General features: G+C 64.0%; 58 protein-coding genes (2 of these 58 only partly in view). 44 read left to right on the top strand and 14 right to left on the bottom strand.

From position 1 onward, the window contains the following. From FGD77_RS07730 to mnmH, 6 genes are all read left to right on the top strand, one after another. On the top strand, nucleotides 1-752 hold the 3' portion of the coding sequence (locus FGD77_RS07730) for an ABC transporter permease (protein WP_255008204.1). It extends 67 nt beyond the left edge of the window; only the last 752 of its 819 coding nucleotides appear in the window; its start codon lies off the left edge, out of view; the stop codon is at nucleotides 750-752. A gap of 5 nt (nucleotides 753-757) precedes the next feature. Next, nucleotides 758-2,359 carry a GMC family oxidoreductase gene (locus tag FGD77_RS07725; RefSeq protein WP_255008202.1) on the top strand — a complete coding sequence of 534 codons (1,602 nt, stop codon included), beginning with the start codon at nucleotides 758-760 and terminating at the stop codon, nucleotides 2,357-2,359. Between the two features lie 6 nt (nucleotides 2,360-2,365). Beyond that, the gene (locus FGD77_RS07720) at nucleotides 2,366-3,469 is read left to right on the top strand and encodes a mandelate racemase/muconate lactonizing enzyme family protein (RefSeq protein WP_255008200.1); all 1,104 of its coding nucleotides are present in this window, start codon (nucleotides 2,366-2,368) and stop codon (nucleotides 3,467-3,469) included. A gap of 23 nt (nucleotides 3,470-3,492) precedes the next feature. Further along, the gene (locus FGD77_RS07715; protein WP_255008198.1) at nucleotides 3,493-3,852 is read left to right on the top strand and encodes a cupin domain-containing protein; all 360 of its coding nucleotides are present in this window, start codon (nucleotides 3,493-3,495) and stop codon (nucleotides 3,850-3,852) included. 369 nt (nucleotides 3,853-4,221) lie between these two features. Next, nucleotides 4,222-5,643, top strand: a complete 1,422-nt coding sequence (locus tag FGD77_RS07710) for a mannose-1-phosphate guanylyltransferase/mannose-6-phosphate isomerase (protein ID WP_255008196.1) — start codon at nucleotides 4,222-4,224, stop codon at nucleotides 5,641-5,643. Between the two features lie 6 nt (nucleotides 5,644-5,649). After that, nucleotides 5,650-6,720, top strand: coding sequence for a tRNA 2-selenouridine(34) synthase MnmH (gene mnmH, locus FGD77_RS07705; protein ID WP_255008194.1), 1,071 nt, complete (start codon nucleotides 5,650-5,652; stop codon nucleotides 6,718-6,720). On the opposite strand, the gene selD is transcribed toward mnmH, so the two are convergent. After that, nucleotides 6,686-8,902 carry a selenide, water dikinase SelD gene (gene selD, locus FGD77_RS07700; protein WP_255014142.1) on the bottom strand — a complete coding sequence of 739 codons (2,217 nt, stop codon included), beginning with the start codon at nucleotides 8,900-8,902 and terminating at the stop codon, nucleotides 6,686-6,688. The genes mnmH and selD overlap by 35 nt on opposite strands. On the opposite strand from selD, the gene FGD77_RS07695 reads away from it, so the two are divergent. The 16 genes from FGD77_RS07695 (at nucleotide 8,895) to FGD77_RS07620 (ending at nucleotide 22,905) form a co-directional block, all read left to right on the top strand. Continuing rightward, nucleotides 8,895-10,019: a KpsF/GutQ family sugar-phosphate isomerase gene (locus FGD77_RS07695; RefSeq protein WP_255008192.1), complete on the top strand. Its 1,125-nt coding sequence runs from the start codon at nucleotides 8,895-8,897 to the stop codon at nucleotides 10,017-10,019. The genes selD and FGD77_RS07695 overlap by 8 nt on opposite strands. 67 nt (nucleotides 10,020-10,086) lie before the next feature. After that, nucleotides 10,087-10,875 carry a 3-deoxy-manno-octulosonate cytidylyltransferase gene (locus FGD77_RS07690; protein ID WP_255008189.1) on the top strand — a complete coding sequence of 263 codons (789 nt, stop codon included), beginning with the start codon at nucleotides 10,087-10,089 and terminating at the stop codon, nucleotides 10,873-10,875. After that, entirely contained in the window at nucleotides 10,872-11,717 is an 846-nt protein-coding gene (gene kdsA, locus FGD77_RS07685) for a 3-deoxy-8-phosphooctulonate synthase (RefSeq protein WP_255008187.1), read from the top strand. Before FGD77_RS07690 ends, kdsA begins: the two co-directional genes overlap by 4 nt. Nucleotides 11,718-11,760: 43 nt before the next feature. After that, nucleotides 11,761-12,660 carry a DMT family transporter gene (locus tag FGD77_RS07680; RefSeq protein WP_255008184.1) on the top strand — a complete coding sequence of 300 codons (900 nt, stop codon included), beginning with the start codon at nucleotides 11,761-11,763 and terminating at the stop codon, nucleotides 12,658-12,660. 117 nt (nucleotides 12,661-12,777) lie between these two features. Then, the gene (locus FGD77_RS07675; RefSeq protein WP_255008182.1) at nucleotides 12,778-13,986 is read left to right on the top strand and encodes an ABC transporter substrate-binding protein; all 1,209 of its coding nucleotides are present in this window, start codon (nucleotides 12,778-12,780) and stop codon (nucleotides 13,984-13,986) included. A gap of 67 nt (nucleotides 13,987-14,053) precedes the next feature. Then, nucleotides 14,054-14,908, top strand: coding sequence for a branched-chain amino acid ABC transporter permease (locus FGD77_RS07670; protein ID WP_255008179.1), 855 nt, complete (start codon nucleotides 14,054-14,056; stop codon nucleotides 14,906-14,908). A 3-nt stretch (nucleotides 14,909-14,911) separates the two neighbouring features. After that, the gene (locus FGD77_RS07665) at nucleotides 14,912-15,901 is read left to right on the top strand and encodes a branched-chain amino acid ABC transporter permease (protein ID WP_255008177.1); all 990 of its coding nucleotides are present in this window, start codon (nucleotides 14,912-14,914) and stop codon (nucleotides 15,899-15,901) included. A 4-nt stretch (nucleotides 15,902-15,905) separates the two neighbouring features. After that, nucleotides 15,906-16,691, top strand: coding sequence for an ABC transporter ATP-binding protein (locus tag FGD77_RS07660; RefSeq protein ID WP_255008175.1), 786 nt, complete (start codon nucleotides 15,906-15,908; stop codon nucleotides 16,689-16,691). Continuing rightward, nucleotides 16,688-17,392, top strand: a complete 705-nt coding sequence (locus FGD77_RS07655) for an ABC transporter ATP-binding protein (RefSeq protein WP_255008174.1) — start codon at nucleotides 16,688-16,690, stop codon at nucleotides 17,390-17,392. The genes FGD77_RS07660 and FGD77_RS07655 overlap by 4 nt, the downstream gene beginning before the upstream one ends. A gap of 37 nt (nucleotides 17,393-17,429) precedes the next feature. Next, on the top strand, nucleotides 17,430-18,914 hold the full coding sequence (locus tag FGD77_RS07650) for a M81 family metallopeptidase (RefSeq protein WP_255008172.1): 1,485 nt from the start codon (nucleotides 17,430-17,432) through the stop codon (nucleotides 18,912-18,914). 59 nt (nucleotides 18,915-18,973) lie between these two features. Next, a complete protein-coding gene (gene acuI / locus FGD77_RS07645; RefSeq protein WP_255008170.1) occupies nucleotides 18,974-19,972 on the top strand; it encodes an acryloyl-CoA reductase in 999 nt (332 codons plus the stop codon). Nucleotides 19,973-20,129: 157 nt separating this feature from the next. Beyond that, nucleotides 20,130-20,561 carry a hypothetical protein gene (locus FGD77_RS07640; protein WP_255008160.1) on the top strand — a complete coding sequence of 144 codons (432 nt, stop codon included), beginning with the start codon at nucleotides 20,130-20,132 and terminating at the stop codon, nucleotides 20,559-20,561. Beyond that, a complete protein-coding gene (locus FGD77_RS07635) occupies nucleotides 20,558-21,220 on the top strand; it encodes a MotA/TolQ/ExbB proton channel family protein (RefSeq protein ID WP_255008158.1) in 663 nt (220 codons plus the stop codon). Before FGD77_RS07640 ends, FGD77_RS07635 begins: the two co-directional genes overlap by 4 nt. Further along, a complete protein-coding gene (locus FGD77_RS07630; protein ID WP_255008156.1) occupies nucleotides 21,213-21,599 on the top strand; it encodes a biopolymer transporter ExbD in 387 nt (128 codons plus the stop codon). Before FGD77_RS07635 ends, FGD77_RS07630 begins: the two co-directional genes overlap by 8 nt. Continuing rightward, entirely contained in the window at nucleotides 21,596-21,982 is a 387-nt protein-coding gene (locus FGD77_RS07625; RefSeq protein WP_255008154.1) for a biopolymer transporter ExbD, read from the top strand. Before FGD77_RS07630 ends, FGD77_RS07625 begins: the two co-directional genes overlap by 4 nt. Next, nucleotides 21,979-22,905 (top strand): energy transducer TonB, encoded by a 927-nt coding sequence (locus FGD77_RS07620; RefSeq protein WP_255008152.1) that lies wholly within the window; start codon nucleotides 21,979-21,981, stop codon nucleotides 22,903-22,905. Before FGD77_RS07625 ends, FGD77_RS07620 begins: the two co-directional genes overlap by 4 nt. Here FGD77_RS07620 and FGD77_RS07615 read toward each other — a convergent pair. The 4 genes from FGD77_RS07615 to FGD77_RS07600 are packed head-to-tail and all read right to left on the bottom strand — an operon-like array spanning nucleotide 22,902 to nucleotide 26,695. Beyond that, nucleotides 22,902-23,684, bottom strand: a complete 783-nt coding sequence (locus FGD77_RS07615; RefSeq protein ID WP_255008150.1) for a heme ABC transporter ATP-binding protein — start codon at nucleotides 23,682-23,684, stop codon at nucleotides 22,902-22,904. The two genes, FGD77_RS07620 and FGD77_RS07615, sit on opposite strands and share 4 nt — an antisense overlap. After that, complete coding sequence (locus FGD77_RS07610) at nucleotides 23,681-24,757, bottom strand: iron ABC transporter permease (protein ID WP_255008148.1); 1,077 nt, start codon at nucleotides 24,755-24,757, stop codon at nucleotides 23,681-23,683. The genes FGD77_RS07615 and FGD77_RS07610 overlap by 4 nt, the downstream gene beginning before the upstream one ends. A 1-nt stretch (nucleotide 24,758) precedes the next feature. Next, entirely contained in the window at nucleotides 24,759-25,649 is an 891-nt protein-coding gene (locus tag FGD77_RS07605; RefSeq protein ID WP_255008146.1) for a hemin ABC transporter substrate-binding protein, read from the bottom strand. After that, on the bottom strand, nucleotides 25,649-26,695 hold the full coding sequence (locus tag FGD77_RS07600; protein WP_255008144.1) for a hemin-degrading factor: 1,047 nt from the start codon (nucleotides 26,693-26,695) through the stop codon (nucleotides 25,649-25,651). Before FGD77_RS07600 ends, FGD77_RS07605 begins: the two co-directional genes overlap by 1 nt. 220 nt (nucleotides 26,696-26,915) lie before the next feature. On the opposite strand from FGD77_RS07600, the gene FGD77_RS07595 reads away from it, so the two are divergent. The 3 genes from FGD77_RS07595 to FGD77_RS07585 all read left to right on the top strand — a co-directional run bounded on the left by FGD77_RS07595 (nucleotide 26,916) and on the right by FGD77_RS07585 (nucleotide 30,845). Further along, on the top strand, nucleotides 26,916-28,937 hold the full coding sequence (locus FGD77_RS07595) for a TonB-dependent receptor (RefSeq protein ID WP_255008142.1): 2,022 nt from the start codon (nucleotides 26,916-26,918) through the stop codon (nucleotides 28,935-28,937). A 287-nt stretch (nucleotides 28,938-29,224) separates the two neighbouring features. After that, the gene (locus tag FGD77_RS07590) at nucleotides 29,225-29,566 is read left to right on the top strand and encodes a hypothetical protein (protein ID WP_255008140.1); all 342 of its coding nucleotides are present in this window, start codon (nucleotides 29,225-29,227) and stop codon (nucleotides 29,564-29,566) included. Further along, complete coding sequence (locus tag FGD77_RS07585) at nucleotides 29,469-30,845, top strand: DNA-packaging protein (RefSeq protein WP_255008138.1); 1,377 nt, start codon at nucleotides 29,469-29,471, stop codon at nucleotides 30,843-30,845. Before FGD77_RS07590 ends, FGD77_RS07585 begins: the two co-directional genes overlap by 98 nt. A gap of 73 nt (nucleotides 30,846-30,918) precedes the next feature. On the opposite strand, the gene FGD77_RS07580 is transcribed toward FGD77_RS07585, so the two are convergent. After that, nucleotides 30,919-31,521 carry a dimethylsulfonioproprionate lyase family protein gene (locus FGD77_RS07580; protein ID WP_255008127.1) on the bottom strand — a complete coding sequence of 201 codons (603 nt, stop codon included), beginning with the start codon at nucleotides 31,519-31,521 and terminating at the stop codon, nucleotides 30,919-30,921. 207 nt (nucleotides 31,522-31,728) lie between these two features. Between FGD77_RS07580 and FGD77_RS07575 the strand changes: the two genes are divergently transcribed. The 16 genes from FGD77_RS07575 (at nucleotide 31,729) to cysE (ending at nucleotide 45,126) form a co-directional block, all read left to right on the top strand. Further along, complete coding sequence (locus tag FGD77_RS07575) at nucleotides 31,729-32,937, top strand: phage portal protein (protein WP_255008125.1); 1,209 nt, start codon at nucleotides 31,729-31,731, stop codon at nucleotides 32,935-32,937. Beyond that, entirely contained in the window at nucleotides 32,930-33,169 is a 240-nt protein-coding gene (locus FGD77_RS07570; protein ID WP_255008123.1) for a hypothetical protein, read from the top strand. The genes FGD77_RS07575 and FGD77_RS07570 overlap by 8 nt, the downstream gene beginning before the upstream one ends. 21 nt (nucleotides 33,170-33,190) lie before the next feature. Next, nucleotides 33,191-33,745: an HK97 family phage prohead protease gene (locus FGD77_RS07565; RefSeq protein ID WP_255008121.1), complete on the top strand. Its 555-nt coding sequence runs from the start codon at nucleotides 33,191-33,193 to the stop codon at nucleotides 33,743-33,745. Nucleotides 33,746-33,782: 37 nt separating this feature from the next. Next, nucleotides 33,783-34,973, top strand: a complete 1,191-nt coding sequence (locus FGD77_RS07560) for a phage major capsid protein (RefSeq protein WP_255008119.1) — start codon at nucleotides 33,783-33,785, stop codon at nucleotides 34,971-34,973. Nucleotides 34,974-35,123: 150 nt separating this feature from the next. Further along, entirely contained in the window at nucleotides 35,124-35,723 is a 600-nt protein-coding gene (locus FGD77_RS07555) for a hypothetical protein (protein ID WP_255008117.1), read from the top strand. Then, nucleotides 35,723-36,061, top strand: coding sequence for a head-tail adaptor protein (locus FGD77_RS07550; protein WP_255008114.1), 339 nt, complete (start codon nucleotides 35,723-35,725; stop codon nucleotides 36,059-36,061). Before FGD77_RS07555 ends, FGD77_RS07550 begins: the two co-directional genes overlap by 1 nt. After that, on the top strand, nucleotides 36,058-36,465 hold the full coding sequence (locus FGD77_RS07545) for a DUF3168 domain-containing protein (RefSeq protein WP_255008112.1): 408 nt from the start codon (nucleotides 36,058-36,060) through the stop codon (nucleotides 36,463-36,465). Before FGD77_RS07550 ends, FGD77_RS07545 begins: the two co-directional genes overlap by 4 nt. 24 nt (nucleotides 36,466-36,489) lie before the next feature. Next, nucleotides 36,490-36,903 carry a phage major tail protein, TP901-1 family gene (locus tag FGD77_RS07540; protein ID WP_255008110.1) on the top strand — a complete coding sequence of 138 codons (414 nt, stop codon included), beginning with the start codon at nucleotides 36,490-36,492 and terminating at the stop codon, nucleotides 36,901-36,903. Between the two features lies 1 nt (nucleotide 36,904). Then, entirely contained in the window at nucleotides 36,905-37,225 is a 321-nt protein-coding gene (locus tag FGD77_RS07535; RefSeq protein WP_255008108.1) for a gene transfer agent family protein, read from the top strand. Continuing rightward, on the top strand, nucleotides 37,222-37,422 hold the full coding sequence (locus FGD77_RS07530) for a rcc01693 family protein (protein ID WP_255008107.1): 201 nt from the start codon (nucleotides 37,222-37,224) through the stop codon (nucleotides 37,420-37,422). Before FGD77_RS07535 ends, FGD77_RS07530 begins: the two co-directional genes overlap by 4 nt. Then, nucleotides 37,415-38,074, top strand: coding sequence for a phage tail tape measure protein (locus FGD77_RS07525; protein ID WP_255008106.1), 660 nt, complete (start codon nucleotides 37,415-37,417; stop codon nucleotides 38,072-38,074). Before FGD77_RS07530 ends, FGD77_RS07525 begins: the two co-directional genes overlap by 8 nt. Nucleotides 38,075-38,086: 12 nt before the next feature. After that, nucleotides 38,087-38,719, top strand: a complete 633-nt coding sequence (locus FGD77_RS07520; RefSeq protein ID WP_255008105.1) for a DUF2460 domain-containing protein — start codon at nucleotides 38,087-38,089, stop codon at nucleotides 38,717-38,719. Further along, the gene (locus FGD77_RS07515) at nucleotides 38,716-39,603 is read left to right on the top strand and encodes a DUF2163 domain-containing protein (RefSeq protein WP_255008104.1); all 888 of its coding nucleotides are present in this window, start codon (nucleotides 38,716-38,718) and stop codon (nucleotides 39,601-39,603) included. Before FGD77_RS07520 ends, FGD77_RS07515 begins: the two co-directional genes overlap by 4 nt. Next, nucleotides 39,600-40,049, top strand: a complete 450-nt coding sequence (locus FGD77_RS07510; RefSeq protein WP_255008103.1) for a peptidase — start codon at nucleotides 39,600-39,602, stop codon at nucleotides 40,047-40,049. Before FGD77_RS07515 ends, FGD77_RS07510 begins: the two co-directional genes overlap by 4 nt. Further along, a complete protein-coding gene (locus FGD77_RS07505; RefSeq protein WP_255008102.1) occupies nucleotides 40,049-44,071 on the top strand; it encodes a glycoside hydrolase TIM-barrel-like domain-containing protein in 4,023 nt (1,340 codons plus the stop codon). The genes FGD77_RS07510 and FGD77_RS07505 overlap by 1 nt, the downstream gene beginning before the upstream one ends. A gap of 248 nt (nucleotides 44,072-44,319) precedes the next feature. After that, nucleotides 44,320-45,126: a serine O-acetyltransferase gene (gene cysE / locus FGD77_RS07500; protein ID WP_255008100.1), complete on the top strand. Its 807-nt coding sequence runs from the start codon at nucleotides 44,320-44,322 to the stop codon at nucleotides 45,124-45,126. A 113-nt stretch (nucleotides 45,127-45,239) separates the two neighbouring features. On the opposite strand, the gene FGD77_RS07495 is transcribed toward cysE, so the two are convergent. The 7 genes from FGD77_RS07495 to pgk all read right to left on the bottom strand — a co-directional run bounded on the left by FGD77_RS07495 (nucleotide 45,240) and on the right by pgk (nucleotide 53,275). Further along, nucleotides 45,240-46,163, bottom strand: coding sequence for a porin (locus tag FGD77_RS07495; RefSeq protein ID WP_255008098.1), 924 nt, complete (start codon nucleotides 46,161-46,163; stop codon nucleotides 45,240-45,242). Nucleotides 46,164-46,398: 235 nt separating this feature from the next. Next, nucleotides 46,399-47,709 (bottom strand): pyruvate dehydrogenase complex dihydrolipoamide acetyltransferase, encoded by a 1,311-nt coding sequence (locus FGD77_RS07490; RefSeq protein ID WP_255008095.1) that lies wholly within the window; start codon nucleotides 47,707-47,709, stop codon nucleotides 46,399-46,401. Nucleotides 47,710-47,721: 12 nt separating this feature from the next. Then, nucleotides 47,722-49,095, bottom strand: a complete 1,374-nt coding sequence (locus FGD77_RS07485) for a pyruvate dehydrogenase complex E1 component subunit beta (protein ID WP_255008092.1) — start codon at nucleotides 49,093-49,095, stop codon at nucleotides 47,722-47,724. Nucleotides 49,096-49,107: 12 nt separating this feature from the next. Continuing rightward, the gene (pdhA, locus tag FGD77_RS07480; protein ID WP_255008090.1) at nucleotides 49,108-50,118 is read right to left on the bottom strand and encodes a pyruvate dehydrogenase (acetyl-transferring) E1 component subunit alpha; all 1,011 of its coding nucleotides are present in this window, start codon (nucleotides 50,116-50,118) and stop codon (nucleotides 49,108-49,110) included. 141 nt (nucleotides 50,119-50,259) lie between these two features. Further along, complete coding sequence (locus FGD77_RS07475) at nucleotides 50,260-50,559, bottom strand: septum formation initiator family protein (RefSeq protein WP_255008088.1); 300 nt, start codon at nucleotides 50,557-50,559, stop codon at nucleotides 50,260-50,262. A gap of 546 nt (nucleotides 50,560-51,105) precedes the next feature. Next, on the bottom strand, nucleotides 51,106-51,999 hold the full coding sequence (locus tag FGD77_RS07470) for a fructose bisphosphate aldolase (protein WP_255008086.1): 894 nt from the start codon (nucleotides 51,997-51,999) through the stop codon (nucleotides 51,106-51,108). A gap of 82 nt (nucleotides 52,000-52,081) precedes the next feature. Further along, a complete protein-coding gene (gene pgk, locus FGD77_RS07465) occupies nucleotides 52,082-53,275 on the bottom strand; it encodes a phosphoglycerate kinase (protein WP_255008084.1) in 1,194 nt (397 codons plus the stop codon). 134 nt (nucleotides 53,276-53,409) lie between these two features. Between pgk and FGD77_RS07460 the strand changes: the two genes are divergently transcribed. From FGD77_RS07460 to FGD77_RS07450, 3 genes are read left to right on the top strand one after another with little or no spacing between them, the layout of a single operon-like run. Further along, nucleotides 53,410-53,916 (top strand): peptidylprolyl isomerase, encoded by a 507-nt coding sequence (locus tag FGD77_RS07460; RefSeq protein ID WP_255008082.1) that lies wholly within the window; start codon nucleotides 53,410-53,412, stop codon nucleotides 53,914-53,916. Continuing rightward, nucleotides 53,909-54,460, top strand: coding sequence for a peptidylprolyl isomerase (locus FGD77_RS07455; protein ID WP_255008080.1), 552 nt, complete (start codon nucleotides 53,909-53,911; stop codon nucleotides 54,458-54,460). Before FGD77_RS07460 ends, FGD77_RS07455 begins: the two co-directional genes overlap by 8 nt. Before the next feature lie 2 nt (nucleotides 54,461-54,462). Beyond that, on the top strand, nucleotides 54,463-55,263 hold the full coding sequence (locus FGD77_RS07450; RefSeq protein ID WP_255008078.1) for a DUF4336 domain-containing protein: 801 nt from the start codon (nucleotides 54,463-54,465) through the stop codon (nucleotides 55,261-55,263). Nucleotides 55,264-55,549: 286 nt separating this feature from the next. On the opposite strand, the gene FGD77_RS07445 is transcribed toward FGD77_RS07450, so the two are convergent. Continuing rightward, nucleotides 55,550-56,198 carry the 3' portion of a transposase gene (locus tag FGD77_RS07445; RefSeq protein ID WP_255008076.1) on the bottom strand. 557 nt of this gene lie beyond the right edge of the window, so 649 of the gene's 1,206 nt are visible here — the last part of the coding sequence; its start codon lies beyond the right edge, outside the window; the stop codon is at nucleotides 55,550-55,552.

Below are 56,198 nucleotides of genomic sequence, written 5' to 3'. Positions count from 1 at the left end.
ATGCGTTTTCCGGCATCATCATGGTGCTGCTGGTGTTGCCGACGCTGGTGGTGATCCCGATGTCCTTCTCGGATTCGCAATATCTGGAATTTCCGCCGGAAACGTGGTCGCTGCGCTGGTACAGGCACTATTTCGGCTCGGACGAATGGATGCTGGCCACGCTGACCTCGGTGAAGACCGCCGTGCTGACGATGCTGGTCGCCACCCCCATTGGCGTGCTGGCGGCCTATGCGCTGCACGCGTCTAAGCTACCCTATGTGCGCGCGGCCTTCGTCCTGCTGATCACGCCGATGATGGTGCCCGTCGTGCTGATCGCCATCGGCGCGTTCTATGCCTATGTCAAATTGCAGATCCTCTACACGATCACGGGCCTCGTGCTGGCGCATACGCTGCTGGCGATCCCGCTGGTGGTGATCGTCACCGGATCGGCGCTGAAGGGCTATGACATGAATCAGGAGAATGCCGCGCGCAGCCTTGGGGCGCCGCGGTGGAAGGCATTTGTGACCATCACCCTGCCGCAGATCCGCTTTGCCGTGGTCACGTCAATGGTGCTGTCCTTCCTTGCGTCCTTTGACGAGGTGGTGATCGCCATGTTCATTTCGGGCGGTGACAACCCGACGCTGACGCGCAACATGTTCAACGCGCTGCGCGATCAGATCGACCCGACGATTGCCGCGATTTCGACGATCATGATCCTTGTGACGACGCTGATGATGATCCTTGCGTCACTGTTTGGCCGTGGTAAGTCCTGAGCCCGATGACACGCTATGAATATATCATCGTCGGTGCCGGATCGGCCGGCGCGACGCTGGCGGCGCGGCTGGCAGGGGCGGGCAAATCCGTCCTGCTGCTGGAGGCGGGCGGCACCGGGCGCCACCCTTGGGTCAACATCCCGCTGGGCTATGGCAAGGTGTTCCACGATGCGCGATTCAACTGGAAATATAGCACCGAACCCGAACCGGAACTGAACGACCGCCCCATCTACTGGCCGCGTGGCAAGGTGCTGGGCGGGTCGTCCGCGATCAACGCGATGGTGTGGGTGCGCGGGCATCCTGCCGATTACGCCGAATGGGACGCCGCCGCGCCCGGGTGGGGCTGGGAAGACGTGGCGCCGGTGTTTCGCCGGATCGAGAGGTGGTCAGGCGGCGCCTGCGCGCATCGCGGCGGCGACGGGCCGCTGAGCGTGACGGATATGGGGCCGGCCATGCACCCGCTGACGCGCGCCTTTGTCACCGCGGCCGGGCAGGCGGGAATCCCGACCAACACCGACTATAACGGCGCGGCGATGGAGGGCGCGGGGTTCTACCAGATCAGCACCCAAGGGGGGCGGCGCGCCTCGACCGCGCAGGCCTACCTGCGCAGCGCGCGCAAGCTGGCAAACCTGCGGATCGCATGTGGCGCGATGGCCACCTGGATCGTGATGGAGGGCAGGCGCGCCACCGGGGTTGAGTACACGCAGCGCGGCAAGATGCATACCGCCAATGCAACCGAAGTCATCCTTTGCGGCGGGGCCATCAACTCGCCGCAGCTGCTGATGCTGTCGGGCATTGGGCCTGCCGCGCATCTGCACGAAACGGGCATCGACGTCGTGCAGGACGCGCCCCATGTCGGGCAAAACCTGATGGACCATCTGGGCAGTGATCATCTGTTCCGAACGTCGCAACCCAGCCTGAACCAGGTGCTGCGCCCGTGGTGGGGCAAGGCGCTGGCGGGCCTGCAATATATCCTGACGCAGAAAGGCCCGCTGGCGATGAGCCTCAATCAGGGCGGCGGCTTTGTCCGGCTGGCCGAAGGGGACGGGCCGCCCGACACGCAGCTGTATTTTTCGCCGCTCAGCTATTCCAGCGCACCCACCGGCAAGCGCCCCTTGATGAGTCCTGACCCTTTTCCCGCCGTGCGCATCGGATTCAACCCTTGCAAGCCGACCAGCCAAGGCAGCGTGGCCCTGCGCAGCCGTGACCCCATGGCGGCGCCCGTCCTGCGCGGGGGATATCTCGCGACCGAGCATGACCGGCGGCTGATGATCGCAGGCACGCGCGAGGTGCGCCGCATCGCATCCATGCCGGCCCTGCAAAGCGTCATAGAGGCCGAACTGGACCCCGGCCCCGATTGCCGGACAGATGACGAGATCCTCGATTTTGCCCGGCGCAACAGCTGGACCGTGTTCCACCAATGCGGCACCTGCCGGATGGGGCAGGACGCCACTGCGTCGGTCGTCGATCCGCAGTTGCGCGTGCATGGGGTTGCAGGGCTGCGCGTCGCCGATGCCTCGATCTTTCCGACCATCCCCACAGGCAACACCAACGCCCCCGCCGTCATGGTGGGCGAACGCGCGTTCGACCTGATCACCCAACGGTAGAGCCTCATGAAAATCAAAAGCATTGAAACCTTCACCACAGAATTCGTCGGCTTCGTGCGGCTGACGGCGCAGGATGGCAGCATCGGCTGGGGGCAGGTATCGACCTATCATTCGGATATCACCTGCCTCGTCCTGCACCGGCAGGTCGCGCCGCACGTTCTGGGACGGGACAGTACCGATCTGGACGATCTGCTGGATCTGGTCGCCGAGCGCGAGCACAAGTTCCCCGGCTCCTATCTGCGCCGGGCGATGGCGGGTTTCGACACCGCGCTGTGGGATCTGCGCGGGCGGCAGGCAGGCAAATCCGTGGCCGAACTGCTGGGCGGCACGCCGAGGCGCATCCGCGCCTATGCCAGCTCGATGAAGCGCGACATCCCCCCCCGCGACGAGGCCGAGCGGATGAAGCGCCTGCGCGACGCGCACGGCTTTGACGCCTTCAAGGTACGCGCCGGGGCCGAAGTGGGCCGGGGACGCGATGAATGGCCGGGCCGGACCGAGGACATCATCCCCACGATGCGCCGCGAAATGGGCGCGGATGCCGCCTTGCTGATCGACGCCAACAGCTGTTACGCCCCGAAACGCGCCATCGAAGTGGGCCGGATGCTGGAGGATCACGGATTCACCCATTACGAGGAGCCGTGCCCCTATTGGGAGATGGAGCAGACCAAGGAAGTCACCGATACGCTGGATATCGACGTGACCGGGGGCGAGCAGGATTGCGATCTGCCAACTTGGAAGCGCATGATCGACATGCGCGCGGTCGATATCGTGCAGCCAGACATCCTGTATCTGGGCGGTATCGCGCGCACCCTGCGCGTGGTGAAAATGGCGCAGGAGGCCGGCCTGCCGGTGACGCCCCATTGCGCCAACCTGTCGCTGGTCACGTTGTTTACCATGCATCTATTGCGCGCCATTCCGAACGCCGGAAAATATCTGGAATTCTCGATCGAGGGCGCCGATTACTACCCGTGGCAGGAGGGGCTGTTCACCTGCGACCCCTACAAGATCGAAGACGGTCACGCGACCGTCACCGACGCCCCCGGCTGGGGTATCGAGATCGCGCCAGACTGGCTGGCGCGCTCGCAATACCGTATCTCAACCGCAGAGTAACGCGTTTCAAAGGAACCATGACCATGATCAGCCTCGACAGTTTCGGCGATTTGTCCGCCATCGACACCGGCCCGTTCAAGCCCAAGCCAACCACCCTGACCGAAGGCCAGACAGAGGCCGCGAACAATCTGTGGTCGTCGCCCGATGGCAAGACGAATATTGGCGTCTGGGAATGCACCGAGGGCCGCTTTACCGCCGACCGCACGTCTGCGGGCGAGTATTGCCACATCATCGCTGGCCGCGCGACAGTGGTGAATGAGGACGGGTCAAACCCCCGCGACATCGGCCCCGGCGATCTGCTGATTCTGCCGCAGGGCTGGAAGGGCGAATGGACGATCCACGCGCATATGCGCAAGCTGTATATCATCAGCCCGTCTGGATGAGACGCTGACGCGCCTCCATACCGTCAGCCATCGCGTAGCTGTCCAATTCATCAAGAAAACGACGCGCAGGGCAACGGGGAGGGGCGCCATTGATGGCCCGGATGCGCACGGCGCATGCACGAACCCGGCCAGACCGCTATTTTCATGATATCATTGTCCGTGGTAGATCAGGTTCTGTCCAATGCCTTTGCATTTGAAACAGGGCGGCTGAAAATGCCATCCTGTTCGTGTCAAAGACCGTTTCGGCAGATAATTGGCTAATTTGACTATGGAACATTGAAAATGTTGCCAAAAGAATGCAACCAGAAGCACTTGTTTCAGTGAAGCCTTATGATGCTTTGAAAGCTTCGTGAAAATGAAGGGTAATTGATGATCCATCCTGTTCTTCTGTGCGGCGGCTCTGGCACGCGTTTGTGGCCCTTGTCGCGCAAGTCATACCCCAAACAGTTCGCGCGCCTGATGGGCGAAGAGAGCCTGTTTCAGGCGTCGGCCCGGCGGCTGTCCGGGGATGGCTTTGCCGCGCCGCTGATCGTGACGGGCGATCCGTTCCGCTTTATCGTGACTGAACAATTGGCGCAGGCCCAGCAAGCGCCGCAGGGCATCCTGATCGAACCCGAAGGGCGCAACACCGCCCCCGCCGTACTGGCCGCCGCGCTGTGGCTGGCCAAGCAGGACGCCGACGCGCTGATGCTGGTCGCGCCGTCCGATCATGTGATCCCCGACGCGGATGCCTTTCGCGCCACCATCGCCGCCGCGACGCCGCGCGCGCAGGCGGGCGATCTGGTGACGTTCGGCATCACGCCGGACCGGCCCGAAACCGGCTATGGCTATCTGGAGCTGGCCCCCGGCGCCGATACCGCCGCGAATACGCCCCAAACCCTTGCCCGGTTTGTCGAAAAACCCGACGAAGCCCGCGCGCAGGACATGCTGGACGCCGGGAATTTCCTGTGGAACGCGGGGATTTTCCTGTTCACCGCCGGGGCCGTGATCGACGCCTACCGCACACATGCCCCCGCCATGCTGGACGCGGTCGCGGCGGCGCTGGAGGATGCAGATTGCGATCTGGGATTCACCCGGCTCAGCGCCGACCCCTGGGCCAAGGCGGACGATATTTCCATCGACTACGCGATCATGGAAAAGGCCGGCAATCTGGCCGTCATGCCCTACGCCTCCGGGTGGTCCGATCTGGGCGGCTGGGATGCCGTCTGGCTGGAATCGGGACCGGACGATCAGGGCAATGTCTGCTCAGACCACGCCACGGCGATCTCGTGCGAGGATACGCTGCTGCGGTCCGAAACGCCGGGGCTGGAGCTGGTCGGGATCGGGCTGACCGATATCATCGCCATCGCCATGAACGACGCGGTGCTGGTCGCCCACAAATCCCAAGCGCAGCGCGTCAAGGAAGCAGTCAGCGCGCTAAAGGCGCGCGGCGCATCGCAGGCGGTGCAGCTGCCGCGCGACTACCGGCCCTGGGGCTGGTACGAAAGCCTCGCCATCGGCGGGCGGTTTCAGGTTAAACGCATCGTGGTGAACCCCGGCGCCGCGCTGAGCCTGCAAAGCCATCACCACCGCTCGGAACATTGGATCGTGGTCGAGGGCACCGCGCGCGTCACCGTCGGCGAGAAGGTCAGGCTGCTGAGCGAGAACCAGTCCGTCTACATCCCCCTCGGCGCCGTTCACCGCATGGAAAACCCCGGCAAGCTGCCGATGGTCCTGATCGAGGTCCAGACCGGCAGCTATCTGGGCGAGGACGACATCATCCGTTACGAGGATGTCTATGCACGCGGATAACCGGCGGTGAAACTGGTCCTGACAGACATCGCCCAGCTGGCCGCGCTGCCGGTCGATACGCTGATCGACGCCCGCTCGCCGTCCGAATACGCCGAGGATCACCTGCCCGGCGCCATCAACCTGCCCAGCCTCAGCGACGCCGAGCGCGCCGAGGTCGGCACGATCTATGTGCAGGAAGACCGGTTCAAGGCACGGCGCATCGGTGCTGCGCTGGTTGCGCGCAATGTGGCGGCGTATCTGGAGGGGCCGCTATCGGCCAAGGATGGCAGTTGGCGGCCGCTGGTCTATTGCTGGCGCGGCGGGCAGCGATCCGGCTCGTTCGCGTCGATTTTGGATCAGATCGGCTGGCGGGTGTCCCTGCTGGAGGGGGGCTATCGCGCCTATCGGCGGCTGGTGGTGCAGATGCTCTACGAGGCGCCTTTGGCCCTGACCCCGGTCCTGCTGGACGGCAACACCGGCACGGCCAAGACCCGCCTGCTGGAGCTGCTGGAGGGCGCGGGCGTTCAGGTCATCGACCTCGAAGGGCTGGCAAATCATCGCGGCTCGGCGCTTGGGGCGCGGGCGGGCGGGCAGCCCTCGCAAAAACTGTTCGATGGTCGGCTTGCGCAGCGCATCGCGGCGCTGGACCCGGCCCGGCCCGTGGTAATCGAGGCGGAATCGCACAAGGTGGGCACGCGCATCGTGCCGCCCAGCCTGTGGAGCGCGATGAAGGCAGCGCCGTCGGTGCGCGTCGCCGCCCCCGTGTCGGCGCGTGCGACCTATCTGGCCAAGGCCTATGGCGACATGACGGATCAGCCCGATCTGCTGAAGAACAGCCTTGATCTGCTGCGCCATTTGCGCGGCCACGAGACGGTCGATCATTGGCAGCAGATGGTCGATGCGCGTGATTTCAACGCGTTGGCAGGTGAATTGGTCGTGCAACACTACGATCCCGGCTATGATCGCGCGCGCGCGCGCCACGACATGGCCGACCCTGAGACGGTCGATCTGCCTGCACTGGACGATGCGGCGTTGAAGGCCGCGCTGCCCGCCTTGATCGCCGCTATCGAGCGTGCAGCAGGTTCTGACGCAGGGTAACGCGTGGCGGCGCGTCCAGCATTTCGCCGATTTGGACCGCCGGAACGCAGGCGACCTCAAGCTGCGCAAGGGCCTTGGCTGCGTCCTCTGGCGCCATCGCCGCCAGAAACCCGCCGGCAGTCTGCGGATCGAACAGGATCTCACTGCGCGGGGTGTCGTCCAGATCGATCATATCGGGCGCGGACCAGGCCCGATTGGCCCCATGCAGGGACGATCTGTGTCCCGCCTCCAACAACGATTGCGCGCCCTCCAGCAGCGGCAAAGCGCCCATATCCAGCGCGGCGCCACAACCGCTGGCGCGGCAAATCGCCAGCAAATGCCCGGCAAGGCCAAAGCCGGTGACGTCGGTCATCGCATGGGCCGACATCAGGCCGTGCGCTGCGGTCTGGGGACTGGTTGCCATATGGTCCAGCGCATTACGCACCACATCGCCATCGGCATGGCCGCCCATGTCGGCAGCCAAAATCACGCCGGTGCCCAGCGCGCCGGTCAGGATCAGATGGTCACCGGGGCGCGCGCCATCTACTCCGATGGGCGCGCGCCCCTTGGCCATCAGGCCGGTGACAGTGAACCCTATCGTCAATTCGGCCCCTTGAGTGGTGTGCCCGCCGATGATCTCGGCCCCCGCTCCGGCCATGACATCCTGTGCAGCCGCCATGATTTCGGCCAGCGTCCGGGCCTGAAGCGGGCCGCTCATCCGGGGCAGGACGAGGTTCACCAGCGCCGCCTGCGGCGCGGCGCCCATCGCCCAGACATCGCCCAGCGCATGGATCGCCGTGATGCGCGTCATCAGCCACGGATCGGCGGTAAAGGCGCGCAGGTGGTCGGTGCTGATGACCTGAACCTGCCCACCGATGCGCAGGGCGCCGGCATCGTCGCCGGGGCGGATCAGCACATCGTCGCGCTGGCCGGTGCGTGCGCCGGCAAGGGCGGTGTTCAGTGCCTCGGGGCCGACCTTGGCACCGCAGCCGCCGCAGATCATCGGGTGGTCCGACAGCTCCTGCGCCGCGCCCTGCGCCATCTCGCGCGGCAGGGCCGGGGCGGGCATGGTCGGCAGATCTCGGAACTTCTGCATGAAACGCTGGTCGATCCGGTCCTTCCAGCGCCACAGGCCCGGCAGGTGCAGGCCCAGCGCGCCGCGGTCCGCAATTGCATCCTTGCCGCCCAGCGAGATCAGCTTGAGATAGCGCTTTTGCGGCTTGAATCGGCGGATTTGTGTCTGTTCTGTCAGGGCGGCGCGCAGATTGTGATGCAGAATCGGTGCGGCGCGCACGGCATATACCCCGGCCTTGGGGCGGGGGGCGTGGGTCAGGTGAGCGCAGTCGCCAGCGGCAAATATCACGGGATCGGACGCGCTGCGCAGATCCGCGCCGACAGAAATGAACCCATCCGTCAGATTCAGCCCCGTCTGCGCCAGCCACGGCCACGGCCGCGCGCCAGCCGCACTGACGCAGAGCGCGGCGGCAATGGGGCTGCCATCCGCCAATACGACACTATCACGGGAAATCTGCGCGATTCCGGCGCCTTCGGTCAGGGCAATGCCCGCCATTTTCATTTGCGCGCGCAGTAGACGCGCGGTGCTGGGGGCGACGCCGCTCAGCGCCTTGCCCGTGTCGATCACATGCACGCGCGGGGCGGCATGCACTTGGGCCAGCCGGTGGTGCATGGCCAGCGCCAGTTCGACCCCGGCGACACCGCCGCCCAGCACGGCGCAGTCGGGCGGCACGGCACCCGCAGTCACATCACCGACGAAATCTGCCCAGCGATCAGCGAACGGGCCCAGCGGCTTGGCGGCGATGCCATGCGTCTGGAACCCGTCGATTTCAGCGGGGGCCGAGGTAATGCCGATGTCGATGGACAGCACATCATAGGCCACATCCGGGCGCCCCGGCACCTGCACGCGACGCGCGGCGCGGTCAATCCCGGCCGCGTGCCCGACGATCAGCCGCGCCCCGGCAAAACGCGCAAGGCGGCCAAGGTCTATGTCCAGTGCTGCGCGCGGATAATGCCCGGCGATATGGCCGGGCAGCATGCCGGTATAGGGCGCCTTGGGGTTCGGATCAATCAGGGTCAGGCGCGCGCCGGGCAGTGGGGTCATACCCCATTTGCGCAGTACCAGCGCATGGGCATGGCCGCCGCCGATCAGCACAAGGTCGCGTGTAAGGGGGAAATCGGTGTTCATGATAGCCACGGATTTGCCCCATATCCCACCGACTGTCGAGGGTCGGGTGGCGCGCCAGCCATTGACGCCCTGCCCCATCCGCATCAAACCGGTGCAGCAGCCACAAGGCAGGAGCGGCCATGACAGTTTGGGCAACGATCAGCACAGCACGGGGCGCGCCGTGAGCGGGCCAAGCGCGCAGGCGGCGCGCGATGTCCTGACGCTGGAGTCGGACGCACTGCGCCAGTTGGCAGATGCCCTGCCCGATGATTTCGGCGCCACGGTCGATCTGATCCTTGGCACCAAAGGGCGCGTCATCGTGTCCGGCGTCGGAAAATCAGGGCATGTGGGCCGCAAGATTTCAGCCACGCTGGCCAGCACCGGAACGCCCAGCTATTTCGTCCACGCGGGCGAGGCGAGCCATGGCGATCTGGGAATGATCACCACGGGCGACGTCTGCTTACTGATGTCAAATTCGGGCGAAACGCCGGAATTGGCGGATGAGATCGCCTATTGCGCGCGCTTTGCCATCCCGATGATCGGCATGTCCAGCAAACCGGATAGCACGTTGATGAAGGCCGCGCGCCTGCGCCTGACCCTGCCGCCGGTGCCGGAGGCCTGCCCGATGGGCATGGCGCCCACGACATCGACCACGATGATGATGGCGCTGGGCGATGCGCTGGCCGTGGCGCTGATGCGTGCGCGCGGGTTCGAGGTGGCGCATTATCGCGACTTTCACCCCGGCGGCAAACTGGGCGCGCAGATGAGCCGGGTGTCCGATCTGATGCATGATCAGGATTCGCTACCGCTGGTAGACGCGGATATGGCGATGCCCGAAACACTGCTGATGATGTCGGCCAAGGGCTTTGGCATCGCTGCCGTGACCGGCGAGGATGGCGCGCTGCTGGGCATCGTCACCGACGGCGACCTGCGCCGAAACATGGCGCATCTGATGGAACGCACGGCCGGCACCATCGCCACCCGCGATCCGGTGACGATCACGCCCGACACGCTGGCCGCCAGCGCGCTGGCGCTGATGAACGCGCGCAAAATCTCGGTCCTGCTGGTGGTGGACGAGGATACGCGCCCCATCGGCGTGCTGCATATCCACGACTGCCTGCGCGCCGGCGTTGCCTGAGCCCGGGCGATTGCCCAGCCGCCCGCGATATGGTCTAACGCGCGCAACACAGCATCTGAGGTGACGCATGAAAACGGTGATCTTCATTCCGGCGCGATACGCCTCGACGCGCTATCCCGGCAAGCCGCTGGTGGAGTTGCGCCAGAAAGACGGCACGACCAAAAGCCTGATCCGCATGAGCTGGGAGGCCGCCAGCGCCATCGAGGGCGTCGATGCCGTCTATGTCGCCACGGATGATGCGCGCATTGCAGACCATGCGCGCGGATTTGGTGCGCAGGTCGTGATGACCTCGCAGGACTGTGAAAATGGCACGGCGCGCTGCGCCGACGCGCTGGCACAGCTGGACGATCAGCCCGATCTGGTGGTGAATTTTCAGGGCGACGCACCCCTGACGCCGCCGTGGTTTGTCGAAAAACTGATTGCCGCGATGAAGGCCGATCCGACCGTCGCCATGGCCACGCCCGTCCTGCGCTGCGACCGGCAAACCTACGAGAATTTCGTCGAGGACCGCAGGAACGGGCAGGTCGGCGGCACGACGGCGGTATTCGACCGGCATATGAACGCGCTATATTTTTCCAAGGAGGTGCTGCCCTACATCGCCCCCGGCAAGCTGCCACAGCCGATCCCGGTGTTTCACCATGTCGGCGTCTATGCCTACCGGCCCGATGCGTTGCAATCCTATGTGGACGCGCCAGTGTCTGAATTGGAGACCCTTGAGGGGCTTGAACAGCTGCGCTTTCTCGCCGCTGGCATCCCGGTGCGCTGCGTCGAGGTGGACGCGCGCGGGCGGGTGTTCTGGGAGCTGAACAACCCCGGCGACGTCGCCCGCATCGAGGCGGCATTGGAGGCACAATGATTGAAACACGCACCATCACCGTCGGCGATATCCAGATCGGGGCGCTGCACCCCTTTGCACTGATCACCGGGCCGTGCCAGTTGGAGAGCCTGGATCATGCGCGCATGATGGCCGGGCGGATTGCCGAGGCCTGCGCGGCGACGGGCACGAAATTCATCTTCAAGGCCAGCTATGACAAGGCGAACCGGTCGTCGCTGGCCACGCAGCGGGGGCTGGGGATGGACGAGGGGCTGACAATCCTCGGCAAGATCCGCGACGAATTCGGCTGCCCCGTGCTGACCGACGTGCATGACGCCCGCCAATGCGCCCCGGCGGGCGAGGTGGTGGATGTGATCCAGATCCCCGCGTTCCTGTGCCGACAGACCGATCTGCTGCTGGCGGCAGGTGAAACGGGCTGCGCGATCAACGTGAAAAAGGGCCAGTTTCTGGCGCCGTGGGACATGGGTAATGTCGCGGACAAGATCGCCAGCACGGGAAACGAACGGATCATGCTGTGCGATCGCGGCACGTCGTTCGGCTATAACACGCTGGTCAGTGACTTTCGCGGCCTGCCAACGATGGCGCGCACCGGGTATCCGGTGGTGTTTGATGCCACCCATTCGGTGCAGCAGCCCGGCGGGCAAGGCACCACATCCGGCGGGCAGCGCGAATTTGCGCCGGTTCTGGCGCGCGCGGCGGTCGCGGTGGGGGTGTCGGCGCTGTTCATCGAAACGCATGAAGACCCGGACAACGCGCCCAGCGACGGGCCGAACATGATCCCGGTGGACAAGATGCAGGCGCTGATCGGGCAGCTGCGCGCCCTGGACGATCTGACGAAATCCCAAGGCGAGATCGCGTTGTAACGCCCGCAGGGCATATGGGCGGGGCCATACCGTGCAGGACAGATTGACGCCCCTTACTCTGATGCTGGTCGCGCTGGTCGGTATCCTGTGGGGGCTGAACTGGCCCGCGGTGAAATACATGCTGACGGAGGTGCCGCCCTTCACGCTGCGCGCGTCGGGGTTCACCGGGGGCGCCATCGTGCTGCTGATCATCGTGCGGGCGCTGGGCCATCGCCTGAAGCCCGCGCGCGGCGAGATCGGGCCGATCATCGCCGCCGGGCTGTTCGTGCTGTTCGGGTTCAACATCCTGACCGCGCTGGGCCAGCAGTTTACCGAGGCGTCGCGCGCCGCGATCATCGCCTATACCATGCCGGCGATGACGGCTGTTCTTGCCGCAGTTTTTCTGGGGGACCGGCTGACCGCGCGGCGCATCCTTGCGGTCTTGATCGGGCTGTGCGGCCTTGGCGTGCTGGCATCAGCGGATTTCCCGGCGCTGATCGCGGCGCCCTTGGGGCCGTTTTTGATGCTGATGGCGGCGCTGTCGTGGGCCATCGGCAATGTATTGGTGCAGGGGCGGCAATGGTCGCTGTCGCCGCTGGCGCTGACCTTCTGGTTCTTTGTATTGTCGCTGCTGCTGGCCTGGCCGCTGGCCCTGTGGCTGGAGCCGGCCAGCGCGCGCCACCTGCCGCCCCTGCCGGTCATCGCGGTCTTTGCCTTCCACGTCGCCGGACCGATGGCGACATGCTACCTGCTGTGGGCGGTTCTGCTGCGCCGGCTGCCTGCGACAGTGGCGGCAATTTCGATCCTGACGGCACCGACGGTCGGTGTCGTGTCGTCGATCCTGCTACTGGGCGAGCCGGTTTCGTGGCAAAAGATATTGGCGCTGGGACTGATCGTTCTATCCATCATCATCACGCTGAAAGGCCGGGGGCCACGCGTGCCGCTGGCCAAACGTGCCGGGTAAATGCGCGGGGTAGACAAGCCAAAATTCTTCCACCTATAGTTCCCCAGCAATCGTGCCCGGCGCAGGCCGAGGCGTGGTGCGCGCCCGCAGCAGGGCGCCAACAACGGGGGAAAACACATGACAAACCGACGCAATTTTCTGGCTGGTGCCGCCGCTGGCGGCGCTGCGCTTGCCTTTCCGGGGCTGACCGGACGGGCCTATGCCGCCACCGAGGCGCTGAAGGTCGGTATCCCGGTGCCGATTTCGGGCGCCTTTGCCGCCAACGGAAAATTCGCCTCGATGGGCGCGATCTTGGCCGCCGAGGAGGCCGCCGAGGCTGGCGCCGTTGACGTCACGCCGATGGATATGGATACCGAGGGCAAGCCCGCCACCGCGGTGCGCAAGGTGCAGGACGCCATCGCGCAGGACGGTGTCAAGCTGTTTGCCGGCGGCATCCTGTCGTCGGAATCGCTGGCCATGGGCAAGGAGATCGAGCGCGGCGGCGGCACCTTCATCACCACTGCCGGCGCGGACGAGATCACCGGATCAGATTGCAACGCCGCCACCTTCCGCTGGAGCGTGCCGACGTTCGGCGCGGTCGAACAGACGGTGCGCCCGATCATCGAGCTGATGCCCGAGGCCAAGCGGTGGTACACGATCACGCCGCAATATGTGTTCGGCGAGGGGCTGCTGAGCGCCGCGCAGAACATATTCGAGGAGAAGGGGCTGGAGCATGTCGGCAACAGCTATCATTCGCTGGCCGAGCGTGAATTCAGCGGCTACCTGACCAACGCGATCGCGGCCAAGCCTGACGTTCTGTTGCTGCTGAACTTTGGCTCGCAATCGTCGGACACGTTGCGCCAGGCCATCAGTTTCGGCCTGAAAGAGCGGATGACCATCGTCATCGCATGGGCCTCGGGGCTGGAGCAGTTCGAGGCGCTGGGCGCCGACACCTGCGAGGGGATCTATTTCGGCGCGCAATACTGGCACACCGTCGACGCCCCCGCAAACAAGGCACTGGTCGAACGCACGCAGGCGAAATACGGCCAGAACCCGAACTATTCCATCGCCGGATCCTACATCATCACCAAACTTCTGCTGGACGCCGCCGCCAAGGCCGGATCGACCGATGGCGCCGCCGTCGCAGCTGCGCTGAGCGGGCTGGAATATGACGGCCTGACCGGCCCCGAAATGGTGCGCCCCGATGATCATCAGGTGATCAAGGATTACTACCTGCTGAAGGGCAAGGCCAAGGCCGACATGGGCGACAAGGACGACTACGCCGAGATCGTCAGCTCGGGGCAGTCGTTCCTGGCACCGGGCGATACCGGCTGCACCTTGGGCTGAGGCCCGCACATGACATGGCCGGGCGCACATCACGCGCCCGGCCCCATTCCTGGCAGGAGCGCATCGCTTGACCTATCTATTCCAGATCCTCAACGGCGTCGGGCTGGGGATGCTCTATTTCCTGCTGGCGGTCGGACTCAGCGTCATTTTCGGCCTGCTGCAATTCGTCAATTTCGCGCATGGGGCGTTCTACCTGCTGGGTGCCTATCTGACATACGATCTGACACAGCGCGATTTCAGCCTGTGGCTGGCCATGCCCATCGCCGCGTTGATCGTCGCCGGTGTCGCCGCCCTGACCGAGGCGGTACTGCTCAGGCGCATATACAAGCTGCCACACACCTTTCATATCCTTGTCACCGTGGGCATCGCGCTGGTGATTCAGGAGTTCGTCATCATCGTCTGGGGGCCTGTGGGCGGCAGCGTCAGAACGCCCGAAATCCTGAGCGGGATCATCATTCTGGGCGATTTCATCTATCCGATCTACCGCCTGTTCGTGATCGGATTCACCGTCGTTCTGGCCGCAATCCTGTGGTGGGCGCTGGAGGGCACGCGGCTGGGCGCGATCCTGCGGGCCGGATCGGAATCGACCGAAACGATGTCACTGCTGGGCTATGACACGCTGAAAATCAACACCATCGTCTTTGGCCTTGGCGCGGGCCTTGCCGGGCTGGCCGGGGCGCTGGCGGCGCCGATCCGCGGCGTCGACCCCTTCATGGGCATCGAAGCGCTGAGCATCGCATTCGTCGTCGTCGTGATCGGCGGCATGGGCAGCTATGTGGGCGCACTGGTGGCCGGAATTCTGGTCGGCGTCGTGCAAAGCCTGATGGCCACCATCTGGCCCGAGGGCGCGCGGCTGATGATTTATGTCGCCATGGGGCTGGTGATCGTCACAATGCCCCGCGGCCTGTTCGGGCGGGTCTGAACCATGGTCATCAACAAACCCCCCGTTCAATTCGCGCTGGCCGTCATCACCGTTCTGGCGCTGCCGCTATTCCTGTCATCTGGCATTCTGGCGGGTGAAATCCTCGTCTTTGCGCTGGTCGTGGCGGCGTGCAACCTGTTGCTGGGCTATACCGGTTTGCTCTCTTTCGGGCAGGGGATATTCTTTGGCGTGGGCAGCTATGCGGCGGGCATCCTGCTGACGCGCACGGGCATTCCGGTGGGCGTGGTCCTGCCGCTGGCGGCGGTCATGGGCGCGACCATCGCCACCATCGTCGGCGCCCTGTCGATCCGTCAGTCGGGTGTCTATTTCGTCATGCTGACGCTGGCCTTTGCGCAGATGTTCTATTTTCTGGCCTATACGTTCAGCGGTTTGACGGGTGGCGATAACGGCCTGCTGGACGTGCCGCGTCCTACGCTGGCGGGCAATTATCTGGTCGATCCATGGCCCTATTACTGGTTCGTTGCCGTCTGTTTTCTGGTGCTGTTCGGCGCCATGCTGATTGTCACGCGCTCGACCTTCGGACGCACGTTGATCGCAGTGCGGGAAAACGCCGAGAGGGCGGCGGCGATCGGGTTTCCGGTGCGGATATTCAAGATCGTGGCCTTCGCCATTTCGGGGGCCGTCACCGCCTTTGCCGGGGGGCTGCACGCGATGCTGATCGGCGTCGCGCCCCTGTCGAACATCGAATACCACACCAGCGAGATGATCCTGATCATGACCATCATCGGGGGCAGTTCGTCGCTGTTTGCGTCGGTGCTGGGCGCCGGGTTCTACATGCTGCTGGCCGATGCATTGTCGACGATCATGCCCCGCTGGCTGCTGATCCTCGGGCTGGTTCTGATAACGGTCGCGCTGTTCCTGCAAAAGGGTCTGTGGGGTCTGGTCGAACGGCTATGGGCCGCGATCACCCATCAGCGGGCGCCCGCGCAGGGCGATACCCTGCCGGACGATCTGACCTCGGGGAAAGGATAGGCGCATGGCACCCAAGGCAACCGCGGACAAAATCGCGCTGGAAACCCACGACCTGGGCGTGACCTATGGCAAATTCGTGGCCATGGCCGAAATCGATCTGACCGTGCGCAAGAACAGCGTTCATTCGATCATCGGCCCCAACGGCGCGGGCAAGACGACGCTGTTTCACGCGCTGACGGGCAAGGTCAAACCATCCTCCGGGAAGGTCATGCTGAACGGGCACGACATCACCCGCGCGTCCGATACCGAGCGTGTACAGCGCGGGCTGGCGCGGTCGTTTCAGGTGACCAGCCTGTTCCCCGATCTGGACGTGCGCGAGAATTTGCGGCTGGCCGCCCAGGGGCGCACGCCCTGGCAAGCGCTGGCCCTGTGGCGATGGCCCGAAAGCAACAAGGCCGTCATGGCCATCGCGGATGAAATGCTGGACCGGCTGTCGCTGGCAGACGTGGCCACCCGCGCGGCGGGCGAGCTGTCGCACGGGCAGCAGCGGCGGCTGGAGGTCGGCATGGCCATGGCCGCCAAGCCGCGCGTCATCCTGATGGACGAACCTACGTCGGGCATGGGCATCAACGACATTGACGAAATGAAGGCGCTGATCCGCGATCTGGGCCGCGATCATACGGTGCTGTTTATCGAACATAATATGGGCATCGTGATGAATATCAGCGACGTTGTGACGGTGATGAAACTGGGCCGCACCCTGGTCGAAGGGCCGCCATCCGTGGTGCGCGACGACCCCGAGGTCAAGGCCGCCTACCTTGGCAACATGCTGACGGGGGATATCGCATGACCGACGCCCTGCAAGTCGAGGACATCCACAGCTACTACGGCAAGAGCCACATCATTCAGGGCCTGTCGATGCGCATCGGCGCGGGCGAGATCGTCACGCTGCTGGGTCGCAACGGCGCGGGCAAGTCGACGACGCTGAAATCCATCGCCGGGCTGGTGACGCCGAGGCGCGGCAAGATCACGCTATACGGTCAGGACATGACGGGCTGGGCGGCGCATAAATCGGCGCAGAACGGTCTGGCGCTGGTGCCCGAAAGCCGGGGGATTTTCCACCTGCTGACGGTCGAGGAAAACCTGCGCATCTCGCAGCGCAAAGGGTCGCAATGGTCCCTGCGCGATGTCTATGATATTTTCCCCCGGCTGGAGGAGCGGCGCAAGAATGGCGGCGGGCAGCTGTCGGGCGGTGAACAGCAGATGCTGGCGATCGCGCGCGCCCTGCTGTGCGGGCCCAAACTGCTGATGCTGGATGAGCCGGTCGAGGGGCTGGCGCCCGTGATCGTCGATGAGATCGTCGCGCAGGTCAAAAAGGTACGCGACGCGGGCGTGCCCATCCTGCTGGTCGAGCAGAATCTGGCCGTCTGCGCCGAACTGGCCGACCGGCATTACATCATCGAGCTGGGCCGCATCGTACATGAATCGGGCGCTGCCGATTTCGTCCGCGATGCCGAGATCCGCGACCGTTATCTGGGCGTGGGCGTCTGATACCGCCCTGCCCCGCGCCATATGAAGGAGGCACAACATGCGTATCGTCGCCGCACGGTTCAATCATGAGACCAACACATTCTCGCCGGTGGCGACGCCGCTGGAGTCCTTTGCGCCGCTGCATGGCGCCGACGCGCTGAATTTCGGCAGGGGGTCGGCCACGGCGCTTGGCGGGTTTATCGCATACGCCGATGCGCAGGGGGCCGAGCTGGTCACGCCGCTCTCGGCCACGGCCAACCCCAGCGGCCCGGCGACGGCCGAGGTGTTCGAGGCGCTGGCCGCCCCCATCGTCGACGCCGCAGCGGCAGGCTGCGATGCGATCCTGTTGGATCTGCACGGCGCGATGGTGGCGACAGGCATCGACGATTGCGAGGGTGAATTGCTGGCCCGCGTGCGCGCCGCCGCGCCGGGGGTGCCGCTGGGCGTGGCACTGGATCTGCATGGCAACATCACGCCGCGCATGGTGGAAAACTGCGACTGCATCGTCGGCTTCAAGACCTATCCGCATATCGATATGTTCGAGACCGGGCGCCATGTGACCGACATCGTGGATGCGATGCTGCATCAGGGGCTAAAGCCGAAGATGGCGCTGACCCACCCCCCCATTCTGGCCCATACGCTGAAGATGAACACAGAAGAGCCGTGCCTGATGACCGACCTTGTCGCCGCCGCCCGCGTGGGCGAGGCGCGCGAGGGGGTGCATGGCGCGACGATCTTTGGCGGGTTTCCCATCGCCGATCTGGCGGAAACGGGCGTGTCCATCGTGACGGTTGCGGATGATGCAGGAATCGCCACGGCCTTGGCAGACGATCTGGCGCGCATGGCGTGGGAGGGGCGCGAAGGCTTCGTCTATGACGAAGCGCCGCTGGCAGCCTCGCTGGCCGAGGCGGTGCGCGCCGCCGAGGGGCCGGGCGACGGGCCTGTGCTGATGCTGGATCACGGCGACAACTGCATGTCGGGCGGCACCTGCGATACCGTGGGTGTACTGCGCGCGGCGCTGGAAGCCGGGATGACCGGCATCGTCGCCGGGCCGATCTGCGATCCTGAAACAGTCGCGCAGATGATCGAGGCCGGGACCGGCGCCGCGATCACGGTGCAGCTCGGCCACAAGGTGCCGCTGCCCGGACTCCCGCCCCAAGCGCCGCTGGCACTGACCGGCACGGTTGGGCAGATCAGCGACGGCACCTATGTTGTGACAGGACCTATCTATACCGGCCAGACCTGCACAATGGGGCGCGCTGTGGTCCTGGAAAGCGGCGGCGCGACCGTTCTGGTGACGGAGCTGCCGCACGAGCCTTGGGATCTGGGCGTGTTCGCTTGTGCCGGGATCGACCCCATCGCCGCGCGCTTCCTTATCCTGAAATCGCGGATGTATTGCCGCCCGGTCTTTGGCCCGCTGTCGCGCGCGCTGGTGGAATGTGCGAGCGAGGGTATCACCAGTTCGAATTTCGATCTGTTCCCGTTCGAGAAACTGCAAAGGCCGATTTTCCCGCTGGACCGTGATATGAGTTGGGCACCCTAGCGGAACGGGCAGGACCGGCGCGCGTTTTGATGCCAACCCCACAACAAGGAGATACCCGCATGACTTTCAACGCTTTGGTCGTAGAGAAGGACGCCGAGAGCGGCAAAACCAGCGCGTCCGTGCAGCAGATTTCCGACAGCGATCTGCCCGAGGGCGAAGTGACGGTGGCGGTCGACTATTCGACGGTGAACTACAAGGACGGCCTGTGCATCGGCCCCGGTGGCGGCCTCGTGCGGACTTATCCGCATGTGCCGGGCATCGATTTTGCCGGCACGGTCGAGAGTTCCAGCGATGCGCGCTACAAACCCGGCGACAAGGTCGTGCTGACCGGATGGCGCGTGGGCGAAGCGCATTGGGGCGGCTATTCGCAGAAGGCGAACGTCAAGGCCGATTGGCTGGTGCCCCTGCCCGAGGGGCTGGATACGCGTCGTGCCATGGCGGTTGGCACGGCGGGCCTGACCGCGATGCTGGCGATCATGGCGTTGGAGGATCATGGCCTGACACCGGGGGCCGATCCGGTACTGGTAACGGGCGCGGCAGGCGGCGTGGGCAGCATTGCCGTCGCCGTTCTGGCGCAGCTGGGCTACGAGGTGGCGGCGGTGACCGGACGCCCCGAGACCGCAGATTACCTGACGGGTCTGGGCGCGACCCAGATCGTGCCGCGCGAGGATCTGACGGAAGTTACCAGAAAGCCGCTGGAGGGCGAGCAGTGGTCGGGCTGCGTCGATGCCGTGGCCGGCGCAATGCTGGGACGGGTGCTGAAGCAGATGAACTATGGCGCGTCCGTCGCCGCCATCGGGCTGGCAGGCGGCGCGCCGATCGAGGGGGCGCTGATCACGCCGTTTATCCTGCGGGGGGTGAACCTGCTGGGCATCGATTCGGTGATGCAGCCCTATGCGCGCCGCAATGAGGCGTGGAAACGAATTTCCAGTGATCTGCCGATGGACAAGCTGGAATCGATGGTGCAGCCCGCTGTGCTGTCAGACCTGCCCGATCTGGGGCGCGACATTCTGAAAGGTCGCGTGAAAGGCCGCATTGTTGTGGATGTGAACGCCTGAGCCGACCGGATATGCGGCAGGGGATAGGTCTTTGAATCAAATCAATACCCGATTGAAATTATCGGGTATTGATTTACGGTAGAAAATGTGGTGAATCCTTCCTCAAATTGCGCGCGCCCTCGGCTCTGGCGACATCATTCTTGCGGAAGGATCTGTCATGAACCTGAAAACGGCCTTGATCGGCGCCATGCTGTGCGGCCCGATCCTGCCTGCGCATGCAGCGGACGAAGCCCCGATTGACAAGGCCGTGTCGGTCGAGTTGAACGCGGTAAAGTCGACCGATAACGGCTGCACCCTGACATTTCTGGTCATCAACGGTCATCCCAGCCAGATCGACAAGCTGGTCTACGAGACGGTTCTGTTTGACAGCGAAGGGCAGGTAGATCGGCTGACCCTGTTCGATTTCGGCACCCTGCCCCCGGCACGTCCCCGCGTGCGGCAATTTTCGGTGCCGGGCCTTGCCTGCGACGGGCTGGGCAAGATTCTGATCAATGGCGCCAGCACCTGTGAGGCTCCGGGTCTGAGCCCGTCGGCCTGTGACGCCGGGCTGATGACAGGCTCGCGCACGGATATCGAGGTGCAGGGATGACCGCGCTGCTGGAGTCATTGCGCCAGATCGCCGATCTGGGCGGCCCTGTCGTGCTGTTGCTGATCGCGGTTTCTGTCGTGACCCTGGCGACGATGCTGTACAAGGCATGGCAGTTCGCGGTGGCGGGCGTGGGGCGCCATACCGCCCTCAGCCAGGCGGTCGAGGCATGGGATGCGGGTGACCGCGCCGGGGCGCGCGCCGCCCTGAACCAATCCAAAAGCTATCTGGCGCCGGTGATCGACATGGCCTTTGCCTGCGATACCGGCGATATGCCACGCCTGACAGCCGAGGCCGAGACGCGCTTTGCCAAGTTGGAATCCGGGTTTCGCCTGCTGGATTCGGTGGCGCAACTGGCCCCGCTGCTGGGCCTGTTCGGCACGGTTCTGGGCATGATCGAGGCGTTCCGCTCGCTTCAGGAGGCGGGCGCGCAGGTGGACCCCTCGCTGCTGGCGGGGGGGATCTGGGTCGCCCTGCTGACCACCGCCGTCGGGCTGGTCGTGGCGATGCCGACCGCGCTGGTCCTCAGCTGGTTCGAGGGCCGAATGGACCGCGAGCGCGTCACCGCCGAGCGCGCCATCGCCACCGTCCTGCGCCCGCGCGGCACGGCAACAGGGAATGCGGAGGATGCAGCACCTGCCGCCACACCGCTGCGTGTTTAAGCCACGCCGCAAACGGACCAAGCTGTCGATGACGTCGCTGATCGACGTCATCTTTCTGTTGCTGCTGTTCTTCATGCTGACCTCGACCTTTTCCAAATTCTCCGAGGTTGAACTGTCGGCGGCCAGCGGCGGCGCCGCGCTGGCGCCCGATGTGAAACCGCTGTTCCTGCAACTGGGCTCAGATGACATAACCCTGAACGGCGAGGTTCTGGATCTGGCCGGACTGGCCCCTGCCCTGCCTGTGGCTGATGCGGACGCCGCCCCTGTGCCCTTGCTGATCTCGCTGCGCAGTGACGTGACGGCGCAGCGGCTGACCGATCTTCTGGTGGCGCTGCGTCCCCTGCGCAGCGTCGCGCCGACCGTTCTGGGTGGCACATGAGACGCGCGCGCGAAAAATCCAGACGCGAGCCGACCATCGCGCTGATCAACATCGTGTTTCTGATGCTGGTCTTTTTCATGGTTGCCGGCACATTGGCGCAGCCGCTGGACCGCGACCTGAAACTGATCCGCACCGCCGATCTGGAGGGGCGCGCACCACCCGATGCGCTGGTGATCGATGAGGATGGCATATTAAGCTATCAGGGCACGCAAATCCTGTCGCCCGCAGCCTTTATGCTGCGGCAGGAGGATCACGCGCAGCCGGATGTGCGCCTGATTCCCGACCGAGAGCTGTCAGCGCAGGACCTGGTGCGTATCACGCGCGAGTTGCGCAGCGCAGGGGCCGGGCGTGTTCTGATCATCACCGAACGGGGGCTGGAATGATTGCCGCATCGCGCAGTCTTTGGGTTTTGGCGCTGGCCGTGGCGTTGGCCGTTCACGCTGTGCTGGGCTGGGCCTTGATGGCCCGGCAGGAGGTCGCCATCGAAAGCGGCGCGGGCGCGCAGGATGTGCAGGTCGGCACCAGCTTTGCCGATATGGCGGTCGGCACCTTGGAGGCGACAGAAACAACCGATATGACCGAAGTGTTGGAGCCGCAACCGCCCGAACGCGCGCAGCCGGTGCAGCCGGAACCAGCCGAACGGGTGGAGGCAACGCCGGCGCAACCGACCCAGACACCTGCCGAGGTGCCTCGCGCCGTTGAGCAGATAGCAGATGATGCCGTACCGACCATTGCCGCACCTCTGGCGCAGACCGAAGCTGTGACGCCCGAAATGGCGCAGGAGGTTATCGAGGCAGACGATACTGCCGAGCCTGCCGTCGCCCGGTCCCTGCGGCCAAAGCCGCGCAGTGAAGCATTCGAAAAGAAGAACGAGCAGACCGCTCAGAAGGCCGCGCAGAAACAGCCAAAAAAGAAGCGTGAACCTGCCAAACAGCCGCGCGGCAATGCCAAGCAGGCCCACAAGGCCGGTGCAGCCAGCGGCAACAGTCGTGCTGCGGCAACGGCAGCGGGCGTCGCGCACGGCAGCTCTGCGGCGTCGGGAAATGCGGCGGCCAGCAACTATCCGGGGCTGGTGATGCGGCGCGTGTCGCGGGTGCCACGTCCAAGGACCGGATCGCGCGGGACTGCCGTGGTGGCCTTTAGCATCTCCGGCGCAGGAGGGCTCGCAGGGGCGTCAATCGCGCGCAGTTCAGGCTCGGCTGCGCTGGACCGGGCGGCGCTGCGCATGATCCGCAGTGCCGCGCCGTTTCCGCCGCCACCGCCGGGTGCACAGCGCAATTTTTCGATCAATATCGAAGGACGCTAAAGCACCTGCGCGCTATGCGGCAGGATGTAGGGCGTACCGAGCTGTGGCGCTGTGTTGACCGACAGACGGCAGCCATAGGCCTTGGACAGGATCGCATCCGTCAGCACCTGCGCCGGGGTGCCGGTGGCGGCGACCCGGCCGGCCTCGATCAGGGTGACGCGATCCGCGTAGAGCGCCGTCAGGTTCAGATCGTGCATGACGGCGATGACACCGCCGCCTGCCTGCGCATAGCGGCGCGCAAGGTCCATGATGATCAACTGATGGCCGATGTCGAGGCTGGCCACCGGCTCGTCCAGCAACAGCCAGCTGGGCGTGCCGCCCAGCACAGGCTGCCAGACCTGGCAGAGAACGCGCGCAAGCTGTGCGCGCTGCTGCTGGCCGCCGGACAGTTCGTGGTAGTAGCGATGCCCCGCACCCGTCAGGCCGACCGCGGCCAGAGCCTGCGCCGGGATGGTGGCCTCGGCGGCATAGGGGCCGGCGGACAAGCCGATGCGCAGCACCTCAGCAACCGTGAAGGGGAAGGCCATGCTGGCCCCCTGAGGCAGCACGCCGCGCATCCGAGCCAGTTGGCGCGCATTGCCGACGATGGGCAGGCCGTTGATGGTGGCGCTGCCGTCGGCGCGCTCTTCGCCGCTGAGGACACGCAAAAGGGTGGATTTACCCGATCCGTTCGGCCCGACAATGGCGGTGACATGACCCGGCTGGGCGACAAAATCGATGCCATGCAGGATCGGTGTACCGCCGAGGGACAGGCGGATGTTTTGCCCGTGAACGCTCACAAGCCCAGCGACCCGCGTCCGCGCAGGAGGATCCACAGGAAAACCGGTGCGCCGATCAGCGCGGTGACGATACCGATGGGAAGCTCGGCAGGGGTAACGATCATGCGGGCGATCACATCGGCCCAGATCAACAGGGACGCGCCCAGAAGTGCGGCGTTTATCAACAAGGGGCCGTGATCTGGGCCGGTCGACAGGCGCAGCAGGTGCGGAACAACGATGCCGATGAATCCGATAGTGCCGACAACTGCGACGGCGCTGCCGGTGGCGGCGGCGACGCAAAGGATGGCGATGGATTTCATGCGCTGCACCGGGATGCCGAGGTGATGGGCTGCCGCCTCGCCCAGGGCCAGCGCATTGAGCGAGCGGCCAAGAAACAGCGCCGCGCAGGTGGCGGCGATAATCAGCGGGCCGGCGCCGAGCACCTTGGACCACGTCGCGCCAGCCAACGAGCCGAGGTTCCAGAACGTGAGGTCGCGCAATTGCGCATCATCGGCAATGTAGACCAGCACGCCCATCGCCGCCCCCACCAGCGCGGCCAGTGCGATGCCGCCGAGCAGCATGGTAATGACAGATGTGCGGCCCCGGTGGGTCGACACGGCGTAGAGCGTCAGCACCGATGCCCATGCGCCGAGAAACGCCGCGATCGGGACAAGGTAGGCCCCCGCCGCAGCGGTCAGCCACGCAGGCAGGGACGCGCCCAGCACGATCACGCCGGTCGCGCCCAGCGCGCCGCCGGCGCTGACGCCGACGATGCCGGGATCGGCCAGCGGATTGCGGAAAAGACCCTGCATCACCGTCCCCGACACCGCCAGCGATGCGCCGACCAGCGCGCCCAGCGCCGTGCGCGGCATGCGGATGTTCCACAGGATGACGGCGTCGAGCGGTGCAAGCGGCTCGCCCCGTAGCAGCTGACCCAGCGCAGCCCAGAGCGACGTTCCGGCGGGGCCGATGGCGAGGCTGGCCACCATCGAGCCGACGCAGAGAAGCGCCAGCACCACATGCACGCGACGGGCAAGGCTGCGCCTGTCGCCCCGCCGGGCGGTGGCGCTGCCGGATGCATCGATTGCCACCATGTCAGCCGCCGCCGTAGAGCGCGCCGGTCAGGTCCGCCACGGCCTGCGGCGTTCGCGGACCAAAGCCCAGCAGATAGAGACCATCCATGCGGATAACGGCACCAGCGGCGGCAGCCGGGGTGGTGGCGATGGCGGGCGTTGCCAGCAGGGCATCGCGGGTGATTTCGTGATCACCGCCCCGATCCATGACAAGGATGACGTCGGGGGCGGCGCGGGTGATCGCCTCGTCACTCAGTGGCTTGTAGCCCGAGATTTCGGTAATGGCATTTATACCGCCCGCCAGTCCGATCATGGCATCTGCTGCTGTGCCTGTGCCCGAGGCCATGATGCGCCCGCCTTGGGTGCTGAGAATGAAGAGAACTCGTTTGGGGGTTTTGCCCGCGGCCTCGGTCCCGCTGGCGGTGGCGGCCAGCATGTCCTTTTCGATCTGGGCGGCCAACGCCCCGGCCTTGTCCGGGACGTCGAGGGCCGCGCCGATGCTGCGGATTTTTGTCGCGATGCCCTCGCCGGTTGTTGCGGCACCCAGCATGACGAACTCGACGCCGGCGGCGCGCAGCACGTCCACTGCGTCGGGCGGGCCGCTGTCGGCCTCGCTGAGGATCAGGGCGGGACGGACGGACAGCACGCCCTCGGGCGAGAGGGCGCGCATGTAGCCGATATCGGGCAATGCTTCGGCCTGGGGCGGGAAGGTCGATGTGGTGTCGCGCGCAACAATGCGGTGCTGCTGGCCCAGCGCGTAGATGATTTCCGTCACCGAGCCGCCGATAGAGACGACGTCGGCGGGCGCTTCGGCGCGGGCCGGGTGCCACGGGCCAAACAGGACGATGAGGCCGAGAGTGATGGCGATGCTGCCGGCCAGTGTCGTCGTGCGGTTGGTCAGGCGGGCGCGCATCAGGCTGGCTCGGTCACTGGGGCGCCGGGCAAGCCTGCGACCAGCGCGCGCCATGCCGGGCGGCTGTCGCGGCCTTCCTTGCCGACGCCGAAGATCTGGAAGATGATCGTGCCGTCGGCATCAAATGCCTCAAGCGAGACGGCGGGGCCGCGCTGGGTGGGTTTATCGACCGCCCACACCTCGGCCACGTGATCGAGGCGCAGGTGCATGTTAAAGCGCGGGTCCATCACGTTCTGCCACGGGCCCATGGGCTTGAGCGTGATGATGGGACCGGTGTGGATCTGGATGCAGCCGCGATTGCCGACAAAGATCATCACCTCGGTTCCGTCCCGGGCCAGCGTTTCAAGCGCCTGATTGACGGCACCGGTCGCCAATTGGCGCACGAATGGGGCGCCGACGATGCGGTAGGCGCCGAGGCGGTTCATTTTCAGCTTGGAGGTCAGGCGCATGAATTGGTGCGTATCAGTCATGCGCGCCCATTCCTTTTGCAGGATGTCGAGCTTGGACAGCTCGGCCTTGGGCGCCTCGGGGGGCTTGCGGTCTTGGACGGTGAGCGTCTGGGACTGATCGTCCAGCGGCAGATCGCTGCGCAGGGCCTCCCACGCGGCCAAATCCGAGGTGTCGCGCAGGAAAATCTTGTGAACCGCATCGCCCGCTGCGTCAAAAACCTGAAGGCTGCGGCGGGGACCGGTATCCGTCTCTTTTTCCACCATGTAGGCGTGGCGCCAGTGCGAGGGGAAGATGCGCAGGTCGATATCCTCGGTCAGGACCATCGATGCGTGGGCGCCGGAGGTATAGTTGGCGTAGGTGCCGACCTTTTCATGCACGCAGCTGTCGGTGCGGGTCAGGGCCATCACCTCGCCCAGCGATTGCGCGGCGGCCATGATGCGGTCGGGATGCGGGGCGATCCGGGTGGCGGTGATACCGCAGGAGGCGGCGACAAGCTGCGCCTCGGCAATGCCGATTTTAGCTGCGAGATCGCGGTCGCGCAGCTTCGGGTTGTCCGCTTGGGCGGTGCGGATTTCTTCGGGAGTGGGGGCGGCCATGGCGTCCTCTTTGCGTTTGTGCGTTCTGGAAGGCTGGCTGCGCTGCGCTTTGGCGCTTGCGTGGCTTCGGGCGCGGGAAAACAGCGCCCGATTATTCTTGACTTTTTTAGTCGGACTCCACTATCCGACACAAGCCCCAATTCTCGGGATCCGCAAAAACCTGCCGCGCCAGCCCTTCGCAAGCCCCGGTCAAGACCAAAGCCATGTGAGGGAAGACGTGATGAAACGAACAATGCGTGCGGCGCTGTGGAGCGGAACCGCCCTGTGTCTGGGATATGGTGGAACTGCCGCCGCGCAGGATGGCGGCGCCTATCTGGGCACCATCGTGCTGGGCGAAAGCAAGCGAGAGGTGCGCACCGATACCGCCGTGCCTGTAACCGATATCGACCAGACCGAGATCGACGACCGGCAGGCGGGGACAGTGGCCGAGTTGATCGATTCGGTCCCCGGTGTCACGCTGGTCAACGGCGCGACACCGCAGGGGTCAGGCATCACCATTCGCGGCTATGGCGCGCGGGCGGATCTGGGGACGGACAACAAAGTGCTGATCCAGATCGACGGCGCGACGCGGGGCAGCGAGGAATTGTACCGGATCGGCAATCAGCTGTTCACCGATCCCGCGCTCTACAAGAAGGTCGAGGTCATACGCGGCACGATAGGGTCGTTTCAGTATGGGTCGGGCGTGGTGGGCGGTGTCGTCCGGCTGGAGACGAAGGACGCCTCCGACCTTACCGGCGGTGTGCCCGGGCTGAAGATGCAACAGACGCTCGAACTGGCAACAAATGGCGAGGGGTTCGCGACGTCGAGCATCCTGGCCTGGCAACCGACCGAAAAGCTGGAGTTTCTGGCGAACTACACCTACCGCGACAGCAATCCGATGACCGACGGCAATGGCAACCTGATCAACCCGGCAGGGGGCGGCGTGAATGACCCGTCATGGCTGATCAAGGGCAAGCTGACCTTTGGCGAGGATGATTCCCATTCGATCATGGCGTCGCATATGGAATCGGAATCGACCCAGAACGATGTGCCGTATGATTCCTTTGGGTTGGCCCCGTTCTTTGGCAATGTGGACCGGCAGGTGGCATCAAAGACATCCGTGCTGCGCTACAGGTTCGACCCTATCGGCAACGATCTAGTGAACCTGAGCCTGCAATATTCCTATTCGGACGAGCGGATCGACCAGCAGGCGGTCGGGCCGGTCATCAGCCCGCTGCAAGATGCCGACCACCGATATGAGACGACGACTGTCACGCTGAAGAACACAGCGCTGTTCAGCACAGGCGCGGTCAGCCACGATCTGACGGCGGGAGTGGAGTACATCAACCGCAAGCGCAGGGATCAGTCGGCTGCCGGCGCGCCGGGCGGCGAAGACAACCGCTGGGCCATGTTCGCCGTCGATGAGATGTCGTTTGGCGGCGGCTGGACGGTGACGCCGGCCCTGCGCTACGAGACCTCCAGCATCGACCCGGCACCGGTCACCGGTCTGAGCCGATCCTACGACAATGACGCGCTGATGGGCGGCGTTTCGGTGCGCTACGCGTTCCGGAACGGAGTCTCGTTGTTCGGATCGGCCGCCTATACCGAGGTGCTGCCGCCCATCGACGATCTGGGCAACACCATGCGCATATCCACGTCCGAAAAGGCGCTGACCTATGAGATCGGCGGCGCATATGAGCGTGAAGGAGTCTTTCAGTCGGGCGACGGGCTGGCGGTCAAGGTGAACCTATACGACACGACATTGCGCGATGTGACGTCCTATGTCGCCACGCTGCCCCCGGTCGGCCCGCCAATGGGCCCGCCGCCGACCATCGCGCTGGACAAGGTACGCACGCGGGGCATGGAGATCGAAGCGGCCTATGCGATGGTCAACGGGTTCTACATGGACCTGAACGCCAACATCACGGACGGACGGCAGACCGATATCGCCGGGGTCGCGCAGGACTGGCAGAACCTGGCAGCAGATAGTCTGCGCCTGACCGTCGGCAAGAAGATCGGCAGCGCCTATGACGTGAGTTGGGAAATGGTGGCGAACGATTCGATCACGTTGGCAGGCGTCCGGTCGCCGGATTACGCGGTTCACAATATCCGCGCGACCATCGCGCCGGAAAGCGGTGTTTGGAAGGGAACCGCATTTCGTATCGGGATCGAGAATGTGTTTGATCAGCAGTATCAGCCAAGCCTGTCGACGCGGCCTGCACCCGGGCGCAATGTCAAGATGACTCTGACCAAGACGTTCTGATTTCGCGCGACCCCTACCGCAGTTTCCGTACCATTTGCGGGCGCATCAGAGCAGGATGCGCCCGCTGCGTTACGAGCCGAAATCGTTAACAAAGTGTATTAGTTACGGGCGGTTAGTGGCGCCCTTCGATCTGGAATAGATTGACTCTGCGAACGGTTTCGCGTATAGGTTGTGACATGCTGGAAGAGATGGGCAAGCGGCCCCGGGGGTAAATCCCCGGTGGTCGATTTTTCATTTCGCGCGGGCGGTGGGGCAAGCAACGCAATCGCATAAGGCAGTGATCACGAATGAGTTTGATAACACCCCAAGAGGGCCCTTCGGGTCTGAGCGCAACTGTCACCACGCTGGAACGTCAGCTGCGCGGCATGTGCGAGGATCTGGAAGCCCTGTCCGACAAGGTCAGGGCGCAGCAGTTCGACGACATCAAGAACCAGAGCCGGATACTGGGCGACATCCGGCAGTGGCTGAAAATGGCAATTGAAGCGGAGACACAACTTGAGCAACGCAAAAAGAAAGAGCAGGGGATCGTCAATGGATACGCGCTCGACATGGACGCGGCACGGGATTCGATCGGGTGCCGTCTGGATCGCCTCCGAAGGGCCGGATGTCCGGGACGCTTTCCTAGATAGCCTAGACGAGGGTGAGCTGCTGGCGCTGCCCTATCTGTTCGAATTCTGGGCGATGGAGCATCAGCTGGCGCCCGAGGGGGACTGGCGGTCGTGGGTCATCATGGGCGGTCGCGGCGCGGGGAAAACCCGCGCCGGGGCCGAATGGGTGCGTAGCTGCGTTGAAGGGGCGACGCCGTTGGACGCGGGGCCGTGTCGGCGGCTGGCATTGATCGGCGAGACCGTGGCGCAGGTACGGGACGTCATGGTGTTCGGCGAAAGCGGAATACTGGCCTGCTCTCCGCCCGACCGAAGGCCTGAATGGCAGGCGACCAAGGCGCGTTTGGTCTGGCCCAATGGCGCGATCGCGCAGGTATTTTCGGCGCATGAACCCGAGGGGCTGCGCGGGCCGCAGTTCGATGGGGCCTGGGTGGACGAGATGGCCAAGTGGAAAAAGGCGCGCGAGACGTGGGACATGTTGCAGTTTGCGCTGCGTTTGGGGGAGCGGCCAAGGGTGTGCGTGACGACGACGCCGCGCAATGTAGGAGTGCTGAAGGAATTGCTGAAATCCCCCTCGACCGTGGTGACAAGCGCGCCCACCGAGGCGAATAAGGCGTTTCTGGCCGAGAGTTTCCTGGAGGAAGTGCGCACGCGCTATGCCGGGACACGGCTGGGGCGGCAGGAACTGGATGGTGTGTTGATGGAGGGCGCCGAAGGCGCGCTGTGGACGACCAGCGCGCTGGAGGCGGTGCGCGTGGATCTGGCGCCCGAAATGGACCGGATCGTGGTGGCGGTCGATCCACCGGTGACGGGCGGCGCCAAGTCGGACGAATGCGGGATCGTCGTGGTCGGCGCGGTGACGCGCGGGCCGGTGCAGGACTGGCGCGCTTATGTGCTGGCCGATGCATCGGTTGGCGCGGCCAGCCCCGCCAAATGGGCGGCGGCAGCGGTGCGGGCGATGCAGGACTGGGGGGCCGAGCGGCTGGTGGCCGAGGTCAACCAGGGGGGCGATATGGTGACGGAGGTCATCCGGCAGATCGACCCCACGGTGCCTGTCAGAGCCGTTCATGCCAGCCGCGGCAAGGTGGCGCGGGCGGAGCCTGTGGCGGCGCTCTATGAGCAGGAACGCGTGCATCATTTGCGCGGTCTGGGCGATCTGGAGGACCAGATGTGCGCGATGACGGTGCAGGGATTTGAGGGCAAAGGTAGCCCCGACCGCGTCGATGCGCTGGTCTGGGCCTTGCATGAGCTGATGATCGAACCGGCGGCGAAATGGCGACATCCAAGGGTGCGCGCGGTGTGACGACGGGGCGGGATGTATGGAGGCCCGGAAAAGCGGCGCAACGGTCATTCGTTGCGCCTCTTTTTTGTGTTTGTCATTGGCCCTTCGGCTCTGCCCATAGCGCCCAAAGGGCGAGGAGCGGCGCGGCGCCGGAGTGCATCGCGTGCAAAATGCCCGGTGGGTTATAGAGCGTGCCACCGACGCCCGGCTCGAACCAGTTGTCGTGGCCTTGCATGAACTGGCCGGGGCTGAGGACGAGGTATGTCTCTTCCGGGGGATGGGTGTGATCGGGATAGCGAATGTTCGGCGCGACCAGCGACATACCGATCCAGACGTCGCTGCGCCGCTCGATCCCGCCGGGGCCGACGATATAGGCGTTCGCGTGGTTTTCGGCAAAGCCCGGTCCGGCATTGGTGCAATCGCCACTGCGCGGACGCCAGTAGAGGTCCGGTTCGAGCCGGAGGAAGCTTTTTACCAACGCGCGCAGGGACGGGTCGGTGAAGTGCGACAGGTCTGTGGCTTCGGCAAGATGCGCACAGGCCGGGAGGCGCGCTCCAAACGTTTCGGACCATTCGCCCGGTGTTTCAAGTGCCGCAAAGATACGGTGCAATGAGTCTGTCGCGCGCGGATGGTCGACATGCGCGGCAAAGGCGGTGCGGGCAGCAGCAAGGAAATCTTGCAGGGATTCGGATCGCATGGGCGGGTCTCCTTTGCGGGAAAGGTTAGCGGCGGGAGGCACACCGCGCCAGTCTTTGCTGGGGTTTTGCGGCGTTCTGGGGCCGCGCACCGAACAGCGCACGGTCCCGTTCAGTTTTCTTAAACCTTTAGGTGTCTGATGCCTTCAACAGCGGATCGACAGGCAACGGCCCAAGGTTCGACGCGAAACAGCAAGGAGTAAGGGCAGATGATCATGGACTTCTTTCGGCAAGGCGCGGCGCAGACCGATGTCAAAAGTGCCGAGGCGCCCGAAGCCAAGGCCAGCGCGGCAGGCCGTGTCATGGCCTGGCACGGATCGAACCGGGTGGCGTGGAGCGCGCGCGATACCGGGACGCTGACGCGGCAGGGCTTTGCCGCCAATCCCGTGGGGTTCCGCTGTGTCAAGATGATCGCGGAGGCGGCGGCGTCCTTGCCCTTGGTCTTGCAGGACGCAGAGCAGCGGTATGCCGAGCACCCGATGCTGTCGCTGACGCGCCGCCCGAACCCGGCGCAGGGGCGCGCCGAGCTGCTGGAGGCGCTCTACGGTCAATTGCTGCTGACCGGCAACGCCTATGTCGAAGCGGTCGGCGATGCGGACGGCGCGCCGGTGGAGCTGCATGTGCTGCGCTCAGACCGGATGAGCGTGGTGCCGGGCGCGGATGGCTGGCCGGTGGCGTATGAATATGCCGTGGCAGGGCGCAAGCATCGGTTCGATGTCAGCCAGGGCCATCCGGCGGTTTGCCATATCAAGAGCTTTCATCCGCAGGACGATCACTATGGGCTGTCGCCCATGCAGGCGGCGGCGCAGGCGGTGGATGTGCATAATTCCGCGTCGCGCTGGTCCAAGGCGCTGCTGGATAACGCGGCGCGGCCTTCGGGTGCCATCGTTTATCGGGGCGCCGAGGGTCAGGGCACGCTGAGCACGGACCAGTATCAACGGCTGGTGGACGAGATGGAGAGCCATCATCAGGGCGCGCGCAATGCCGGTCGGCCGATGCTGCTGGAGGGTGGTCTGGACTGGAAACCGATGGGATTCTCGCCCTCGGACATGGAGTTTCAGAAAACCAAGGAGAGCGCGGCGCGCGAGATCGCGCTGGCGTTCGGGGTGCCGCCGATGCTGCTGGGTGTGCCCGGGGATGCAACCTATTCCAACTATCAGGAGGCGAACCGGGCGTTTTTCAGGCTGACAGTTCTGCCGCTTGCCAGCCGGGTCGCAGCCAGCCTCTCGGACTGGTTGAGCGGGTTCGATGACCATGGTCTGGAGCTGAAGCCGGATCTGGATCAGGTGCCTGCGCTAGCCGCCGAGCGGGATGCGCAATGGGCGCGGGTCGCCGGGGCCGATTTCCTGACGGAAGGCGAAAAGCGGTCATTGCTGGGGCTGCCCGCCCTGCCCGAGCCCGGGTGCGCGGATGGATGAGGAGCGCAGGTCAGAGCGTTACGGCTTTGAGGCGTTCGACTGTGCGCCGGCGCTGCGGCTGGAGGCGAACGAACGGGTGGCCACGCTGAAGTTCCAGGCTGTCGCCGAGCGGCAGAAGAAGCTGGAAGAGGCGATGGAGCGGCTGGAGCGGCGGCTGTGGCTGGCCGTTTACGGGATCGCGGGCGCGATTATAGCGCAGGCGTTGCAGCCGCTTTTGTCGGCGCTGCCGTGAGATTTTGAAAGGATGAGGTTTATGGATATCGACACGGGGCTGGAGCGGAAATTCGCGCGGTTCGATGCGGATCTGACCGTCAAGGACGGCGTAGGGATCGAAGGCTATGCCAGCTATTTCGGCGACACCGATCAGGGCGGCGACGTGGTGGTGGCGGGTGCCTATACCAAGTCGCTGGCGAGGCTGAGCGCCGAGGCCCGGCAGGTCAAGATGCTGTGGCAGCACGATCCGGCGCAGCCCATCGGCGTCTGGGACGAGGTGCGCGAGGACAAGCGCGGGCTATACGTCAAGGGCCGTTTGCTGGAGGCCGTGGGCCGTGGGCGCGAGGCGGCGGCGCTGATCGGCGCGGGCGCGATTGACGGTCTGAGCATCGGCTATCGCACGGTGCGGGCGACGAAGAATGACAAGGGCCGACGGCTTTTGCAGGAACTGGAGTTGTGGGAGGTGTCGCTGGTGACGTTCCCAATGCTTCCCAGTGCGCGGGTGGCAGCCAAGGGCGATGCCCTGGATGGCGGCGATCTGCGTGAATTGGCGGCGACGTTCAATGCCGCACGCCGGGAGCTGGCGCGCGGCTAGCGCCGGGCAACCAAGGCGCCAAAACAAGGAGCAGGTGATGAATGAAACTGGGAATTCCGGTGCCGGGGAGGGTGTGTCTGACGACAGCCAACCGGTGGCCGAGGTGAAGTCCGCTGTGGCGGGCTTTGTAGCTGAGTTGAAGGGCTTTCAGTCCGACATCGAAGAACGACTGCAACAACAAGAAGAGAAAATGACCATGTTCGAACGTAAATCCTTTGTGCCTGCGCGTCCTGTTCTGGCGGGCGGCAACGACGGCCCTGCCCCGCATCAGAAGGCGTTCAACGCCTATCTGCGCTCGGGCGACGATGACGGTCTGCGCGGGCTGGAGCTGGAAGGCAAGGCGCTGGGCACGTCGGTCTCAGGCGATGGCGGCTATCTGGTGGACCCCCAGACGACCAGCACGATCAAGTCGACGCTGAGCGCGACGGCATCGATCCGTGCGATTGCCAATGTGGTAGCGGTCGAGGCGACCAGCTTTGACGTGCTGATCGACCACGGCGATGTCGGCCATGGCTGGGCCACCGAAGCGGCTGGCGTGACCGAGACGGCGACGCCGGGCATCGACCGTATCACTATCCCGCTGCACGAGCTGAGCGCGCTGCCGAAAGCGTCGCAGCGTCTGCTGGACGATTCGGCGTTCGACATCGAGGGCTGGCTTGCGAGCCGTATCGCAGACAAGTTCGCGCGTGCCGAGGCGGCAGCGTTTGTCGCCGGAAACGGTGTGGACAAGCCGACCGGCTTCCTGACCAAGCCGACGGTCGACAATGACGTCTGGACCTGGGGCAATCTGGGATATGTGCCGACCGGCGCGGATGGCGCATTCGACGATGCCGATGCGGTGATTGATCTGGTCTATGCGCTGGGCGCCGAGTACCGCGCCAATGCCAGCTTTGTCATGAATTCGAAAACGGCAGGTGCCCTGCGCAAGATGAAGGATGCCGATGGCCGGTTCCTGTGGTCGGACGGTCTGGCGGCGGGCGAACCTGCACGTCTGTTGGGTTACCGCGTGCTGATCGCCGAGGACATGCCGGATATGGCCGCCGGGTCCATGTCGGTCGCGTTCGGTGACTTCAGTGCGGGCTACACGGTCGCCGAGCGCCCGGATCTGCGCGTTCTGCGCGACCCCTTCAGTGCCAAGCCCCACGTCCTGTTCTACGCGACCAAGCGCGTCGGCGGTGACGTCAGCGACTATGCGGCGATCAAGCTGCTGAAATTCGCGGCCTCCTAAGCGAGGCGCGGGTCGGGCGGGGGATTTATCCCCGCCCGGGGCGTGCGCCGCCAGTCTTGATGCGTTGTCCAGCTGCTCCCCTCCGTCCGAGCAACGTGGGTGGCGCGCGCCTGAACCACCGGAGGGATCCGGGACTATCGGAGTTATTCCATGATGTTGATAGAAGAAACCGCCGTGCCCGAGGCCGCGCTGCCGATAGCGCAATTCAAGGCGCATCTGCGGCTGGGAACGGGTTTTTCGGACGATGATATGCAAGGCCCGGTTCTGGCAAGCTTCCTGAGGGCGGCCATCGCGTCGATCGAGGCGCGGACAGGCAAAGTGCTGATCGAGCGGGTATTCTCGTGGGAGCTGGTCGCTTGGCGCACGGGCTATGGTCAGGCGCTGCCGGTGGCGCCGGTGACGGGGATCGAGGAGGTTTTGCTGCGCCATAGGTCGGGCAGCGAAGAGGTCGCGAACCCGGCGTATTTTCGGCTGGAGAAGGACGCACATCGGCCGCGTCTGATGCCGGTGGGGACTGTCCTGCCGCCGGTGCCCTCGGGAGGTGCCGTCGTGGTCCGATTCCGCGCGGGGTTTGGCGCAGCCTGGGGCGATCTGCCGGCAGATCTGGGCCAGGCGGTGCTGCTGCTGGCGGCGCATTACTACGAATACCGCGCCGATACGGCGCTGGGCGGCGGCTGTACGCCCTTTGGTGTGACCAGCCTGATCGAGCGGTATCGCACGGTAAGGCTGCTGGGCGGGGGTGTCATGTAATGAAGCACATCAACCTCAACCGGCATCTGGTACTGGAGGCGCCCGAGCGCATTGCCGATGGTGCGGGCGGTTACGCCGAGACGTGGCAGCCTATCGGCAAGGTCTGGGCCGAGATCATCGCGCGCACGGGGCGCGAAGTGACGGACGGGACAGCTCAGGTGTCCAGCACGGGCTACAAGATCACGGTTCGAGCGGCGCCCTATGGTGCGCCTTCGCGCCCAAAGCCCGAACAACGGCTGCGGGGTGGCAGCCGTGTTTTCAGGATCGAGGCGGTGACGGAGCGCGACCCTTTGGGCCGCTATCTGACCTGCTATGCGCAAGAGGAGGTGGCGGTATGAGCTATGGCGGATCTGCGGCACTACAGGCGGCCGTTTACGGGCAGTTGATCGGGGATGCGGAGCTGTCGGCGCTGGTCGGCGGGGCGATCTATGACGCGCCTCCGGCGGGCGCGCTGCCCTCGCTTTATGTGACGCTTGGCCCGGAGGATGTGCGGGACCGTTCGGATGCGACTTCGGGCGGTGCATGGCATCGGTTCACCGTGTCGGTCGTCAGTGATGCCGCAGGTTTTGCGGCTGCCAAGCAGGCGGCCGCGGCGGTGGGCGACGCGCTGACGGATGCGGAACTGACGCTGGACCGGGGGCATCTGGCGGCGCTGAATTTCTACAAGGCGCGGGCGCGGCGGGACGATCAGCTGCGGCGGATCGATCTGACGTTCCGCGCGCGCGTCGAGGACGCGGTTTAATCACTTCAATCGGAGACAAGAGACATGGCAGTTCAAAACGGCAAGGACCTTCTGATCAAGGTCGATCTGACGGGCGACGGTAACTTTGAATCGGTGGCGGGGCTGCGCGCGACGCGCATCAGCTTTAACGCCGAGAGCGTGGATGTGACCAGTCTGGAGAGTGCGGGCGGCTGGCGCGAATTGTTGTCGGGCGCGGGCGTCAAATCGGCGGCGATCAGCGGATCAGGCATTTTCCGCGATGCGGATTCAGATGAGCGGACGCGGCAGATCTTCTTTGACGGCGAGACGCCCGCCTTTCAGGTGGTGATCCCCGATTTCGGCATCATTGAGGGGCCGTTTCAGGTGACGTCGATCGAATACGCGGGGACGCATGACGGCGAGGCGACCTATGAGATGTCGCTGGCATCGGCGGGCCGCATGATTTTCACGGCGATCTGAGATGGCAAACCCATGGGCAGGTGAGGTGGCGGTGGTCATCGACGGCGAGCGGTGCGTGCTGAAGCTGACTTTGGGCGCTTTGGCCGAGCTGGAGGCAGGGCTGGCAGCGGGATCGCTGGTGGATCTGGTCGAGCGGTTCGAGGCGGGTGCGTTCTCAACCCGCGACGTCCTGGCGCTGATCGTCGCGGGGCTGCGCGGTGGCGGCTGGCAGGGGTCCAGCGGTGATCTGATCGCCGCTGATATCGAAGGCGGGCCGCTGGCGGCGGCCCGCGCGGCGGCAGAGCTGCTGGCGCGGGCCTTCATGCTGCCGGAGGCGCAATGAGCGGGTTTGACTGGCCGGGGTTGATGCAGGCGGGCCTGCGCGGCCTTGGGCTGAAGCCCGCCGAATTCTGGGCGCTGACCCCGGCCGAGCTGCGGCTGATGCTGGGCGAGACGCAGGGCGGTGCGCCGCTGGTGCGAGACCGCCTAGAGGCGTTGATGCAGGCCTATCCCGATACGCGAGGAGAGAATGATGAGTGACGGTGGAGACTTGGGCACGCTGGACGCGCAGATTGAGGCGCTGGACGGGTCCTTGGGCGCGGCGACCGACATGGCGGCGGCGTTCAACGCAGAGCTGGCGCGCGTACGCGGCTCGTTCGAGAGGACCGGGTATGACGTGGCAACGCTGGACCGCGGGATGAGCCGGGGTTTGCGGCGCGCGATTCAAGGGGCGGTCGTGGATGGCGACAGCCTGTCGACGTCGCTGCGCACGCTGGCCAATTCGATGATCAACACGGCGTTTAACGCCGCTGTGAAGCCGGTGGCCGACCATGTCGGCGGGCTGCTGGCCAGCGGGGTCGGCAGTCTGGTCGGAAATCTGATGCCTTTTGCAAATGGGGCGAGTTTTTCGCAGGGGCGCGTGCAGCCCTTTGCCAGTGGCGGCGTCGTCAGCGGACCTGTGACCTTCCCGATGCGGGGCGGCACGGGGCTGATGGGCGAGGCCGGGCCGGAGGCGATCATGCCGCTGGCGCGGGGCACTGACGGCAAGCTGGGCGTGCGCGGCGGTGGGGGCGGCAATGTGAGCGTGGTGATGAACATCTCGACGCCCGACACCGAAGGGTTCCGGCGCAGTCAGGGCCAGATCGCGGCGCAGATGAGCCGGGCCATCGGGCGCGGTCAGCGCAATCGGTAAAGGAGAGAAACCATGGGTTTTCACGAAGTGAGATTTCCGGCGAACCTGAGCTTTGGCTCGGTCGGGGGGCCTGAGCGGCTGACCGATGTGGTGACGCTGGCTAACGGGTTTGAGGAGCGCAACACGCCCTGGCAGCATTCGCGCAGGCGGTATGATGCAGGCGTGGCGATGCGCGGGCTGGACGATATTGAAAAGCTGATCGCGTTTTTCGAGGCGCGGCGCGGGCAGATTCACGGTTTTCGCTGGAAGGATTGGGCAGACTTCAAATCCGGCAGTGCGTTGCTGGATCCGGCTTATGACGACCAGCTGATCGCGATCGGCGACGACGTGACGCCGACGTTTCAGTTGACCAAAACCTATCGCTCGGGCGCGCACGAGTATGCACGACCCATCGCCAAGCCGGTGCGCGGCACCGTTCGGGTTGGCATTGGCGGGGACGAGCAGAAGGAAGGCGTTCATTACGAGGTGGACACGTCCACCGGGATCGTCACCTTCAATCATCCGCCCAATGACGGCGACCGCGTGACTGCAGGCTTCGAGTTTGACGTGCCGGTGCGGTTCGACACGGACCGGATCATGGTGAGCGTTGCCAGCTTTCACGCCGGGGACGCGCCGAATGTGCCGGTGGTGGAGATCCGGGTATGAGCGGGCTGAACGCAGAGCTGCACGCGCATTTGCAGACGGGTGTCACCACGACCTGCCGCGCCTGGGCGCTGGCGCGCAAGGATGGCACGGTGCTGGGGTTTACCGACCATGACGGCTCCCTGCAGTTCGACGGGATCACATTTCGCGCCGATACCGGGCTGAGCGCGCTGGCGATACAGCAGACCACCGGCCTGTCGGTGGACAATACCGAAGCACTGGGCGCGCTGAGCGATGTGTCGATCCGCGAGGAGGATATCGAGGCGGGCCGCTATGACGGGGCCGAGATCCGCGCGTGGCTGGTCAACTGGCAGGACGTGCGCCAGCGTCATCTGCAATTTCGCGGCTCGATCGGCGAATTGCGTCGCTCGGGCGGGGCATTCGAGGCAGAGCTTCGCGGGCTGACCGAGGCGCTGAACCGTCCGCTGGGGCGGGTTTTTCAAAAGCCATGCTCGGCAGTTCTGGGCGACGGCGCTTGTACATTCGATATGGCAACGCCGGGCTATGCCAACGAATTGGCAGCGGTCCAGATTGACGCGCGCCGCGTCTTTCATTTCGAGGCGTTCGGCGGGTTCGACGCGGGCTGGTTCCAGCATGGGCAACTGATCGTGCTGGACGGCGCGGCCAAGGGGCTGAGCGGCGTCATCAAACGTGACGGGATGATCGGCGTGCAGCGCGTGATCGAGCTGTGGCACCCGCTGCGCGCGGATGTACGCGCGGGCGATAGCCTGAGGTTGCAGGCGGGGTGCGACAAGCGGGCGCTAACCTGTCGGCTAAAATTTCAGAACTTTGCGAATTATCAGGGATTTCCAGACATTCCGGGCGACGACTGGTCCATTTCCGATCCAGCGAAGTCCGGCAGCCTGAACGGGGGGAGTCGCCGATGACTTACGTTCTGGGGGATCACATCCTTGGCGCCGCGCGCGGCTGGATCGGGACACCGTATCTGCATCAGGCCTCCTGCAAGGGCGCGGGCACCGATTGTCTGGGGTTGCTGCGCGGCGTCTGGCGCGAGGTGCTGGGCATCGAACCTGAAGTGCCACCGGCCTATTCGATGGATTGGTCAGAGCCCGCCCGCATCGAGGCGCTGTGGCAGGCCGCGCAGCGGCATTTGTTGCCCAAGGCCTCGGCCGAAGAAGCACCCGGTGACGTGCTGCTGTTTCGCATGCGCGATGGCGCGGTGGCCAAGCATCTGGGGATCGCGGGGCGCATCGGCGCCGAGGCCAGTTTTGTCCATGCCTATTCTGGCCATGCGGTCGTCGAAAGCCCACTGAGCCTGCCATGGCGGCGCCGCATCGTGGCGCGTTTCACATTTCCCAAGGAGCGTATCTGATGGCGACTATTCTATTATCGGCCGCAGGCGCGGCAATAGGCGGATCCGTGGGCGGCACCATTGCGGGCCTGTCGATGGCCGCCGTCGGGCGTTTTGCAGGGGGCATCATCGGGCGGTCTATCGATCAGCGCCTGATGGGCCAGGGCTCGGACGTGGTGGACACGGGCCGGGCCAATCGCCTGCGCCTGACCGGATCGGGTGAGGGCGATGCCATTGCGCAGGTTTATGGGCGTATGCGTGTGGCCGGACAGATCATCTGGGCCACCGAATTTCGTGAAGAGGTTAACGTCAGCCGTGCGAGCGGCGGCGGCAAGGGCGCGCCCAAGGGGCCAACGGTGCGGCAGTTCAGCTACTCGGTCAGTGTCGCGCTGGCGCTGTGCGAGGGCGAGATCAGCCATGTCGGACGTGTCTGGGCGGATGGCACCGAAGTCGCGCGCGACAGTCTGACGATGCGAGTCTATACCGGCACGCGCGATCAGGTACCCGACCCCCGGATTGAGGCTGTCGAGGGCGCGGGCACGGTGCCTGCCTACCGGGGCACGGCCTACGTGGTGATCGAGGATCTGGGCCTGGGCGATTTTGGCAACCGCGTGCCGCAATTCACGTTTGAGGTAACACGCCCGTCGCAGGCCGACCAGGATCCCGCGGGGCTGGATCCAGTGAGATCCGTGCGCGCGGTCGCATTGTTGCCGGGCAGCGGCGAATACACGCTGGCAACAACACCGGTCACGATGAATTTCGGCCCGGGGTCATCGCAGCTGGCGAATGTCAATACACCGTCGGGCAAGTCCGATTTTGTCACCGCGCTGGACAACATGACGGGCGAGTTGCCGCAATGCGGATCGACCTCGCTGGTAGTCAGCTGGTTCGGTGACGACCTGCGCTGCGGCGATTGCAACCTGCGCCCCAAAGTCGAGCAGAAGAAATACGATTCCAGCAACATGCCATGGGCGGTTGCGGGCCTGACCCGCAGCACCGCGCAGCAGGTGCCGCAATCCGATGGCAAGACGATCTATGGCGGCACTCCCACGGACAAGTCCGTCATCGAGGCGATAGAGGCACTGAAAGCCGCAGGTCAGGATGTAATGTTTTACCCCTTCATCCTGATGGATCAGATCGCAGGCAACGCACTGCCGGACCCCTATAGCGACGCAGATGATCAACCGGCGCTGCCGTGGCGTGGGCGTATCACCCTGTCCAAAGCACCGGAACGTGTCGGTAGTCCAGACCGAAGCGCGGCCGCCGAAGCCGAGGTCGCCGCATTTTTCGGAACGGCGGCGGCACGCAATTTCCAGACAGATGCACCAGCGCCGACAGCGCCTTCGCGCCCTCTCATACCGGGCCGGGATCGTCCGCCCTTCCAATGGCCGCAATTGGGTAATGCCTCATATGCGGGGCCAGTCTACTACAGCGGCCCGGATGAATGGGGCTATCGACGGTTCATCCTGCACAATGCCGCGCTGTGCGCTGCCGCAGGCGGCGTCGAAAGCTTCTGCATCGGATCGGAAATGCGTGGGCTGACGCAGATCCGCGGGCCCGGTGGCAGCTTTCCTGCGGTTACGGCGCTGATAGAATTGGCTGCCGAGGTGCGCGCACTGTTGGGGCCTGACGTCAAAATTGGCTATGCTGCCGATTGGTCGGAGTATTTCGGATATCAGCCGCAGGACGGAACCGGCGACAGGTATTTCCACCTTGATCCGCTTTGGGCAGATGAGAACATCGATTTCATCGGGATCGACAATTACATGCCGCTATCGGACTGGCGCAATGGTGTGGATCACGCCGATGCCGACTGGGGGGCAATCTACGATCTGGACTATCTAAAGGCCAATATCGAAGGCGGCGAAGGTTATGACTGGTTCTATCATTCGCCCGAGGCAAGGGTGGCACAAATCCGAACGCCGATCACCGACGATGCCCATGGCGAACCTTGGATCTGGCGCTACAAGGATATCCGAAACTGGTGGCTGAACGGGCATCACGACCGCATTGCCGGTGCGCGCGCCGCGCAGCCAAGCGCGTGGGTGCCGGGATCAAAACCCATCCGCTTTACCGAGATCGGTTGCGCTGCTGTCGACAAGGCCACGAACGAGCCGAACAAGTTCGTCGACGTGAAATCATCGGAATCGGCTTTGCCGCAATTTTCCGATGGGCGACGTGACGAGCTGATCCAACAGCAATACCTGCGTGCGATGCGCGATTATTGGGCCGATCCGGCGCATAATCCAGTGTCTGACGAATATGGGGCGCCAATGATCGACATGGACCGCGCTCATGTGTGGGCGTGGGACGCGCGCCCGTTTCCGTTTTTTCCAAACAATCAGGCGCTGTGGGACGATGGTCGCAACCATGCGCTGGGGCATTGGATCACCGGGCGCACATCGTCCCGGTCGCTGGCGTCGGTGGTTGAGGAAATTACGGCGCGTGCCGGGCTGCTGCATGTCGATACCACACGGTTGCATGGCTATGTGAGCGGTTACATCGTCGATCAGGTTGCAGATGCGCGCGCGGCGCTTCAGCCACTGATGCTGCGCTACGGGTTCGACGCGATCGAGCGAGACGGGCTGCTGGTCTTTCGCATGCGCGACGGCCTAGCCGATATCCGGATCGGGATGGACCATCTGGTGCGCGATCCAGAAAGCGGCACGCGGCTAGAGGAAACACGCGCCAGCGCGGCCGAGATTGCAGGCCGGGTGCGCCTGCGGTTCATCGAGGCAGACGGCGATTTTGAGGTCATCGCAGAGGAGGCGGTGCTGCCGGATGACGCGACGCATGCGGTGTCCACGTCGGACATACCGCTGGCCATGACGCGGGCCGAGGGCCGTGCCGTGACCGAGCGGTGGCTGTCGGAGGCGCGGGTATCGACCGATACCGTGCGTTTGACGCTACCACCATCGCAACTGGCACTGGGCGCAGGGGACGTCATCGGACTGGATGAGGCAGGCGGCAAAGGTCTGTTCCGCATCGACCGAGTCGAACAGATGGGTAATGCTCAGCGTATTGACGGCGTCCGGATCGAACCCGAAAGCTATCGCCCGATCCACATCGCCGATATCGCGCCCTCGGTGCGGCCCTTTGTGCCGCCGGTGCCTGTCCTGCCGCTGTTTCTGGATCTGCCGCTGATGACCGGAGACGAAGTGCCGCATGCGCCGCATCTGGCCGTGACCGCGCAGCCTTGGCCGGGGGCGGTGGCACTGCATGTCGGGGCGAGTGATGCAAATTACCGGCTGGACAGCCTGATCGAAGCGCGCGCGACCGTCGGCGTGCTGGAGACCGCGCTGGCACCCGCGCCCGCCGGGCTGATCGACCGGGGCGACGGCATGACGGTGCGGATGCTGTCGGGGCAGCTGGAAAGTGTCGATGACGATGCACTACTGAGCGGCGCAAACCTGTGCGCGATTGGCGATGGGACCAGCGATGGCTGGGAGTTGGTGCAATTTCGTGATGCCGTTCTGGTGGGGCAGGACACCTATATTCTCAGCCACCGGCTGCGGGGCCAGTTGGGCACCGAGGCGGCAGGTGACCTCGGATGGGACGAGCGCAGTTTCATCGTGATGTTGGACGGCATCCCAAACCAGATCAACCTGCCGGACACCATGCGGCGCCGGGCGCAGCACTATCGCATCGGACCGGCGGGCCGACCGGTGGACGATCCATCGTTCCAGCACGAGATCGTGGCGTTCGAGGGTGTCGGGCTGCGCCCCTACAGCCCGGCGCATTTGCGCGGACTGCGCAAGCCCGGTGGTGCCGTCGACGTCAGCTGGATCAGGCGAACGCGCATCGACGGGGACAGGTGGGACACGCCCGAAGTCCCCTTGGGCGAAGAAAGTGAGAGCTATCTCTTGCGTGTCATCAAGGACGGCGCGGTGCTGCGCGAGACTGTGCTGACGGCGCCCGAATGGCTGTACGCGGCGCCAATGCAGGACGCGGATGGTGCTGTCATGCCCTTTGAGGTGCATGTTGCACAAATCTCGGCCAAGTTCGGGGCGGGGGTGTTCGCTAAAATCGTGGTTGGGGGCTGACCCGGGTTGCGTGGGCCGGAAAAACCCGTGGCCGGACCCAGGTCCGGCTGCGGGCGTTTTGCCCGAGGGACGGTTGAGTGCGCCATCTTTGTTCCACGCCCAAACGCTTGCCCGGACAGGCGACGGCGTGGCCCCGGAGGCGGCCAAGACCGCACTCATTCATCGGATCGATGATATCCGTCACATCATTGCGTTTTGCCATTGCCACGCGCGTGCTATATTGAGCCGCAAGAAAAAGGAGCATGGACATGGGCAAGTCGCACGCAAAGCTAACCGAATGCGATCCGGTCTGGGACCAGATCAAATCCGAAGCAATGGCCGCCGTCAGTGACGAGCCATTGATGGGCGGACTGGTCCATTCCAGTATTTTGCACCACAAGTCGCTGGAATCATCACTGGCATACCGCACGTCAATGAAGCTGGCCTCGAACGAGATGCCCGAGCAGATCCTGCGGGAAATCTGCGACTGGGCCTATCGCAGCGATCCCGATATCGGGACCGCCGCGCGCGCCGATATCGTGGCGGTCTATGACCGTGATCCGGCCTGCGACCGCTATATCCTGCCGCTGCTGTTCTTCAAGGGATTTCAGGCGCTTCAGGCTTACCGCATTTCGCATTGGCTGTGGCGCGAGGGGCGCCGCGACATGGCCCGCTTTTTCCAGATGCGCGTGTCCGAGGTGTTCGGAGTCGACATCCACCCTGCCGCGAAAATTGGCAAGGGGATCATGATCGACCACGCACACAGCATCGTCATTGGCGAAACGGCGGTTGTGGGCGATAACGTGTCGATGCTGCACTCGGTCACTCTGGGCGGCACGGGCAAGGAAGAAGAGGACCGGCACCCCAAGATCGCGAACGGCGTTCTGATCGGCGCGGGCGCCAAGGTACTGGGCAACATCAAGGTCGGCCATTGCAGCCGCATCGCCGCAGGCTCGGTGGTGCTACAGGAGGTGCCGCCCTGCAAAACAGTAGCCGGCGTTCCAGCCAAGATCGTGGGCGAGGCAGGATGCGATCAACCGTCCGTGCGCATGGACCAGCTTCTGGGCGTGCGGTAATGCTGACCCGGCGCGAGATATCTGCCTAGCCAAAGACTGAACCTGTCTGACAAATACAAAAGAGCGGATGATGTCATCCGCTCTTTTGCGTTCATAGCCGTCCCACCAAAATGTCAGTAAAGATTATCGTAGAACGTCGATACCGCGTTGTGGCGCGGCGACATGGCGTTGTTTGCGGCGCTGTTCAACGGGGCGCCAGCAGTGTTGCGCGCACCCAGCGGGATCGTGACGCCCAGACGAATGGAGTCGACGTCCGTGTTGCGCCCGACCGGATCTATCGTGGTGCGCGCCAGTTCCAGCGAAATCTGTGCAGGAACCCTTGCGACCTGGTTCAGATCATAGCCGACGCCCAGACCATATGACGTGGCGTCAATATTGAGAGCATCGAAGTTCAACCGGCTGATGCCGCCAAATCCGCTGAACCCATTGCCGAAATTATAGTCGGCACCCACGCCGAAGCTGGTCGCATCCGTGTTTCCAAAGGGCGCGTCGATATCGCTGCGCATCCAGTAGCCGGCCACGGTGGTGTTTTGGGTCGGCGTATAGGCCACCGTCAGGCCGTAATCCGTCCAGTCCGATGTTGCGCCGACGACAGCACTGGCGTCTGTGCCGCCGTAGAACAGCTTGGCCTGCAATAGCTGGCCCTCATAGCCGCCGGTCAAGCCATACGACGTTGCGTTGATATCCGCGCCCAGCAGGCCGTTGCTGTCGAGGCTGGCGTATTCAAGATACGCACCGACGACCGGACCGGTCACAAACCGGTAGTTCAGCACACCGCCTGCATCGAACACGCCCATGTTGCTGCCACGATCAGGATTGGCATGGTGGAACGATCCATCCAAGTCCAGGCTGAACCCGTTCTGAAACCCCAGAGTGCCCGCGCCATCCATCGCATAACTGTTCACGTCGGGGCGGCCATTCGAGACGGAAGAATAGTCGTACCCTATCGTTGCGCTGCCTTCAAAATCCTGCGCCAGTCCGGCACCGGGCACGGCCAACAGGGCGCAAGCCAATACTCTGCCTTGTGTGATTTTCATGATGCTCACCTCAGTTTTTTATTATTATTTATGAGGGCAGTGAATCATAATGCGGTAGGAAATTTCAAGCTGTTGTTTCCATTTGTGTTTGCCCGCCCGGTTCAATGGTCGGGCAAAGCGGGCGATATGGGCGAAAACACGCGCATGGACCATCGGCGCGCACGGCGCAGCGCACAAATGAAAAAGCGCGCCAGTCTGGCGCGCTTTGACAATATCCAATCGTGTTTCAGCCGTGTCAGGCCAACATCACCATGGGGTTTTCCAGATTTTCCACGATGTGCTTTAGCAGATCGGCCCCCATCGCGCCGTCAATCACACGGTGGTCGACGCTGAGCGTGACGGACATGACGGTCGCCACAGCCAATTCGCCATCCGCGCCGACGACGGGCTTTTTCACGCCTGCGCCAACGGCCAGGATCGCGCCATGCGGTGGGTTGATGACCGCATCGAAATTGTCGATGCCGAACATGCCAAGGTTGGAGATGGCGAAACTGCCGCCCATATATTCATGCGGCGCCAGTTTGCGGTCACGGGCGCGGCCGGCCAAGTCCTTCATTTCAGCGGACAGGGCCGACAGGGATTTCATGTCGGCGTCTTTCAACACGGGCGTAAACAGCCCGCCCTCGATAGCGACCGCAACGGCCACATCCGACGGCTTGAGTTGCAGCACCCGGTCCCCCGCCCAGACGGCATTGGCCGTCGGCACGGATTGCAGGGCCAGCGCGCAGGCCTTGATGATGAAATCGTTGACGCTGAGTTTAACGCCGCGCCCTTCCAGCTGCTTGTTCAGGTCACCCCGGAATTTCAGCAGCGCGTCCAGACGGATATCGCGACGCAGGTAGAAATGCGGCACGGTCTGCTTGGCCTCGGTCAGGCGGGCGGCGATCGTCTTGCGCATGCCGTCCAGCTTGACCTCGGTATACTCGCGACCTTCGTAGATTTTGGCGACGGCATCGGCGGATTGACCCATCTTCGCCGGTTCGCTCGTGGCTGGCGCGGGGGCAGTGTCAGCCTTGGCGGCCTTGGGCGCGGGCTGGGCGCCTTCGACGTCCGCCTTGACGATACGTCCATGCGGGCCGGAGCCATTGATTTGGCTCAGGTCCAGCCCCTTGTCCGCGGCGATCCGGCGCGCGAGCGGCGAGGCGAAGATACGCTCGCCATCCTTTCCCTTGGGCGCGGCGGGTGCCTCAGTGGAAGCCTCGGCAGGCGTATCCGTCTTCGCATCCTCGCTGGGGGCCGCGTCCTTTTTCGCATCCTTGGCAGGCGCAGGGTTCGAATCGCTATCGATATCATCGACGCTTTCGCCCTCTTCCAGGAGCACGGCGATGGCGGTGTTCACCTTGACGCCTTCAGTACCGGCCTCGATCAGGATCTTGCCAATGGTGCCCTCATCCACGGCCTCGAATTCCATCGTGGCCTTGTCGGTTTCAATCTCGGCCAGCAGATCACCGGACGACACAGTGTCGCCCTCCTTGACCAGCCATTTCGCCAGCGTGCCCTCCTCCATCGTGGGGGACAGCGCGGGCATCAGAATCTCTGTCGGCATCGCTATCTCTCCTTACCGGTAGGTCACTTTATGCACTGCGTCCAAGACCTCTTTGGTCGAGGTCAGGGCCAGCTTTTCGAGGTTCGCCGCATAGGGCATCGGGACGTCCTTGCCTAGACAGTTGATCACCGGCGCGTCCAGATAGTCGAACGCGCGCTCCATAATGACCGCCGACAGGTGGTTGCCGATGGAGGCTACAGGGAAGCCCTCTTCGACGGTCACGCAGCGGTTGGTTTTCATCACCGACGCGATCACCGTGTCATAATCGATGGGGCGCAGCGTGCGCAGGTCGATCACTTCGGCGGAAATCCCATCCTCGGCCAGCTTTTCGGCTGCCTCCAGCGCGTAGGTCATACCGATGCCAAAGCTGACGATGGTCACATCTTCGCCCTCGCGCCAAATGCGCGCCTTGCCGAACGGAACAGTGAAATCATCCAGTACGGGCACATCGAATGATTTGCCGTAAAGCATTTCGTTTTCGAGAAAGATCACCGGGTTCGGGTCGCGAATGGCCGACTTCAGCAGGCCCTTGGCGTCAGAGGCCGAATAGGGCTGCACCACTTTCAGCCCCGGAATATGCGCGTACCACGCCGCATAATCCTGTGAGTGCTGCGCGCCCACGCGCGCCGCTGCGCCATTGGGGCCGCGGAACACGATGGGACAGCCCATCTGGCCGCCCGACATATACAGCGTTTTCGCCGCCGAGTTGATGATCTGGTCAATCGCCTGCATGGCGAAGTTCCACGTCATGAACTCGACGATGGGGCGCAAGCCGCCAAAGGCCGCGCCGACGCCGATCCCGGCAAAGCCATGCTCGGTGATGGGGGTGTCGATCACCCGCTTGGCGCCGAATTCCTCCAGCAGGTTTTGGGTGATCTTGTAGGCGCCCTGATATTCGGCCACCTCTTCGCCCATGATAAACACGTCACCGTCGCGGCGCATTTCCTCGGCCATGGCGGTGTTCAGCGCCTCGCGCACCGTCTGCTTTTTCGTCTCGGTGCCTTCGGGCCAGTCAGGGCTGCGGTCGGGTTCGGGCGCTGCCGCCTTGGCCGGAGCAGCCTTGGATGCAGCGGGTTCGGGCGCATCTTTCGGCTCGGATTTCGGCGCCTCGGCCTTGGCCGCGCCAATATCATCGGCGCTTTCGCCCTCTTCCAGCAGCACGGCGATGGCGGTGTTTACCTTGACGCCTTCGGTGCCGGCCTCGATCAGGATCTTGCCGATGGTACCCTCATCCACGGCCTCGAATTCCATCGTCGCCTTGTCGGTTTCAATTTCGGCGAGGATATCGCCCGAACTTACGGTGTCACCCTCTTTGACCAGCCATTTGGCCAGCGTTCCCTCTTCCATCGTGGGGCTGAGGGCGGGCATGAGAATTTCTGTTGGCATGTGTATGGCTCCTCAGGCTTTCTGCGGCACGGCGTCGGCGTAGACATCTGTCCACAGCTCGGCCTCGTCCGGCTCGGGGCTGTCCTTGGCGAATTCGGCGGATGCGTTGACGATCCTCTTGATCTCCTTGTCGATCGCTTTCAGATCCTCTTCGGTCGCGTGCTTGCCCGTCAGCAGCAGGTCACGGACATGCTCGATGCAGTCCTTTTCCTCGCGCACCTTCTGCACTTCTTCGCGGGTGCGATACTTGGCCGGGTCCGACATCGAATGGCCACGATAACGGTAGGTCTTGATCTCAAGGATATACGGCCCCTTGCCGGATCGGCAGTGCGCCACGGCCTTTTCGCCGGCTTCCTTGACGGCCAGCACGTCCATGCCATCGACCGCCTCACCGGGAATGCCGAAGGCCTCGCCGCGCGTGTAGATCTCCGGCGTCGAGGTCGAGCGTTTCTGCGACGTTCCCATCGCATAGTGATTATTCTCGATAACAAAAACGACCGGCAGTTCCCACAGGGCCGCCATGTTGAACGTCTCGTAAACCTGCCCCTGATTGGACGCGCCATCACCGAAATAAGTGAACGTCACGCGGTCATTGCCACGATACTTGTCCGAAAACGCCAGCCCCGCACCCAGCGGCACGTTGGCCCCGACAATGCCATGGCCGCCGTAGAAATGTTTTTCCTTGGAAAACATGTGCATAGAGCCGCCCTTGCCACGGCTGTAGCCATCCGCACGACCGGTCAATTCGGCCATGACGCCGTTCGGGTCCATGCCACAGGCCAGCATATGACCGTGATCGCGGTAGGTGGTGATGCGCTTGTCGCCCTCTTCGGCAGCGGCCTCGAGACCGACGACGACGGCCTCCTGACCGATGTAAAGGTGACAGAACCCCCCGATCAGGCCCATGCCGTAAAGCTGCCCTGCCTTCTCCTCGAATCGTCGGATCAGCAGCATGTCGTGATAGTATGCTTTCAGATCCTCCGCCGAAGCGTTTGATTTTCTTGCTTTCTTCTGGGCAGCCATTGGCAGATATCCCCCTGAGTGGCACATGTATCGTTTTATAGTTTAACGCTAAACTATACTTGGCACAAACGATTGCAGGCCTGTTTTGATTGCGTGCAGACCCTAAGGATAGGCATTGGCGCGTCATAAACGCAAGACGCGTTAGCGAATGACGATCTCATCGCTGCGCAGCAGTCCGATCACGGACCGCGCCTGTTCGTCCAGCAGATCGAGATCCAGATAAGTGTCTGACAGTCGGCGCGTGAGGTTTTCCATCACGGCAATATCAGTGTTAAGCAGATCCAATTGGACCTGAAGCGCGTCGGCCTCGGCCTCGATCTCGGCCCGGCTGAACAGCCCGAAATTACCCTGAACGGCGGCAAAAGTGAAATAGGTCCCCAGCGCGAACGCTATGGCGAAGTAAACGAACACGCCCAGCGCGGGTTTTTTGCGGTTTGTCACGACACTTGCCTCTTTGCGTTGGCCTCTGGCGGGCCTTTTGAGAACCCTGCCACAATCGCCACAGATTTGGAATCTCATTTTGCACGGGCAGGGTAAGCGGTCAGAGAGCGTTGCAATCTTGCGGCGCGATCGCTCAACTGCACTCGCTAAAAAATAACTGCCGATGCGCAGTTCGCGGCAACATGGCGAACTGGACACTCATGGCGTCCCCCACCAGCCGCCGCATGACGGCCTGAACCCGTGGGAGATCCGGCCCCTTGCGCGATAACGCCTGGGCGCCGGGTATGCTGCGGTGCCGTGGGTAAAGGGCGACAGGGACCACCCGCCTCATCGGCGATCGAGGTCGCAGCGCGATTTAGGGGGTCGACATTTCCGCAATCCTCGCCCGGCTTGTAATCCAGACAGAAAGAGATTTCATGCCTTCGGCGAGGATATTTTTAGCAAGAAGAACACCCCCCATTCTTCTTGCCGTCAAATATCCCGGGGGAAAGTTGAAAATTCTGTTGATTTTCAACTTGGGGGCTGGCCCCCTGTCACCGGTTTAGATCACCCACCGACCGAAGCCGCATGAATGCTATCGATGGTGGCACCAATTGCCTTGTTGAAATCGGCGTCGGTCTGATCGGCTGACAACCCTTCGGTCAATGCGCGGCTAAAGCTGGCGACGATGCCGGTGTTCTGCCCCAGGCGACTATTTGCCTCTTCCCGCGAATAGCCGCCCGACAGCGCGACAACGCGCATGACGGCGGGGTGATCGACCAGCTGCTTATAGTGGTTCGCCTTTTCGGGCAGGGTCAGCTTCAGCATCACTTCTGTGCCTTTGGGCAACGCGTCAAGATGGCGCTTGATCGTCTCGAGCAGCAGTGCCTCGGCCTCGGCCTTGTCAGCGATGGAAATGGTGACTTCCGGCTCGATGATCGGAATCAGGCCGTGGGACAAAATCTGCTGGGCGACCTCGAACTGCTGGGCGACGACCGCGTCGATCCCGCTGGGTGACGCTGCATCAATGACCGAGCGCATCTTGGTCCCGAAGACACCCGCCTTCACCGCACGTTCGCACAGCGCATCAAGGTCCGGCATCTGCTTCATCAGGCGCACGCCATCCGCTTCGTCCTCCAGCCCCTTGTCGACTTTCAGGAACGGAACGACGCCGCGCTCTTCCCACAGGTAGGTGGCCGACGGTTTGCCATCGATCTGGCGGTCCATCGTCATCTCGAACAGGATCGCGCCGATGACCTTGTCACCGTTGAAATCCGGCGCCTGCGCAATGCGCGCGCGCATGGCATGAATCATATCGAACATCTCGGCCTCACCCGAATAGGCGCTTTCGGGCACGCCATAGAGCGCCAGCGCCTTGGGGGTCGAGCCGCCCGATTGGTCAAGCGCCGCAACAAAGCCGTTCCCGGCGCGAATTTTTTCTGCTTGGGCTGCGTTCGGCATAATCTCGGCTCCGCTCATATCATGTTCACTGTTCTGCGCCTGCTTCTATTGCAGGGCCCTTGCGCTTGCAATTATGGTCGCGCTAACGACCTGACCCCTTGAGCGCCGCGACGCCGGGCAGGTCCTTGCCCTCCATCCATTCCAGAAACGCGCCGCCGGCGGTCGAGATGTAGGTGAAATCCTCGGCGACGCCTGCGCGGTTCAGCGCGGCGACAGTATCACCACCGCCGGCGACGGAAATCAGCTCGCCAGCTTTTGTGCGCTGTGCCGCGTGGCGTGCGGCAGAAACGGTGGCCGCGTCGAATGGCGCGATCTCGAACGCTCCCAGCGGGCCGTTCCAGATCAGCGTCTTCGCACCGTCCAAAGCCTGCGCCACGCGCGCGACGCTCTGCGGGCCTGCATCAAGGATCATCGCGTCATCCGGGCACAGATGCACTGCCAGCGTCTCGTGAGGGGCGTTTTCGGCAAATTCGCGCGCCACGACGATATCTGCGGGCAGAATGATCTCGCAGCCTTTGTCGGCGGCCTTGGTCATAATCTGGCGCGCGGTTTTCGCCATGTCATGTTCGCACAGGGATTTTCCCACATGCAAACCCTGCGCGGCAAGGAACGTGTTGGCCATGCCGCCGCCAATCACCAGACTGTCGACCTGTTCGACCAGATTGCTGAGCAGGTCGAGTTTCGTCGACACCTTGGCGCCGCCGACCACGGCAACGACGGGCCGATTTGGCGTGCCAAGCGCGGCCTCCAGCGCCTGCAATTCGGCCTGCATCAGCCGCCCTGCACAGGATGGCATCAGCTGCGCAATAGCAGCCGTGCTGGCATGGGCACGGTGCGCGGCAGAAAACGCATCGTTGCAATAGATGTCGCCCAATGCCGCGAGGCGGGCGGCGAAATCGGGGTCGTTCGCCTCTTCGCCGGGATAAAAGCGGATGTTTTCCAGCAGCAGGACATCCGCAGCCTCCGCCTCGGCGGTCAGGTTTTCGGCGCCGTCCAGCGTTTCGATCAGGCGCACGCTGTGGCCCAGCGCCGCCTCCAGGGTCGGCAGCAGGACACGCAGCGACAGGTCCAGCACCACCTTGCCTTTGGGTCGGCCAAAATGTGCGATCAGGATCGGCTTGCCGCCCTGTTCCAGAATGTCGTGCACCGTCGGCACGATCCGCTCGATCCGCGTGGCATCGGTGACGCGCCCGGCCTCGACCGGGACGTTGATATCGACGCGCGTCAGCACGCGCTTGCCGCTCAGATCCATATCGTCGAGGGTTTTCCAGCTCATCCGCCCATATCCTTGCCGTATCATCTACCGCGCATGTCTTGGCGTCTGGGCGCGCATGCGTCAAGGTCGGGCGCTTGGCAATCGCGCCCCGAGCGCCTAGATATTCACCCAATGCCCATCAAAAGGAGGCCCACATGGCCGAGATCAAAGATCCTGAAAACACCATCCTGATCGAGCTGAAAGACGGCACCGTCGCGATCGAGCTTCTGCCCGACGTCGCGCCAGACCATTGCGCGCGGATGAAGGAACTGGCCCGCAGCGGCGCCTATGACAACGTGGCCTTTCACCGGGTAATCGACGGCTTCATGGCGCAGACCGGCGACGTGGCCAACGCCAACATGGAAAAGGATTACAACCCGCGCGCCGCCGGCACCGGCGGCAGCGACCTGCCGAACCTGAAGGCCGAATTCTCCAAGATCCCGCATGATCGCGGCGCTCTGGGCGCGGCGCGCAGCGCCAACCCCGACAGCGCGAACAGCCAGTTTTTCATCAGCTTCAAGGACAACCATTTCCTGAACGGTCAATACACCGTCTATGGCCGCGTCATTCAAGGGATGGAGCATGTCGACGCCATCGCCAAGGGCGAGCCGCCCGCGAACCCCGACCGCATGATCAGCGTCAAGGTGGCCGCGGATGCGTAACGTTCTGGCCATCGCAATGATCCTGGCCGCCGCACCCGCGCTGGCGACCGATCTGAAAATCGATGTTGCGGGCGAGGCGAACGGCACCATCACAATCGAGTTGTTCGACGACGTCGCGCCCGTCCATGTAGAACGCATCACCACGCTGGCCAGACAGGGCGCCTATGACGGCGTGGTGTTTCATCGCGTGATCGACGGCTTCATGGCGCAGACCGGCGATGTGCAATACGGCAAGACGGACGGTGGCGATATGAGCCTCGCCGGTTCGGGTGGCTCGGACCTGCCCGACCTCAAGGCCGAATTCTCGGACCGTCCGTTCGAGGCCGGCACCGTCGGCATGGCGCGCAGCGCCAGCCCCGATAGCGCCAACAGCCAGTTTTTCATCAACTTTGCACCTGCGGGCCACCTGAATGGAGACTACACCGTAGTTGGCAAGGTCACGGAAGGTATGGAGGTGCTGAACGCGATCAAGCGTGGCACGGGCGGCAATGGCGCCGTCGTCGGCCAGCCCGATGTGATGACCTCCGTGACCGTTGTCGAATAAGCTTGGCACCACATAAACACGCCACGGGCCATGAGCCGCTGAACACGCTCAAGCCCGTGGCAACAGACATCTGGCTGATCGACGGGCCTGCCGTGCGATTTTACGGGATGCCCTATTCGACACGCTGCACCGTGGTGAAGCTGGCCAATGGCGACCTGTGGGTTCATTCGCCCACATTGCTGACAGAGGGGCTGCGCGCTGAATTGCAGGCGCTGGGGCCGGTGCGCTATCTGATTGCGCCAAACTGGCTGCACTATGTGAACGTGGGGGACTGGCAACAGGCCTGTCCCGATGCTTTATCCTATGCGGCACCCGGCGTAGCCGACCGTGCGGCAAAAAAGGGGCTGACGCTCAGGTTCGATCATGATTTGGGACAAACGGCAGAATCCCCTTGGGCCGATCAAATCGACCAGATGATCGTTCAGGGCAGCAAGCAGCACCGCGAAGCCGTCTTCTTTCACCGCGCCTCCTCTACCCTTATCCTCACTGATCTGATCGAAAACTTCGAAACTGCGAAACTACCGGTCTGGATGCGCCCGCTGGTCTGGCTGGCCGGGATCGACGACAGCGATGGCAAGATGCCGCCCGACATGCGCCTGACCTTCCGCAAGACGGCGCTGGCCGAATCGGTCGAGGCGATGATCGGATGGGATCCGCAGCGCATGATTCTGGCGCATGGCCGCTGGTATCGCCAAGATGCCGTGGCCGAGCTGCGCCGCGCCTTCCGCCGGATCCTGCGCGATCGCGAATGGACAGCCGCCATGGACCGGATGAGGGCTGACGATCGCAATGGCAACGGTTGATACATCAATAGCAGGTCGAAGCCGAAGCCCGACAGTCAGGCCGCCTCCGGCGGGAGTATTTTTAGCCTGCATTCCCCAAGTGGCGTGTCGTTTGAGGTGAAGATCGCCTGTATCCGAGCGCTAGACAAGGATTTTCTGCCGCAAGCGGCACCTGCGGTCGCGCAGACTGCTGGATCTGGACGGATCAGACCGCGAAGCCGCTGTTTCCTTGCCCAGGGGCGGCGTTTTTCAGCGCAGCGGACAGATCTGTCCAGCCGCTTTCGTTCAGTTTGAGCGTGGATCGCGATCATGCGCATAGCGGTGGCGCTCGCAATCGGCGGATAGCGGCGAGGATGGCGCGTACCATCGTGCCGGTGACAGCGACCTCGGCCAGCTGGAAGGTGATGGTGCGGGCGTGACGGACCACACGTGCCCCGATCTTGATCAGCTTCAGTTGCAGGCTGGTCAACGACCAGTCGGCCATGGCCTCGGGCAGCTCGATGCAGCGCAAGAAGGTGGCCAGGTTGTACGCCAGGGCGTGCAGTTGCAGCCGCACCTCATTGTCGCGGAACTTCCGGCACGACAGCCGCGTCCAGCGAAAGGCGTATTTGCCCTCTTTGATGTGCTGCTCGGCGGTGCCGCGCTGGTTGTAGAACCGCACCACCCAGTCCGGCTCCATCGGCAGGTTGGTGACGATGAAGCCGACACGCGGGAACAGTTCGCCCGGATGCCATTCGATCTTGGCGATCACCCGGCGTTCCTTGTCCCAGGACGCCGCCTGATACTCGAATTCCTCGAAGAACCGCTTGACCTTGGTCAGTGACGGCCCAAGGTCGCGCTCCGCGTAGCGCGCAATGACGGGGTCGAGAACATCACGCCAGCCATCGGCGCTGTGGACGTTGCCATGGCGCAGGGCGCAGCGTTCCAGCATCCCGAACTGGTTGAACAGAAAGTTG

Origin of the sequence: Roseovarius sp. M141 (genome assembly GCF_024355225.1) — a bacterium.
GTDB lineage: Bacteria > Pseudomonadota > Alphaproteobacteria > Rhodobacterales > Rhodobacteraceae > Roseovarius.
Note: the sequence above shows the minus strand (reverse complement) of the source record. Positions and strands in the feature narration are given on the sequence as shown.

Coding starts and splice junctions, on each gene's coding strand:
- FGD77_RS07725 (WP_255008202.1), top strand. CDS start 758: ATGACACGCTATGAATATATCATCGTCGGTGCCGGATCGGCCGGCGCG.
- FGD77_RS07655 (WP_255008174.1), top strand. CDS start 16,688: ATGACCGACGCCCTGCAAGTCGAGGACATCCACAGCTACTACGGCAAG.
- FGD77_RS07590 (WP_255008140.1), top strand. CDS start 29,225: ATGAGTTTGATAACACCCCAAGAGGGCCCTTCGGGTCTGAGCGCAACT.
- FGD77_RS07650 (WP_255008172.1), top strand. CDS start 17,430: ATGCGTATCGTCGCCGCACGGTTCAATCATGAGACCAACACATTCTCG.
- FGD77_RS07635 (WP_255008158.1), top strand. CDS start 20,558: ATGACCGCGCTGCTGGAGTCATTGCGCCAGATCGCCGATCTGGGCGGC.
- FGD77_RS07660 (WP_255008175.1), top strand. CDS start 15,906: ATGGCACCCAAGGCAACCGCGGACAAAATCGCGCTGGAAACCCACGAC.
- FGD77_RS07510 (WP_255008103.1), top strand. CDS start 39,600: ATGACTTACGTTCTGGGGGATCACATCCTTGGCGCCGCGCGCGGCTGG.
- pgk (WP_255008084.1), bottom strand. CDS start 53,275: ATGAGCTGGAAAACCCTCGACGATATGGATCTGAGCGGCAAGCGCGTG.
- FGD77_RS07545 (WP_255008112.1), top strand. CDS start 36,058: ATGAGCTATGGCGGATCTGCGGCACTACAGGCGGCCGTTTACGGGCAG.
- FGD77_RS07585 (WP_255008138.1), top strand. CDS start 29,469: ATGGATACGCGCTCGACATGGACGCGGCACGGGATTCGATCGGGTGCC.
- FGD77_RS07560 (WP_255008119.1), top strand. CDS start 33,783: ATGAATGAAACTGGGAATTCCGGTGCCGGGGAGGGTGTGTCTGACGAC.
- FGD77_RS07550 (WP_255008114.1), top strand. CDS start 35,723: ATGAAGCACATCAACCTCAACCGGCATCTGGTACTGGAGGCGCCCGAG.
- FGD77_RS07460 (WP_255008082.1), top strand. CDS start 53,410: ATGGCCGAGATCAAAGATCCTGAAAACACCATCCTGATCGAGCTGAAA.
- FGD77_RS07710 (WP_255008196.1), top strand. CDS start 4,222: ATGATCCATCCTGTTCTTCTGTGCGGCGGCTCTGGCACGCGTTTGTGG.
- cysE (WP_255008100.1), top strand. CDS start 44,320: ATGGGCAAGTCGCACGCAAAGCTAACCGAATGCGATCCGGTCTGGGAC.
- FGD77_RS07575 (WP_255008125.1), top strand. CDS start 31,729: ATGATCATGGACTTCTTTCGGCAAGGCGCGGCGCAGACCGATGTCAAA.
- FGD77_RS07665 (WP_255008177.1), top strand. CDS start 14,912: ATGGTCATCAACAAACCCCCCGTTCAATTCGCGCTGGCCGTCATCACC.
- kdsA (WP_255008187.1), top strand. CDS start 10,872: ATGATTGAAACACGCACCATCACCGTCGGCGATATCCAGATCGGGGCG.
- FGD77_RS07580 (WP_255008127.1), bottom strand. CDS start 31,521: ATGCGATCCGAATCCCTGCAAGATTTCCTTGCTGCTGCCCGCACCGCC.
- FGD77_RS07675 (WP_255008182.1), top strand. CDS start 12,778: ATGACAAACCGACGCAATTTTCTGGCTGGTGCCGCCGCTGGCGGCGCT.
- FGD77_RS07595 (WP_255008142.1), top strand. CDS start 26,916: ATGAAACGAACAATGCGTGCGGCGCTGTGGAGCGGAACCGCCCTGTGT.
- FGD77_RS07485 (WP_255008092.1), bottom strand. CDS start 49,095: ATGCCAACAGAAATTCTCATGCCCGCCCTCAGCCCCACGATGGAAGAG.
- FGD77_RS07640 (WP_255008160.1), top strand. CDS start 20,130: ATGAACCTGAAAACGGCCTTGATCGGCGCCATGCTGTGCGGCCCGATC.
- FGD77_RS07515 (WP_255008104.1), top strand. CDS start 38,716: ATGAGCGGGCTGAACGCAGAGCTGCACGCGCATTTGCAGACGGGTGTC.
- FGD77_RS07720 (WP_255008200.1), top strand. CDS start 2,366: ATGAAAATCAAAAGCATTGAAACCTTCACCACAGAATTCGTCGGCTTC.
- FGD77_RS07470 (WP_255008086.1), bottom strand. CDS start 51,999: ATGCCGAACGCAGCCCAAGCAGAAAAAATTCGCGCCGGGAACGGCTTT.
- FGD77_RS07625 (WP_255008154.1), top strand. CDS start 21,596: ATGAGACGCGCGCGCGAAAAATCCAGACGCGAGCCGACCATCGCGCTG.
- pdhA (WP_255008090.1), bottom strand. CDS start 50,118: ATGGCTGCCCAGAAGAAAGCAAGAAAATCAAACGCTTCGGCGGAGGAT.
- FGD77_RS07610 (WP_255008148.1), bottom strand. CDS start 24,757: ATGGTGGCAATCGATGCATCCGGCAGCGCCACCGCCCGGCGGGGCGAC.
- FGD77_RS07690 (WP_255008189.1), top strand. CDS start 10,087: ATGAAAACGGTGATCTTCATTCCGGCGCGATACGCCTCGACGCGCTAT.
- FGD77_RS07490 (WP_255008095.1), bottom strand. CDS start 47,709: ATGCCGACAGAGATTCTGATGCCCGCGCTGTCCCCCACGATGGAGGAG.
- FGD77_RS07495 (WP_255008098.1), bottom strand. CDS start 46,163: ATGAAAATCACACAAGGCAGAGTATTGGCTTGCGCCCTGTTGGCCGTG.
- FGD77_RS07520 (WP_255008105.1), top strand. CDS start 38,087: ATGGGTTTTCACGAAGTGAGATTTCCGGCGAACCTGAGCTTTGGCTCG.
- FGD77_RS07530 (WP_255008107.1), top strand. CDS start 37,222: ATGAGCGGGTTTGACTGGCCGGGGTTGATGCAGGCGGGCCTGCGCGGC.
- acuI (WP_255008170.1), top strand. CDS start 18,974: ATGACTTTCAACGCTTTGGTCGTAGAGAAGGACGCCGAGAGCGGCAAA.
- FGD77_RS07605 (WP_255008146.1), bottom strand. CDS start 25,649: ATGCGCGCCCGCCTGACCAACCGCACGACGACACTGGCCGGCAGCATC.
- FGD77_RS07715 (WP_255008198.1), top strand. CDS start 3,493: ATGATCAGCCTCGACAGTTTCGGCGATTTGTCCGCCATCGACACCGGC.
- FGD77_RS07620 (WP_255008152.1), top strand. CDS start 21,979: ATGATTGCCGCATCGCGCAGTCTTTGGGTTTTGGCGCTGGCCGTGGCG.
- FGD77_RS07525 (WP_255008106.1), top strand. CDS start 37,415: ATGAGTGACGGTGGAGACTTGGGCACGCTGGACGCGCAGATTGAGGCG.
- FGD77_RS07600 (WP_255008144.1), bottom strand. CDS start 26,695: ATGGCCGCCCCCACTCCCGAAGAAATCCGCACCGCCCAAGCGGACAAC.
- FGD77_RS07540 (WP_255008110.1), top strand. CDS start 36,490: ATGGCAGTTCAAAACGGCAAGGACCTTCTGATCAAGGTCGATCTGACG.
- selD (WP_255014142.1), bottom strand. CDS start 8,902: ATGAACACCGATTTCCCCCTTACACGCGACCTTGTGCTGATCGGCGGC.
- FGD77_RS07455 (WP_255008080.1), top strand. CDS start 53,909: ATGCGTAACGTTCTGGCCATCGCAATGATCCTGGCCGCCGCACCCGCG.
- FGD77_RS07505 (WP_255008102.1), top strand. CDS start 40,049: ATGGCGACTATTCTATTATCGGCCGCAGGCGCGGCAATAGGCGGATCC.
- FGD77_RS07535 (WP_255008108.1), top strand. CDS start 36,905: ATGGCAAACCCATGGGCAGGTGAGGTGGCGGTGGTCATCGACGGCGAG.
- FGD77_RS07565 (WP_255008121.1), top strand. CDS start 33,191: ATGGATATCGACACGGGGCTGGAGCGGAAATTCGCGCGGTTCGATGCG.
- FGD77_RS07555 (WP_255008117.1), top strand. CDS start 35,124: ATGATGTTGATAGAAGAAACCGCCGTGCCCGAGGCCGCGCTGCCGATA.
- FGD77_RS07570 (WP_255008123.1), top strand. CDS start 32,930: ATGGATGAGGAGCGCAGGTCAGAGCGTTACGGCTTTGAGGCGTTCGAC.